General features: G+C 52.1%; 55 protein-coding genes (2 of these 55 running past the window's edge). 37 read left to right on the forward strand and 18 right to left on the reverse strand.

Annotated features, from left to right (window positions below; genetic code table 11):
• On the forward strand, positions 1–734 hold the 3' end of the coding sequence (locus KWG64_RS17780; RefSeq protein ID WP_218522762.1) for an MFS transporter. 877 nt of this gene lie to the left of the window's left edge; only the last 734 of its 1,611 coding nucleotides appear in the window; the start codon falls outside the window, past its left edge; the stop codon is at positions 732–734.
• 58 nt (positions 735–792) lie between these two features.
• Entirely contained in the window at positions 793–1,827 is a 1,035-nt protein-coding gene (locus KWG64_RS17785; protein WP_218522661.1) for an HlyD family secretion protein, read from the forward strand.
• A 99-nt stretch (positions 1,828–1,926) separates the two neighbouring features.
• Here the strand turns inward: KWG64_RS17785 and mdoC are convergent, their stop codons facing one another.
• A complete protein-coding gene (gene mdoC / locus KWG64_RS17790) occupies positions 1,927–3,111 on the reverse strand; it encodes a glucans biosynthesis protein MdoC (protein WP_218522662.1) in 1,185 nt (394 codons plus the stop codon).
• Between the two features lie 329 nt (positions 3,112–3,440).
• Between mdoC and KWG64_RS17795 the strand changes: the two genes are divergently transcribed.
• The 3 genes from KWG64_RS17795 to KWG64_RS17805 all read left to right on the forward strand — a co-directional run bounded on the left by KWG64_RS17795 (position 3,441) and on the right by KWG64_RS17805 (position 8,033).
• On the forward strand, positions 3,441–4,976 hold the full coding sequence (locus tag KWG64_RS17795) for a glucan biosynthesis protein G (protein ID WP_152325576.1): 1,536 nt from the start codon (positions 3,441–3,443) through the stop codon (positions 4,974–4,976).
• Positions 4,969–7,551 carry a glucans biosynthesis glucosyltransferase MdoH gene (gene mdoH / locus KWG64_RS17800; RefSeq protein ID WP_195822833.1) on the forward strand — a complete coding sequence of 861 codons (2,583 nt, stop codon included), beginning with the start codon at positions 4,969–4,971 and terminating at the stop codon, positions 7,549–7,551. Before KWG64_RS17795 ends, mdoH begins: the two co-directional genes overlap by 8 nt.
• Positions 7,552–7,787: 236 nt before the next feature.
• Entirely contained in the window at positions 7,788–8,033 is a 246-nt protein-coding gene (locus KWG64_RS17805) for a YceK/YidQ family lipoprotein (protein WP_218522663.1), read from the forward strand.
• 15 nt (positions 8,034–8,048) lie between these two features.
• On the opposite strand, the gene KWG64_RS17810 is transcribed toward KWG64_RS17805, so the two are convergent.
• Positions 8,049–8,456: a MysB family protein gene (locus tag KWG64_RS17810; RefSeq protein ID WP_195814049.1), complete on the reverse strand. Its 408-nt coding sequence runs from the start codon at positions 8,454–8,456 to the stop codon at positions 8,049–8,051.
• Positions 8,457–8,682: 226 nt separating this feature from the next.
• Between KWG64_RS17810 and KWG64_RS17815 the strand changes: the two genes are divergently transcribed.
• On the forward strand, positions 8,683–9,081 hold the full coding sequence (locus tag KWG64_RS17815) for a VOC family protein (RefSeq protein WP_218522664.1): 399 nt from the start codon (positions 8,683–8,685) through the stop codon (positions 9,079–9,081).
• A 131-nt stretch (positions 9,082–9,212) separates the two neighbouring features.
• A complete protein-coding gene (locus KWG64_RS17820; protein ID WP_218522665.1) occupies positions 9,213–9,569 on the forward strand; it encodes a hypothetical protein in 357 nt (118 codons plus the stop codon).
• A 24-nt stretch (positions 9,570–9,593) separates the two neighbouring features.
• Here KWG64_RS17820 and mdtG read toward each other — a convergent pair whose 3' ends face one another.
• From mdtG to KWG64_RS17840, 4 genes are all read right to left on the reverse strand, one after another.
• The gene (mdtG, locus tag KWG64_RS17825) at positions 9,594–10,832 is read right to left on the reverse strand and encodes a multidrug efflux MFS transporter MdtG (RefSeq protein WP_195822836.1); all 1,239 of its coding nucleotides are present in this window, start codon (positions 10,830–10,832) and stop codon (positions 9,594–9,596) included.
• Between the two features lie 291 nt (positions 10,833–11,123).
• A complete protein-coding gene (locus KWG64_RS17830) occupies positions 11,124–11,558 on the reverse strand; it encodes a DoxX family protein (protein WP_195822837.1) in 435 nt (144 codons plus the stop codon).
• A 198-nt stretch (positions 11,559–11,756) separates the two neighbouring features.
• Entirely contained in the window at positions 11,757–12,692 is a 936-nt protein-coding gene (locus KWG64_RS17835) for a Kdo(2)-lipid IV(A) acyltransferase (protein ID WP_152325584.1), read from the reverse strand.
• A 350-nt stretch (positions 12,693–13,042) separates the two neighbouring features.
• Complete coding sequence (locus KWG64_RS17840; protein ID WP_218522666.1) at positions 13,043–14,140, reverse strand: NADH:flavin oxidoreductase/NADH oxidase; 1,098 nt, start codon at positions 14,138–14,140, stop codon at positions 13,043–13,045.
• Positions 14,141–14,496: 356 nt separating this feature from the next.
• Between KWG64_RS17840 and KWG64_RS17845 the strand changes: the two genes are divergently transcribed.
• Positions 14,497–15,552 (forward strand): rhodanese-related sulfurtransferase, encoded by a 1,056-nt coding sequence (locus KWG64_RS17845; RefSeq protein WP_101077224.1) that lies wholly within the window; start codon positions 14,497–14,499, stop codon positions 15,550–15,552.
• A gap of 71 nt (positions 15,553–15,623) precedes the next feature.
• On the opposite strand, the gene KWG64_RS17850 is transcribed toward KWG64_RS17845, so the two are convergent.
• Together KWG64_RS17850 and KWG64_RS17855 are read right to left on the reverse strand one after the other, a co-directional pair.
• A complete protein-coding gene (locus tag KWG64_RS17850) occupies positions 15,624–16,199 on the reverse strand; it encodes a YceI family protein (RefSeq protein ID WP_218522763.1) in 576 nt (191 codons plus the stop codon).
• A 49-nt stretch (positions 16,200–16,248) separates the two neighbouring features.
• The gene (locus KWG64_RS17855; RefSeq protein ID WP_101077222.1) at positions 16,249–16,794 is read right to left on the reverse strand and encodes a cytochrome b; all 546 of its coding nucleotides are present in this window, start codon (positions 16,792–16,794) and stop codon (positions 16,249–16,251) included.
• Positions 16,795–17,348: 554 nt separating this feature from the next.
• Between KWG64_RS17855 and KWG64_RS17860 the strand changes: the two genes are divergently transcribed.
• Genes KWG64_RS17860 through KWG64_RS17870 form a run of 3 tightly spaced genes read left to right on the forward strand, consistent with a single transcriptional unit; the run spans position 17,349 to position 22,664 of the window.
• Entirely contained in the window at positions 17,349–18,491 is a 1,143-nt protein-coding gene (locus KWG64_RS17860) for an efflux RND transporter periplasmic adaptor subunit (RefSeq protein WP_218522667.1), read from the forward strand.
• A 9-nt stretch (positions 18,492–18,500) separates the two neighbouring features.
• Positions 18,501–21,596, forward strand: coding sequence for an efflux RND transporter permease subunit (locus tag KWG64_RS17865; RefSeq protein ID WP_218522668.1), 3,096 nt, complete (start codon positions 18,501–18,503; stop codon positions 21,594–21,596).
• 27 nt (positions 21,597–21,623) lie between these two features.
• A complete protein-coding gene (locus KWG64_RS17870; protein WP_218522669.1) occupies positions 21,624–22,664 on the forward strand; it encodes an AI-2E family transporter in 1,041 nt (346 codons plus the stop codon).
• Here KWG64_RS17870 and KWG64_RS17875 read toward each other — a convergent pair.
• The 6 genes from KWG64_RS17875 to pyrC all read right to left on the reverse strand — a co-directional run bounded on the left by KWG64_RS17875 (position 22,661) and on the right by pyrC (position 27,416).
• Positions 22,661–23,125 (reverse strand): MarR family winged helix-turn-helix transcriptional regulator, encoded by a 465-nt coding sequence (locus tag KWG64_RS17875; protein WP_195822843.1) that lies wholly within the window; start codon positions 23,123–23,125, stop codon positions 22,661–22,663. The genes KWG64_RS17870 and KWG64_RS17875 overlap by 4 nt on opposite strands.
• A gap of 169 nt (positions 23,126–23,294) precedes the next feature.
• On the reverse strand, positions 23,295–23,963 hold the full coding sequence (locus tag KWG64_RS17880) for a LuxR C-terminal-related transcriptional regulator (RefSeq protein WP_195814038.1): 669 nt from the start codon (positions 23,961–23,963) through the stop codon (positions 23,295–23,297).
• A 206-nt stretch (positions 23,964–24,169) separates the two neighbouring features.
• Complete coding sequence (solA, locus tag KWG64_RS17885) at positions 24,170–25,285, reverse strand: N-methyl-L-tryptophan oxidase (RefSeq protein WP_218522670.1); 1,116 nt, start codon at positions 25,283–25,285, stop codon at positions 24,170–24,172.
• Positions 25,286–25,428: 143 nt separating this feature from the next.
• Complete coding sequence (gene bssS, locus KWG64_RS17890) at positions 25,429–25,683, reverse strand: biofilm formation regulator BssS (protein WP_013576258.1); 255 nt, start codon at positions 25,681–25,683, stop codon at positions 25,429–25,431.
• A gap of 346 nt (positions 25,684–26,029) precedes the next feature.
• Complete coding sequence (gene dinI, locus KWG64_RS17895; protein WP_013576257.1) at positions 26,030–26,284, reverse strand: DNA damage-inducible protein I; 255 nt, start codon at positions 26,282–26,284, stop codon at positions 26,030–26,032.
• An 82-nt stretch (positions 26,285–26,366) separates the two neighbouring features.
• Positions 26,367–27,416 (reverse strand): dihydroorotase, encoded by a 1,050-nt coding sequence (gene pyrC, locus KWG64_RS17900; protein WP_218522671.1) that lies wholly within the window; start codon positions 27,414–27,416, stop codon positions 26,367–26,369.
• Positions 27,417–27,640: 224 nt separating this feature from the next.
• Between pyrC and KWG64_RS17905 the strand changes: the two genes are divergently transcribed.
• Positions 27,641–27,928 carry a putative quinol monooxygenase gene (locus tag KWG64_RS17905; protein ID WP_152325593.1) on the forward strand — a complete coding sequence of 96 codons (288 nt, stop codon included), beginning with the start codon at positions 27,641–27,643 and terminating at the stop codon, positions 27,926–27,928.
• An 84-nt stretch (positions 27,929–28,012) separates the two neighbouring features.
• Here the strand turns inward: KWG64_RS17905 and rne are convergent, their stop codons facing one another.
• Positions 28,013–31,303 carry a ribonuclease E gene (gene rne / locus KWG64_RS17910; RefSeq protein ID WP_218522672.1) on the reverse strand — a complete coding sequence of 1,097 codons (3,291 nt, stop codon included), beginning with the start codon at positions 31,301–31,303 and terminating at the stop codon, positions 28,013–28,015.
• Between the two features lie 600 nt (positions 31,304–31,903).
• On the opposite strand from rne, the gene rluC reads away from it, so the two are divergent.
• Entirely contained in the window at positions 31,904–32,866 is a 963-nt protein-coding gene (gene rluC / locus KWG64_RS17915) for a 23S rRNA pseudouridine(955/2504/2580) synthase RluC (RefSeq protein ID WP_195822847.1), read from the forward strand.
• Positions 32,867–32,920: 54 nt separating this feature from the next.
• Here the strand turns inward: rluC and KWG64_RS17920 are convergent, their stop codons facing one another.
• Entirely contained in the window at positions 32,921–33,517 is a 597-nt protein-coding gene (locus KWG64_RS17920) for a nucleoside triphosphate pyrophosphatase (protein WP_218522673.1), read from the reverse strand.
• A 143-nt stretch (positions 33,518–33,660) separates the two neighbouring features.
• Between KWG64_RS17920 and yceD the strand changes: the two genes are divergently transcribed.
• The 22 genes from yceD (at position 33,661) to KWG64_RS18030 (ending at position 52,741) form a co-directional block, all read left to right on the forward strand.
• Positions 33,661–34,185 (forward strand): 23S rRNA accumulation protein YceD, encoded by a 525-nt coding sequence (gene yceD / locus KWG64_RS17925; RefSeq protein ID WP_195814032.1) that lies wholly within the window; start codon positions 33,661–33,663, stop codon positions 34,183–34,185.
• Positions 34,186–34,197: 12 nt separating this feature from the next.
• The gene (gene rpmF / locus KWG64_RS17930; protein WP_013576249.1) at positions 34,198–34,365 is read left to right on the forward strand and encodes a 50S ribosomal protein L32; all 168 of its coding nucleotides are present in this window, start codon (positions 34,198–34,200) and stop codon (positions 34,363–34,365) included.
• Between the two features lie 48 nt (positions 34,366–34,413).
• Complete coding sequence (gene plsX, locus KWG64_RS17935) at positions 34,414–35,448, forward strand: phosphate acyltransferase PlsX (protein ID WP_195814326.1); 1,035 nt, start codon at positions 34,414–34,416, stop codon at positions 35,446–35,448.
• A gap of 6 nt (positions 35,449–35,454) precedes the next feature.
• On the forward strand, positions 35,455–36,408 hold the full coding sequence (locus KWG64_RS17940) for a beta-ketoacyl-ACP synthase III (RefSeq protein ID WP_195814031.1): 954 nt from the start codon (positions 35,455–35,457) through the stop codon (positions 36,406–36,408).
• Positions 36,409–36,426: 18 nt separating this feature from the next.
• Complete coding sequence (gene fabD / locus KWG64_RS17945) at positions 36,427–37,356, forward strand: ACP S-malonyltransferase (protein ID WP_218522674.1); 930 nt, start codon at positions 36,427–36,429, stop codon at positions 37,354–37,356.
• Between the two features lie 14 nt (positions 37,357–37,370).
• Positions 37,371–38,105, forward strand: a complete 735-nt coding sequence (gene fabG / locus KWG64_RS17950) for a 3-oxoacyl-ACP reductase FabG (RefSeq protein ID WP_013576245.1) — start codon at positions 37,371–37,373, stop codon at positions 38,103–38,105.
• Between the two features lie 153 nt (positions 38,106–38,258).
• Positions 38,259–38,495, forward strand: coding sequence for an acyl carrier protein (gene acpP / locus KWG64_RS17955; protein ID WP_015690190.1), 237 nt, complete (start codon positions 38,259–38,261; stop codon positions 38,493–38,495).
• A gap of 100 nt (positions 38,496–38,595) precedes the next feature.
• Complete coding sequence (gene fabF / locus KWG64_RS17960; protein ID WP_195814029.1) at positions 38,596–39,837, forward strand: beta-ketoacyl-ACP synthase II; 1,242 nt, start codon at positions 38,596–38,598, stop codon at positions 39,835–39,837.
• A 219-nt stretch (positions 39,838–40,056) separates the two neighbouring features.
• Entirely contained in the window at positions 40,057–40,854 is a 798-nt protein-coding gene (gene pabC, locus KWG64_RS17965) for an aminodeoxychorismate lyase (RefSeq protein ID WP_218522675.1), read from the forward strand.
• 14 nt (positions 40,855–40,868) lie between these two features.
• Positions 40,869–41,894: an endolytic transglycosylase MltG gene (gene mltG, locus KWG64_RS17970; RefSeq protein WP_195814027.1), complete on the forward strand. Its 1,026-nt coding sequence runs from the start codon at positions 40,869–40,871 to the stop codon at positions 41,892–41,894.
• Entirely contained in the window at positions 41,884–42,534 is a 651-nt protein-coding gene (gene tmk / locus KWG64_RS17975; RefSeq protein ID WP_218522676.1) for a dTMP kinase, read from the forward strand. The genes mltG and tmk overlap by 11 nt, the downstream gene beginning before the upstream one ends.
• Positions 42,531–43,550: a DNA polymerase III subunit delta' gene (gene holB, locus KWG64_RS17980; RefSeq protein WP_218522677.1), complete on the forward strand. Its 1,020-nt coding sequence runs from the start codon at positions 42,531–42,533 to the stop codon at positions 43,548–43,550. Before tmk ends, holB begins: the two co-directional genes overlap by 4 nt.
• A 39-nt stretch (positions 43,551–43,589) precedes the next feature.
• A complete protein-coding gene (locus KWG64_RS17985) occupies positions 43,590–44,384 on the forward strand; it encodes a metal-dependent hydrolase (RefSeq protein ID WP_218522678.1) in 795 nt (264 codons plus the stop codon).
• Positions 44,385–44,722: 338 nt separating this feature from the next.
• Positions 44,723–46,156, forward strand: a complete 1,434-nt coding sequence (ptsG, locus tag KWG64_RS17990; protein WP_195814023.1) for a PTS glucose transporter subunit IIBC — start codon at positions 44,723–44,725, stop codon at positions 46,154–46,156.
• A 200-nt stretch (positions 46,157–46,356) separates the two neighbouring features.
• Positions 46,357–46,710, forward strand: a complete 354-nt coding sequence (hinT, locus tag KWG64_RS17995; protein WP_195814022.1) for a purine nucleoside phosphoramidase — start codon at positions 46,357–46,359, stop codon at positions 46,708–46,710.
• 8 nt (positions 46,711–46,718) lie between these two features.
• On the forward strand, positions 46,719–47,087 hold the full coding sequence (locus tag KWG64_RS18000; protein ID WP_218522679.1) for a YcfL family protein: 369 nt from the start codon (positions 46,719–46,721) through the stop codon (positions 47,085–47,087).
• 21 nt (positions 47,088–47,108) lie between these two features.
• Positions 47,109–47,711, forward strand: a complete 603-nt coding sequence (gene lpoB / locus KWG64_RS18005; RefSeq protein WP_218522680.1) for a penicillin-binding protein activator LpoB — start codon at positions 47,109–47,111, stop codon at positions 47,709–47,711.
• Positions 47,677–48,579 (forward strand): phosphotransferase, encoded by a 903-nt coding sequence (locus KWG64_RS18010; RefSeq protein WP_255562220.1) that lies wholly within the window; start codon positions 47,677–47,679, stop codon positions 48,577–48,579. Before lpoB ends, KWG64_RS18010 begins: the two co-directional genes overlap by 35 nt.
• Before the next feature lie 32 nt (positions 48,580–48,611).
• Entirely contained in the window at positions 48,612–49,652 is a 1,041-nt protein-coding gene (gene nagZ, locus KWG64_RS18015) for a beta-N-acetylhexosaminidase (RefSeq protein ID WP_255562228.1), read from the forward strand.
• Between the two features lie 52 nt (positions 49,653–49,704).
• On the forward strand, positions 49,705–50,247 hold the full coding sequence (gene ycfP / locus KWG64_RS18020) for an alpha/beta hydrolase YcfP (RefSeq protein ID WP_195814019.1): 543 nt from the start codon (positions 49,705–49,707) through the stop codon (positions 50,245–50,247).
• 310 nt (positions 50,248–50,557) lie between these two features.
• The gene (locus KWG64_RS18025) at positions 50,558–51,862 is read left to right on the forward strand and encodes an NAD(P)/FAD-dependent oxidoreductase (RefSeq protein ID WP_195814018.1); all 1,305 of its coding nucleotides are present in this window, start codon (positions 50,558–50,560) and stop codon (positions 51,860–51,862) included.
• Between the two features lie 342 nt (positions 51,863–52,204).
• Positions 52,205–52,741 carry a glycine zipper 2TM domain-containing protein gene (locus KWG64_RS18030; protein WP_152325613.1) on the forward strand — a complete coding sequence of 179 codons (537 nt, stop codon included), beginning with the start codon at positions 52,205–52,207 and terminating at the stop codon, positions 52,739–52,741.
• Positions 52,742–52,814: 73 nt separating this feature from the next.
• Here KWG64_RS18030 and KWG64_RS18035 read toward each other — a convergent pair whose 3' ends face one another.
• Positions 52,815–53,798: an XdhC family protein gene (locus KWG64_RS18035; RefSeq protein WP_218522681.1), complete on the reverse strand. Its 984-nt coding sequence runs from the start codon at positions 53,796–53,798 to the stop codon at positions 52,815–52,817.
• Positions 53,785–54,393, reverse strand: coding sequence for an NTP transferase domain-containing protein (locus KWG64_RS18040; RefSeq protein ID WP_218522682.1), 609 nt, complete (start codon positions 54,391–54,393; stop codon positions 53,785–53,787). Before KWG64_RS18040 ends, KWG64_RS18035 begins: the two co-directional genes overlap by 14 nt.
• Before the next feature lie 219 nt (positions 54,394–54,612).
• On the opposite strand from KWG64_RS18040, the gene KWG64_RS18045 reads away from it, so the two are divergent.
• Entirely contained in the window at positions 54,613–57,402 is a 2,790-nt protein-coding gene (locus KWG64_RS18045; RefSeq protein ID WP_218522683.1) for a xanthine dehydrogenase family protein molybdopterin-binding subunit, read from the forward strand.
• Positions 57,399–57,671, forward strand: the 5' portion of a protein-coding gene (locus KWG64_RS18050; RefSeq protein WP_195814014.1) for a (2Fe-2S)-binding protein. 276 nt of this gene lie beyond the right edge of the window; only the first 273 of its 549 coding nucleotides appear in the window; the start codon lies at positions 57,399–57,401; its stop codon lies off the right edge, out of view. Before KWG64_RS18045 ends, KWG64_RS18050 begins: the two co-directional genes overlap by 4 nt.

Consider the following 57,671-nt stretch of genomic DNA (forward strand, 5'->3'; position numbering starts at 1 on the left):
TTGCGCTGATGTTCCTGTTTTTATCCGGCTCGGCATTACCGGCGAATTTCATGCAGCAGGTGGGGGGATTTCGTGCGGTGCAGGTCGGGCCGCTGGCACTGACGATCGGTTTGCCGCAACTGCTTCTGGCCCCGCTGGTGGCGTTTTTCCTGACTATCCGCGGGGTCGACAGCCGCTGGGTTCTGGCCTGCGGGCTGGGTCTGGTGGGGTTTTCCTGTTACTGGGGAACGCATATCACCAGCGTCTGGGTACGTGACAACTTTTATGTGATTCAGATTATGCAGGCGTTCGGCCAGCCGATGGCGGTGTTGCCCATTTTGCTGGGCGCAACCAGCGTCGTTCAGCCGCAGGAAGGCCCGTTTGCCGCGGCGATGTTTAATACAACGCGCGGAATGGGGAGTATCGCGGGAAGTGCCATTCTGGGCGTGATGGTCAGCGACCGTGAGCAGTTCCATTCCAACGTTTTACTCAATCACATTGGCGGTGTGAATTATCTGCTTTCCCAGCCTTATGGCGGCGGCAGCAGTTTTCTGGCACCGCTGAACACTGACGGTTCTGCGATTTCAACAGAAGTCATTACGCAGTTTTCCACGCTGGTCAGGAAGCAGGCACTGGTTATGAGCCTGGCTGATATCTACATGCTGATTATCGGCCTGGCGTTTGCGCTGATTGTGCTGGCCGCCATCCTGCCCAAACGCTCTTTTCCGCCTCAGTCTCTGGTTAAACGCCCCTGAATGAAGCATCACCTGAACGAATGAATTTCACTATAAGAAAGTACGAGAGAAAATCATCATGATAAAAACATCGCCTGTCCGCCTGAGCTGGCTGGTTGCCGCCGTGGTGGTGGTATTACTGATTGTGATTGCCTTCTGGATGTTGTCTTCAGGGAGCGCACCGGAAACCGATGACGCTTTTGTATCGGCAGACTCTACACTGGTTGCACCGCGGATTTCCGGCACGATTTCTGATGTGTATGTTCAGGATAATCAGAGTGTTAAAGCGGGCGATGTGCTTGCAAAAATTGACGATCGCGATTACCGCAACGCGGTGCTCACCGCGCAGGCCAGCCTCGAAACGGCGAATGCGCAAATGCTCAGCCTGACTGCACAACTGGCGAAACAGCAGCAGACTATTTTACAGGCGCAGGCCATGGTGAATGCAGATTCTGCCAGTATTGCGTATGCCCGCCAGAGCGCCGACCGTTACAAACGTTTGCTGCAAAATGGCTCGGGAACCGCGGATGCGCGAGATGAATCAGATGCTAATTTGCGCTCAAAACTGGCTTCCCAGCAAAGTGATATGGCCGCCGCGCAGGCCGCTGAAAAGCAGGTTGATGTACTGAAAGCGGAGCAGGCGCAGGCCAAAGCGGCGATTGATTCTGCTGCCACTGCGCTGGCGCAGGCGAAACTGAATCTTTCCTATACAGAAATCACGGCGCCGGTTGACGGCGTGGTCGGCCAGCGTTCACTGCGCATCGGTGGCTATGTCAGCGCAGGAACCCGCGTGCTGGCAGTCGTGCCGCTTCACGATGCCTATATTGTGGCGAATTATCTGGAAACACAGCTGGGCGATGTGCAGCAAAATCAGCCGGTTGATATCAAAATCGATGCATTGCCGGGCGTGACGCTGAAAGGGAAAGTGGACAGTATTTCTCCGGCCACAGGTGTCACGTTTTCGCCAATTTCACCGGATAACGCGACCGGTAACTACACCAAAGTAGTGCAGCGTCTGGCGGTAAAGATTTTGCTGGATAAAGATCAGGCCGATGCGAAGCGGCTGAAAGTCGGAATGTCGGTGATCCCGACGATAAATACCGCGTCACGCTGATTTTCCTTCGTCTTTCTTTACGTTAAAAATCAGCCAACTGATAGCAAAAGGGCCGTGCTTAACCGCACGGCCCTTATTGTTTTCGCGCCACCTGAAGCGTCAGGACGCCTGATTCTGCGGTGGCGTGGCGTCCGATGAATCCTTCTTCGCCGAATGCTGCGGTTTACCCGAGAACAGGAATCGCAGAATCGGAATGCGTTTGTGTACTTCGTACAGGATAAACGCAATGCCGAATACGAATACCAGACCCAGCCAGAAGCCCAGCCAGTCGCTGTGGATCTTCGGCGTGATAAATGCCCCGTAAATCAACGTTAACGGGTGGTGAATCAGATAGATAAACAGCGATGAGTTCACCAGGTAAGTGATCCACGGCGCCTGGAAATTGAGGAGATAGTGGCTGAATGAGAACACCACGTTGACCATCAGGATCCCCAGCAGGGTGGTGATGATGGCGTCGATTTCCATCGAGTACAGCTGCGGAGTATTCACGTGCTGATTAAACATGTAAGCGGCGAACAGGAAGATGCTCACCACGCCGGCGGTTGCTGAAGGCTTCAGGAACAGCTCTTTCAACCAGGAGAATTTATAAGCAAACGCGCCGATGATGAAAAATGGCAGATAAAACAGTGTCTGCATCACGATGAAATTAAACGCACCGTTAGAAAGTAAATTAGGTGCAAAAAGATACAGTCCACGGTTAAACGCGGCATAAATTAAGCCGATAAATAAAAATACAATTGAGAGTTTTCCTAACGTGTTTGTCCGGCTTTTTATTAATTGAATGCGACTAATCTTAATTTCTTTAATAAATTTGAAGAGGTAAAAACAAATACTGGTCAGAATAACTAGCGTTAACAGGAACCATAAATGGGACACTAATTCCCAGACGGTAATGTTAATCTTTTGATAGAAATCCATATTTCCCCAGTCTGAGAATTTACTGGTGAATTTCATCAGGAAATAGAGCTGCGGAATAGTGATCAGCGGGAAGGCCGCCACCAGCGGGATGGCAACCCGCTCCAGCCGCACCTTGAGCCACTGGTGTGAGTCGTAGCGCTCATACAGCATATAAGAAAAATACCCGGAGATGACAAAGAAAACCTGCATCCGGAAGGCGTGGATAATATCATTGAAAATTGTCAGGCCGTGCGAAGGCACCGCACTGTTTACCGCCCAGATATGACTGGAGTAAATCAATGATATATGGAAAGGAATACCCAGCAGCATCAAATATGCGCGGATAGAGTCCAGGAAAAACTCACGTTGTGGTTTTTGTGGTTTCATTACGTATCCGTTGTATGTGGCTCATCCTAATTTTAGAGCGTAGTTTGTATTCGGGTTAATTTCTCAGGTAACCAAAAATGACTGTCGTTGACATTAGTTTAGTTTCTCACCTTAAAACATGCATTGTTATAGGACAAGTTTCCATAGCCGGAGTTTCAACGAATTGATATCCTTGTACCCTGTTGCGCTTAAACGGTTCATCAATGGCTGAACCATCGACTGCTCAAGTTGTCGGAAACCTGACACTTCCCATAAAATAGTTACAGTGAATGATTGAAGCGCGCATAGGAGACAAAGTGTCGGATAAAAATTTTTCCATAGGGTCACGTATGATCAAAGTCCGTTTGCTAAGTGCCGCAGTGTTGATGACCATGTTCACCTCATCTGCCTGGGCTTTTTCTATAGATGATGTTGCCAAACAAGCGAAGGCATTAGCCGATAAAGGTTACGAAGCGCCGAAAAGCAATCTTCCGTCTCAATTCCGCGATCTTAAATTCGCAGATTACCAACAAATTCAATTCAATCATGACAAAGCGTACTGGAAAAACCTGAATACGCCTTTCAAGCTTGAGTTCTACCATCAGGGGATGTACTTCGACACTCCGGTAAAAATCAACGAAGTGACGGCAGACTCCGTCAAAGAAATCAAATACAGCCCGGACTACTTTAACTTTGGCAACGTCAAACATGACGCTGACTCAGTCAAAAACCTCGGTTTTGCTGGCTTCAAAGTGCTTTATCCGATCAATAAAGCAGACAAAGATGATGAAATTATGAGTGTGCTGGGTGCCAGCTACTTCCGCGTCATCGGTAAAGGCCAGGTTTATGGCTTGTCTGCCCGTGGTCTGGCGATCGACACCGCGCTGGCTTCCGGCGAAGAATTCCCGCGTTTCCGCGAGTTCTGGATTGAACGTCCAAATCCAGACGAAAAACATTTAGTCATTTATGCCTTGCTCGATTCGCCGCGTGCGACCGGTGCTTATCGTCTGGATGTGTATCCGGGCAAAGAAGCGACCGTTGACGTGCAGTCACAAGTTTATCTGCGTGACAAAGTTGGCAAGCTGGGCATTGCTCCGCTGACCAGCATGTTCCTGTTTGGCGCGAATCAGCCTTCTCCGGTGATGAACTATCGTCCGGCGCTGCATGATTCCAACGGTCTGTCTATCCATGCCGGTAACGGTGAATGGATCTGGCGTCCGCTGAACAATCCGAAACACCTTGCTGTCAGCCAGTTCTCTATGGAGAACCCGAAAGGCTTCGGTCTGCTGCAACGTGGTCGCAGCTTCTCTAACTTTGAAGATCTCGACGATCGTTACGACCTGCGTCCGAGCGGCTGGGTTGAGACCAAAGGCGACTGGGGTAAAGGTAAAGTTGAGCTGGTGGAAATTCCAACCGCTGATGAAACCAACGACAACATCGTCGCGTTCTGGACACCGGAACAATTGCCGGATGCCGGTAAACCGCTGAGCCTGAACTATCGTCTGCATTTCACCCGTGAAGAAGAAAAATTACATTCTCCGGATCTGGCGTGGGTTGAACGTACCATGCGTTCTACCGGCGATGTGAAACAGTCGAATCTGATCCGTGAACCAGACGGCAGTGTGGCTTTCCTGGTTGATTTTGTCGGTCCAAATCTGAAAGCCCTGAAAAGCGATACTCCGGTGGCGTCTCAGGTCAGCGTGGGTGACAACGGTGAACTGGTTGAAAACACTGTCCGCTATAATCCGGTAACCAAAGGCTGGCGTCTGACGCTGCGCCTGAAAGTGAAAGATCCGAAGAAGGCGATCGAAATGCGCGCTTCTCTGGCTAATGGCGATAAAACACTGAGTGAAACCTGGAGCTATCAGCTGCCTGCAAATGAATAAGTCAACGCACTCTACTCATGATTATGTAGAAGCTTTGCCGCTTACTGATGACCAGAAAGCGGCGCTCACTCAGCAGCTTCCCGCTGAAGATGAGCAGGCTTTTGCTACCGTACATCACCGCTTAGGCGGTGATGTGACAGCCTCTGCTAATGCCCCTGAACCGGATGCACCTCTGCTCTCGGTGAAAGCGCGCGTCGGCGCAAGCTGGCCGGATGCGCTGGCCAACGGTTCTCTGGACGAAGTGGACAACGAAGGGCGCACCATCGCCAGCGCAATGCCGCCGGTGAAGCGTTCAAGTATGTTCCCGGATGTCTGGCGTACCAACCCGGTAGGGCGCTTCTGGGACAACCTGATGGGGCGCAGCGCGGCTTCGCGTCATACCGTTGCCGATATGCCGGAGTCAGAAAAGCGCTGGCGTCATGCCGGTTCGGTTCGTCGTTATGTCCTGCTGGTTCTGATGCTGGTACAGACGGCGATCGCAACCTGGTATATGAAAACCATCCTGCCTTATCAGGGCTGGGCGCTGATCGACCCCGCAGATATGCTGAATCAGGACTGGTTGCAGTCGGTTCTGCAATTGCTGCCGTACGTGTTGCAGACCGGGATTCTGGTGTTATTTGCCATTCTGTTCTGTTGGGTTTCGGCCGGTTTCTGGACCGCGCTGATGGGCTTTTTACAATTGCTTATCGGGCGCGACAAATACAGCATCACCGCGTCGACGAAGGGCGATGAGCCGCTGAACCCGAATAACCGTACTGCGCTGATCATGCCGATTTGTAACGAAGACGTGGAACGCGTTTTCGCGGGCCTGCGCGCCACTTACGAATCCGTTAAAGCTACAGGTGATTTGGATCAGTTTGATATTTACGTGCTGAGTGACAGCTACGATCCGGATATCTGTGTCGCTGAACAAAAAGCCTGGATGGAAGTGTGCCGCGATGTAGATGGTCATGGCCGTATCTTCTATCGCCGTCGCCGTCGCCGTGTGAAGCGTAAAAGCGGAAACATTGATGACTGGTGCCGTCGCTGGGGTGGGGAATATGCCTACATGGTTATCCTCGATGCGGACAGCGTCATGAGCGGCGAATGTCTGACCGGTCTGGCACGTCTGATGGATGCGAACCCGAACGCCGGTATTATTCAGTCTGCGCCAAAAGCGTCGGGCATGGATACGCTGTATGCACGTTGCCAGCAGTTTGCGACCCGTGTTTACGGCCCGCTGTTTACCGCCGGTCTTCACTTCTGGCAGTTGGGTGAATCCCACTACTGGGGGCACAACGCCATTATCCGCGTGAAACCGTTCATCGAGCACTGTGCGCTTGCGCCGTTGCCGGGTGAAGGTTCATTCGCCGGTTCCATCATGTCTCACGACTTTGTGGAAGCTGCGCTGATGCGCCGTGCGGGCTGGGGTGTGTGGATTGCTTACGATCTGCCGGGCAGTTATGAAGAATTACCGCCAAACCTGCTCGACGAGCTGAAACGCGACCGTCGCTGGTGTCACGGTAACCTGATGAACTTCCGCCTGTTCCTGGTCAAAGGTATGCACCCGGTTCACCGTGCGGTGTTCCTGACCGGCGTTATGTCCTACCTGTCTGCGCCACTGTGGTTTACGTTCCTTGCGTTGTCCACGGCATTGCAGGTGGTGCATACGCTGATGGAACCGACGTACTTCCTGCAACCGCGTCAGTTATTCCCGGTATGGCCACAATGGCGTCCTGAGCTGGCAATTGCCTTGTTCTCGACAACAATGGTTCTGCTGTTCCTGCCAAAACTGCTGAGTATCGTCCTGATCTGGGCGAAGGGAGCGAAGCAATTTGGTGGTGCATTCCGTCTACTGGTTTCCATGTTCCTGGAAATGCTGTTCTCGGTGCTGCTGGCGCCGGTGCGTATGTTGTTCCACACCGTTTTCGTGGTCAGCGCATTCCTGGGCTGGGAAGTGGTCTGGAACTCTCCGCAGCGTGACGATGATGACACGCCGTGGGGCGAAGCATTTAAACGCCATGGTTCGCAGCTTCTGCTCGGTGCCGTCTGGGCTGCCGGTATGGCATGGCTGGACTTGCGCTTCCTCTGGTGGCTGGCGCCAATCGTCTTCTCTCTGATCCTGTCACCGATTGTTTCGGTTCTTTCGAGCCGTGCAACGCTTGGGATTAAGAGTAAGAAAGCCAAACTGTTCCTGATCCCGGAAGAGTACGACCCGCCGCGCGAGCTGGTTGCGACTGAAGAATATCTGGCGCTGAACCGTGAACGTAAGCTGCAAAACGGCTTTATGCATGCGGTGTTTGATCCGGGCTTCAACGCACTGGCAACGGCGATGGCGACATCCCGTCACCTGTTGCGTGAAACGGTAGAAAACGGTCGTCGTGCTCGTCTGGAGCAGGCTCTGAAAACCGGGCCAAAAGATTTGGGCAAAGCTGACCGACTGGTCTTGCTGAGCGACCCGGTGCTGATGGCGCGTTTACACTCCGCGGTGTGGACGCAACCCGATCAGCAGGCGTGGGGCGCTTACTACGACCAGCTTCCACGTAACGTGCAGGCTTTCCCTGTGACGCAGACGCTGGAAGTTAAACCCGCCTGAGTTAACTAGCGGGCTGAAAGGGCAGTATGTGAAAACATGCTGCCCTTTTTATTGCTTCACGATCACAGACCTGCACAGCCTATCACGCCGCAAAGACAACAGGTGACTCTCAGGCCCGCAGCGTATAAAGTTTTACGTACCCTTAACATCAGGGTACATAACGCGTGTGATATTCTGAGCGCGCTGTTCAGCGCTTAAAAAGAGCTTCTTTTGATTTGAATCGACAGGTTGGGTAAGTGATTAATCGCGTAATTTTTCGTGGATGTGTACTGGCGCTACTGGCTACCGCGCTGACAGGTTGCGGCAGCATTATCAGCCGCACCGTGCCGGGGCAGGGGCATGGCAACCAGTATTATCCCGGCGTGCAGTGGGATTTACGTGACAGCCCGTGGCGGTATGTCACTGTTATCGATGTTCCGCTGTCCATGATTGTCGATACCTTCATGCTGCCGATTGACGCCCGCCACGGGCCTTACGAATAAATCTGTTAGAAACGTTTAGTCGATATCCCGGCCCGGATAATCGTCCTCGTCATCCCACTCTTCGGCGGCGGCTTCGCCTTCTTCCGTATCCAGTTGCGGCTCATGCTGGAATTCACCTTCGTCCCATTCATACAGCGTCGCTTCTTCCTGCCATTCTTCTTCGAGTTCGATCTGATCGTAATCTTCGTCAAAGATAGCCTGCGCGGCCGCGCCACTGCGGAACGTCAGCGCATCGATGGCGTCACCTTCATCGCTGAGAAATTCTGCCTGCCACATCACATCGCCATCCTGCATGATGTATTTTTGCAGGTTGAACTGATCCGGAACGGGCTCTTCATCGTTCTGAACTTTTTCCTGTGCGGCTTCGAGAAATTCTTCGCGGGCGGCATCAATAGCTTCTTCAAGCGTTGCGTACATGCTCATTGTTGTCTCCTGAGTTGAATGAGGGGAAATAATCAATAGTCTTGATAGTAAATAGCGTTAGGAATGAAGAAGTAACAGCCATCTGACAGTGAAAACTCTGATTAAATGATTGTTGTCGATAAATGACAGGATGCAAGTTTTGAGATAAAAAAACAGGTCGCCTTTCTTCTGCTATTCTCTGAGTCTTAATGCCGGAGCACGGTAAACTGAAGGAGTGATGGCGGCTATGGTTTCACGAAATGCGGTGCTGAGGGTTGCCCGTCCGACAGATCATCTGGAGCGGATTGCGGCGATGTACAGTCAGGGACTGGGCTTTGAGGTGATCGGCGGTTTCAGCAATCATCAGAATTTTGATGGCGTTCTGATCGGCCATCCGCATCATCATTACCACCTGGAATTTACGCATCACCACGGAACCAGCGTCGGGCGCGCGCCGACGCAGGATAACCTGCTGGTGTTTTATATCCCGGAGCCGGCGCAATGGCAGGCGCAGTGCGACGCAATGCTGCAAGCCGGGTTTATTGCCGTTCCTTCATACAATCCGTATTGGGATGAAAATGGTCAAACGTTCGAAGATTTAGACGGTTATCGCGTGGTGCTGGCTTCACGTGACTGGACCGTGTAAAGAGAAATGTCAGAAGAGCTTCAGCTTTGCAAAGAGGGCGGTGGCAGAGGGTAAAAGTTTAGCAAACCGCCAGTCCGGGGCAGAATTGGCAGGTAGAGTGGCGGTGAACTTTCAAGAATAAGGTTACTGCTATGAAGATGCTTTCCCGTACTTTGCTTATGCCGCTGTGTGGTCTTAGTCTGTTTTTCAGCGTCGCCGGTATGGCGGCTGACAGCACGCATCCGCAACCGCCGATGGAACACCCGCACGGTATGCCGCCATTCGACCATGAAGGCATGCTCCCTCCGCCACCGGTGATGATGGGGCTCTGCCATCCGGGCGCATTATTCTGTGCGAGCGTGGCCAGCGATAATCCAACGGAAACGATTCAGAAACTGACTTCGGTGCTTCCGTCGACAACGGCGGGCAAACATTATGAAGTCCGTCTGGCGGTGGTTGAAGTGCCTGACCACCTGCCGGTGCCTCCGCAGGCAGAAAAAGCTAAGTAAGGTGTTTCAACACGCTGGCCGGAATTAATCGACCATTGCCTGACGCGGCCGGCGTTGCAGACACCACCAGGAATACACGGCGTTAAACAGAACCACCAGCGCCGTGACGCAAAATACCGTGCGGAATCCGTAGCTTGCCGAAACTGCCGCACCCAGCAGAGGGCCGGTGACATTCCCGACATCACGGAAAGACTGGTTATAGCTGAAAACCCTTCCCGCCACCTGATTGGTGCAGTTGTAAATCAGCAGCGTTTGCACCGCCGGGAGCAGCGCACCGTCGGTTGCCCCCAGCAGAAAACGTAAAATGCCTAACTGAAGCGGCGTTTGCACGAATGCCATCGGGATCAGCAAAAGGACGGATAACCCCATCATGGCCACCAAAATCCTTTCAGGCCCGATTCTGTCCCCTAGTTTCCCCAGCCTCGGCGCACTCATCAGCGCAGCCACGCCGGGCACCGACGCAATCATCCCGCTGATAAACGCCAGATTTGCAGTGTTGCCCGCCAGTTCGCGCACGTAAAGCGTGAGTATTGGCGCAATCGATCCGGTCGCCACCTGAATAATCATCGTGGTGACAAACAGGCAAAGCACCAGCTTGGGGTTTTTCAGCGAAGCAAAAACCTGCTTGCGGTTGAGCATGTCTTTCTTGTTCACAGGAACAAATTGTTCGCGGATACAGTATAACGTCATCACAAAACAGAGGAAAAGTACGGCTGCGGTAATGAAGAATACGGGGCGCAAACCGTAGTTATCGGCCAGCAAACCGCCGACCAGCGGGCCAAGCAGTGCGCCGCTGACGCCACCTGTGGAGAGTGTCCCCAGCGCCCAGCCGCTTTTATTGCGTGGAATTTGTGTGGCAATCAGCGCATTGGCATTCGGCACAAAGCCGCCGAGCAAACCCAGCAGCGCGCGAAGGACTAAAAATTGCCAGATGTTTTGCGCAAAGCCCATGAGCATCATGACAATCGCCATGCCCAGCGCAGAGCGCAGCAGCATGATTTTACGGCCTTTACGGTCAGCCAGGCCGCCCCAGAAGGGCGAAGCAATCGCGGAAAACAGGAAGGTAATGCTGAATACCAGACCCGACCACATGTTCAGGGATTCGTGGCCGGTCACACCCAGAGTTTCGACGTAAAGCGGCAGGAAAGGCATGATCAGGCTGAATGCGGCACCGGTAAGGAAGCAGCCAATCCAGGCAACATACAGATTTCGTTTCCAGTTTATGGGTTCTGGTGCGGTTTCAGATTCAGATGCCGAAGTCATAAATTACCGAAAAAAGAGGTCAGATTCGCTCTGGAATGACCGATGGGAACAAGGCAGAGCACAAGTAACAATCAATTGGCTGGATAATTATGCGCCTAATTATCATCCACTTCAATGATGTTAATGAACTGTAACAACGAAAGTAAAATACCGTTTTATCGCGGCAGGCGTGATGAAGAAGATCAACTGAGGCGGCGAAAATGCAAAAAAAACGGCCAGCGATGAGGCTGGCCGCGACAGACACAGAATTAAAATACAAACCAAAAAACAGACACAGCAATAAAACAGGGTTTAACGCAGGGCTGCGTTTTTCATCACAGAATAACGGCCGCTGCCCAGGAACATAATCACCAGGCCGCCAAAGAAGTATAAGGCTTCGCCTTCCAGACCCCAGGCGCCGACATCGGTCACGGTGAAGAATTTACCGGCAACCACCAGCAGAACTGCCACTAAAATGTTGAATGCCATCACCAGCGCCGCAGGGCGGGTAAAGATGCCCAGAATAATCAGAACCGGTGCAATCACTTCACCGATGTATGCGCCATAAGCGATGAATCCCGGTAAGCCAGCGGCCTGCAACATTTTGGCAATCCAGCCCACGCCATTTTCCATTTTCGCCACGCCGTGGAATAAAATCAAAATCCCGAAAGTCAGACGCAACAGCAACTTACCAAAGTCAGGGTGATCGGTAACGCGGGTAAAAGCAGTGTTCAGTTTAGCCAGCATGATGTATTCCTTTTGAAGGTCACAAAGTGGCCACGCGGCTCCCAAGAAGTGTGGGAGTAATCACGTGGAGAAATCATGGGGAGAGTATTGGCCTAAATGGGATGGGATAAAATCTGATAACTTTGAAGAAGTCTGTCAAAAAAACTGTCGAAGCAAATCAAAAAACCGGTTCAGGATGCACTGAACCGGCCTTTAAGTTTACTCGCTGAGGGCTTTGTACAGCGAAGGCTCGCCCTGCGGGCGCGTTTTGAAGCGGCGATGCAGCCACATATATTGCTCAGGTGCCTGACGGATTTCGTCTTCTACCACTTTGTTCATGTACGCGGCGGCAACCACTTCATCATCCAGCGGGAAATCGGCGACCTGCGGATGAATAATCATTTCGTAGCCTTTTCCGCCCGCCAGACGGCGCGGCGTAAATGGAATAATGGCCGGTTTGCCCATTCGTGCCAGCAGATAGGTGCCGGTGGTTGTCGCGGCTTTATCCACGGCAAAGAAAGGCACAAACACGCTGGCGCGCGGGCCGTAGTCGTGATCCGGCGCGTACCAGATAATATCGCCCTGTTTCAGGCTGCGGATCATTCCTTTCAGATCTTTGCGATCCAGCATCCCTTTATTTGAACGCATGCGGCCTTTGGTCTGGATCCAGTCCATCAGCTTATTGTCATGCGGGCGATAAACGCCGACGCCCGGATTATGAATACCGAAAATACGCGCACCCAGTTCCAGCGTCAGGAAATGAACGCCAATCAGCAACACGCCTTGTTTGTTATCACGGGCGCGCTGAATATGTTCCAGACCGCTGACTTTAAACCAGCGTTCTATACGCCAGTCAGGCCAGAACCAGGCCATGCCGGTTTCAAATAAACCCATGCCGACTGATTCGAAATTTTTCACGACCATGTCTTCCCGCTGTTCCGGGTGCATATCGGGGAAACACAGTTCGATATTACGCTGGGCGATTTTGTAGCGACGTTTCAGAAAGCGCATTGAGAAGCGCCCAAGCCCGGTACCGATGCGGTAAATGACCGGATAAGGCAATAATACCAGCGCGTACAACAACCCCAGACCTATCCAGGTGATCCAGTAGCGTGGATGCAATAACGAACGATTAAAGGTAGGTACCTGAGTCATAGAATCTCTGCGTCAATGGATCGAAGTAGAAAGTTTATAAGCTCTGTCTAATGCAGCAGCCCGCTACAGAAATACGTCCACATTCCGATATGGAGCGCGTGTTATCCGTTATTTTTTGTAGCAAAGTGACATAGTGTGGCACTTTTTTGGTATTAGGTGAAAATTCACGGCACTAATACCTCATTTAACTTATGGACTGCATGAATGAAAAACAATGTGATTTGTTTATGAACAGTTCAGCTGTTTTCTCCATGCGTCTTCGAATCAAATATCCGCAGAGAACGGCTTTTTGTCAATGAAACGGACAGCCCGGGGGCTGTCCGTGATCACGTTTAGTAAACTACCCGGCATTATTCCGGCAGGAATAATCCTTTCACGCTGTGAGGTTCGCTGCGCCAGTACTGTTTCGGTGCATAAACTTTTGCCCCGAGTTTTGCAGCGGCGTGCCATGGCCAGCGTGGGTTATACAAAATACCGCGTGCCAGTGCGATCATATCCGCCTGTCCGGTGCCAACAATGGCTTCGGCCTGTTCCGGTTCAGTGATTAAGCCCACGGCGATCACCGGCATTTTGACGTGCTGTTTGATGCTGTCGGCGAATGGCACCTGATAATTTGGTCCTACGGCGATTTTCTGGTGCTGGCTCAGGCCGCCGCTGGACACATGAATATAACTGCAACCCAGCTTATCCAGTGCTTTGGCGAGTTCAATGGATTGCTCCAGATCCCAACCGCCTTCTACCCAGTCGGTGGCGGAGATGCGCACGCCGATGGGTTTATCCGCCGGGAAGGCCGCGCGAATTTCCTGGAAGATTTCCAGCAGCAGGCGCATACGGTTTTCCAGAGAACCGCCGTACTGATCGGTGCGCTGGTTGGAAAGCGGAGACAGGAACTGGTGCAGGAGATAACCGTGCGCGCCGTGCAGTTCCAGCAGATCAAACCCGAGGCGATCGGCGCGTCGTACGCTATCCACGTATGCTTTTTTCAGTTCGCTGATGCGTTCAGCAGAAAGCGCGGCGGGCGCTTCTGTTCCTTCGGCAAAAGGAATAGCGGAAGGTGCGGCGGTTTGCCAGCCACCGGCGGACTGAGAAATTTGCGCGCCGCCTTTCCACGGTGCGGCGTGAGAGGCTTTGCGTCCTGCGTGGCCGAGCTGCAAACCGAGAGGAATATTGCTGTTTTCGCGCAGGCCGTCGATCAGTCCTTTCAGCGCAGCTTCAGTTTCATCATCCCACAGCCCTAAATCCTGCGCAGAAATGCGCCCGACGGCTTCCACCGCTGTGGCTTCGAGGATCAGCAAACCAGCACCGGAAAATGACAATTGTCCGAGATGCGCGTGGTGCCACGAAGTCGCTTTCCCCTCGTCGGAGGAGTACTGGCACATTGGTGCGATAACAATGCGGTTAGGGAGCGTCAGGCCGCCCAAAGAAATCGGTTCAAAAAGTTTGCTCATATTTCCTGCCCCTTAAAAAATCAATGTGGTGGATATACCCGTCATACTTCAAGCTGCTTATGCGTTGGCTGCAACCGCTCACCCCAGTCACTTACTTGAGTAAGCTCCTGGGGATTCACGGCTTTGCCGCCTTCAAGCAACTTGAATTATTTTGGGTATAGATCACAAGTATGGATAACATCTGAGAATAGGTTACCGCATTTAGAAAAAGGGCAAGAAGCAGCAGGTGTTTTTCTTATCATGAATTTGCAACGGAAGATGTCGCCGGTGTTGCTTTAATGTATAATCTTGCCGCTTCAAAAGTAGCTAATTGGTTTCCAATAGTTAAATCCCCCTGAAAGACAGGAACGTACACCATGCCAGTGTTACATAACCGTATTTCTAACGAGGAACTCAGAGCGCGCATGTTGGCTGAAACCGAGCCCCGCACGACTGTTTCTTTTTATAAGTATTTCCAGCTCGAAGATCCGAAAGCTTTTCGTGATGCCTTGTATATCAGCCTGACACGCCTGAATGTGTTTGGCCGTATTTACGTGGCAAAAGAAGGGATTAACGCGCAGATCAGCGTGCCGCAAAGCCAGTTTGACGCGTTCAAAACCGAGCTGTTTTCCAGCCATCCGGCGCTGGATAACATCCGCCTGAACGTGGCGCTGGAAGACGACGGCAAATCCTTCTGGGTTCTGCGTCTGAAAGTGCGTGACCGTATTGTGGCGGACGGCATCGATGATGAGTCGTTCGATCCGTCGAATATCGGCGAGTACCTGAAAGCCGAGCAGGTCAACGCCATGATTGACGACCCGGATACGCTGTTTGTCGATATGCGTAACCACTATGAATATGAAGTGGGGCATTTCGATAAAGCGATTGAAGTCCCGTCTGACACTTTCCGCGATCAGCTGCCAATGGCCGTTGATATGCTGAAAGAAGACAAAGACAAGAAAATCGTCATGTATTGCACCGGCGGTATTCGCTGTGAAAAAGCCAGCGCCTACATGCTGCATAACGGTTTTAAAAACGTGTATCACGTGGAAGGCGGCATTATCGAATATGCGCGCCGTGCGAAAGAGCAGGGTTTGCCAGTTAAATTCAAAGGTAAAAACTTTGTCTTTGATGAACGCATGGGCGAACGCATTTCTGACGATGTGATCGCGCATTGTCATCAGTGTGGCGCGGCGTGTGATAACCATACCAACTGTAAAAATGACGGCTGCCATTTGCTGTTCATTCAGTGTCCGACCTGTGCGGCGAAGTTCGACGGTTGTTGCAGCGAAATCTGTATGACTGAGCTGAAACTGCCGGTTGAAGAACAGCGTGCGCTGCGTGCTGGCCGTGAAAATGGGATCAAGATTTTCAATAAGTCCAAAGGGCTGTTGCAAACGACCATGCACATTCCGGCACCGGAAAACGACTGAACTTTTGATCCGTCGTAAAAAAGGCCCTGACGATTTAAAACCGTCAGGGCCTTTTGTTTTGGCGATGCGGATTACTTTTCCTGCACGCCTTCCACGGAAATGATCAGCTCGACATCCTGCGATGCAGGGCCGAGATCGGTGGTGATCCCGTAATCCTTCAGCGCAATTGTGCCTGCGGCTTCAAACCCGGCGCGATAACCGCCCCACGGATCCTTACCCTGACCCAGCAATTTCGCCTGAAGGGTTAACGGTTTCGTCACGCCATTCAGGGTGAAATCACCGGTAACGGCCAGGTTATCGCCCTCTTTTTTCACCGACGTGGATTTAAATGTAGCCTGCGGATGCTTGCTCACATTGAGGAATTCCGCGCTGCGCAGGTGTTTATCACGTTCGGCATGGTTCGTGAACACGCTGGTGGTGTTGATGGTCACGTTCACTTTATCCGCTGACGGGTCTTTCTCGTCAAAGGTAAAGCCGCCGTCAAAATCGTTAAAACTGCCGTAAAGCCAGCTGTAGCCCAGATGCTTGATGCGGAACTCAATAAACGCGTGCTGTCCTTCTTTGTCGATTTTGTAATTCGCCGCACTTGCGGTGCCTGCGGCCAGCAGCAGGGATGCCAGTGTCAGGCCCAGAGTGGTTTTTTTCAGCATGGTTATTCTCCATTTATCCATTAAGTGAATCGCAAGGTGAAACAGTTCAGCGCCCCAGCATGCGTGTCAGCGTGCTGTCGCGGTCGATGAAATGATGTTTGAGTGCGGCCAGCGCGTGGAACGCAGAGATAATCACAATTCCCCACGCCATCCACAGATGTACGGTGCCGGCGATGTCCGCCTGTTGCTCAAGCCCGAACAGGGTGGCCGGAATATCAAACCAGCCGAAAACGCTGACCGGCTGGCCTTCGGCGGTCGAAATGAGATAGCCGCTGAGCAGGATCCCGAACAGACCGGCAAAAAGCAGAACATGCGCGAGCCAGGCCCCGAGCCGGGTTTTAGCGCTGTAGCTGTCCAGCGGTTTTGGTGGCGGCGAAATAAAGCGCCAGGCCAGCCGGAATACCATGGCCGCGAAAACCAGCACGCCAATGCTTTTATGAATTTCCGGAGCCCGGTGATACCAGGTGTCGTAATAGCCCAGCCCGACCATCCATAATCCCAGTGCGAAAAGGCCATAAACAGCCAGCGCAACAATCCAGTGGATCAGAATTGAAATATGCCCGAAGCGCACAGTCGTATTTTTCCAAAACATAATTTGGCCGCTCGTTGTGAGAGTTATTTTTGGAAAGTAAACATTTGGAAACATTCTGGCAAACTATTATTTTCAAATTAGATGATTAATTTAACTTGTTCACTATTTTTGAACTGATTAAGGTTATCTTGTTCAGCTTATTCGTTTTTGATTCATCAGAACGGCTTTGATGGGCTGGGATTCAGTCTGGGTGCGGATTTGTCAGGTTTTGTCATCGACGGTAAAGTTTGTTTTATTACTAAAAATTTGAGTAAAAAAATTAATTTCATCCGTGATTGTTATTTTTGTATGATGACTAAAATGAAAAACGTTATCTGATTTAGCGGATAAGACTCTTCGGGATATTAATTCTAAATATTCCTTAAATATAACGTAAAGAAATCACGGGATATTATGCAAACTGATCGGGATCAGTTTATGGAAAGTCATCACCTCTATAATCTCCGAAAATTCTGATTAGGAATTTTTTTATCTACTAAAATGGATATGAGCCGGTGCGTGCACTTTCCTGACCCAACATAACCGGCATCCGACCTGACACGGAGAGTGACACTATGTTTCCTGCAATATGCCGTCATGCAGCCTTATCCCCACTGCTGGCCCTGTTTTTATCCCTTCCGGTTGTCGCGAATGCGCAATCTGTTCCGACGGTGACGACTTCGACTATCGCAACGCAAACTGATGGCGTCAGCCGTACTTATCTTGGCCGCCTTGAGGCTGTTCAGGCGGTGAATGTTGTCAGCCGCACGGAAGGTTTTATTTCGAAGCGGGCTTTCCAGGAAGGTCAGCTGGTTAAAGAAGGGGATGTCCTGTACGAAATCGACCCCGCGCTGCATCACTCCGCGGTGGCGCAGGCGAAAGCGCAGCTCGACAGTGCGAACGCCACGGCCCGACATGCGCAGACGCACCTGAACCGCATTCAGCGTCTGGGCGATGCACGGACGGTCAGTCAGTCCGATGTGGATACCGCACTTGCCGCACGCGATACCGCCCGGGCCGCCGTTGCGCAGGCTCAGGCCGCCCTGAAAACTCAGGAATTACAGCTGAGCTTTACCCGCATTACGGCACCTATTTCCGGGCGCATTGGCGTGAGTCATTATCACACCGGCAGTCTGGTGAATCCGGCGAGCGGCGCGCTGACTGAAATTGTTCAGCTCGATCCGGTTCGTGTGGTGATTTCCGTTAACGAACGCGATGTGCTCAGTGCCAGCCAGAGCAGCGGTTCGCTTGAGGACGCTTTCGCGGCGGATAACATGACGCTTTCGCTGCGTTTATCGAATGGTTCGCCGTACCTGAAAACACCGAAATTTGAATCCCTGGGAAACCGCATTGATACACAAACCGGCACATTGCCCGTCAGGCTGACCGTTGAGAATCCGGATCACCGTTTATTGCCGGGTGGCTCCGTTAACGTGCTGGCAGCACCACGCTCCGGACAGAAACTTCCGGTTCTGCCAGCCGCGGCTTTACAGCAGGACGCCACCGGCCACTTTGTTTTGCTGGTGAATGCTGAGCAGCAGGTTGAGAAACGGCCTGTCCGCCTGGGCGCGCAGACCGGACAGGGATATTTCGTTCTGGAAGGTTTGCAGGGAGGAGAAAAAGTGGTCACCGAAGGGCTGCAATGGATCCAGCCAGGGATGAAAGTGAATGTGCGGGACGCCTCGGGTGCTCCGGCGACGCCGGCAAAAAAAGGTTAAGGAATAACTATGCTCGAGCAATTCATTAAAAGACCGCGCTTTGCGGTGGTCATCGCGCTGGTCACGGCGCTGATTGGTGCCGTGGCGCTCAAGGTGATCCCGGTGGAACAATATCCGGACATCACGCCGCCCGTTGTTTCTGTCAGCGCGATTTACCCCGGCGCCAGTGCGCGTGACGTCGCAGAATCTGTTGCCGCGCCCATTGAAGCGCAGGTCAACGGCGTCAGCAATATGCTCTATATGTCCTCAAACAGCGGCAATAACGGCAGTTACTCGCTGACGATTACCTTTGCCAGCGGAACGGATCCTGATACTGCGGCGGTTGAAGTGCAAAACCGTATCTCTCAGGTCAGCTCTCAGCTCCCGCCGGAAGTGCTGAATACTGGCGTTTCCGTGCGTAAGCAGGCATCCAATATTTTACTCGGGATCAGCCTGTTATCCCCGAAACATACCCACGACATGCTGTTTATCAGCAATTTCGCCAGCATCCAGCTGCGCGATGCTTTAGCGCGTATCGACGGCGTCGGCGATGTTCGCGTGTTTGGTTCCCGTGACTACAGCATGCGAATCTGGCTCGACCCGCGCAAGATGGAAGCACTGGATGTCAGCAGCATGGAAATCAGTTCGGCAATCCAGAGCCAGAACGTGCAGGCGGCGGCCGGTCAGATTGGCGCTTCGCCAAGCCCGTCCCTGCAGCAACAAACGCTGACTATCAGCGGGGCAGGACGTCTGAGTACGCCGGAAGAGTTCGGCAATATTATTGTCCGCAAAAATGCTAACGGCGGGACGGTGCGTTTGCATGACGTCGCGCGCATTGAACTGGGTGCACAGGATTATCAGGTCAACGCCACGCTGAATCAGACGCCGTCCGCCTTCCTGTCAGTTTATCCTGCACCGGGTGCCAATGCGCTAAATGTGGCCAATGCGGTGCGCGCGGAAATGGAACGTCAGGCGGGTTACTTCCCGGACGATCTGACTTATGAAATCAAATTCGACTCCACACGGTTTGTCAGCGCGACGCTGGATGAAATCGTTGTTTCTTTGGTGCTGACGTTCATCGTCGTTCTGACAATTGTTTACCTGTTCCTGCAAAGTTTGCGCGCCACGTTCATTGTTGCGCTGACCATTCCCGTCTCTTTGCTCGGCACATTTGCCGTGCTTTACATCTTTGGATATTCGGCCAATACACTGAGTCTGTTCGCTATTATTCTGGCGCTGACGGTCGTGGTCGATGATGCGATTGTCGTGGTCGAAAACGTCGAACGGCTGATGGTCGAAGACCCATCGCTCGGGAGGGTAGCAGCAACACGTCTGGCACTGAAACAAATTGCCGGACCAGTTATTGCCACTACCGTGGTTCTGCTGGCGGTATTCGTGCCGATTGCCGTGCTGCCGGGGATTACCGGTGCGCTGTACCGTCAGTTTGCGGTGACGCTTTCTGCGGCGGTGGTGCTTTCAAGTATTAACGCATTAACGCTGACTCCGGCGCTGTGCGCAACATTACTCAAGCCCCGTCCGGAGAAACCTGCGCGCTTCTTCCAGCTCTTTAATAACGGGCTGGACAGCGTGCGCGATACCTATGTCAAAGCCGCACGCGGGATCAGCAAAAATGTGCTGACCAGTATTGTGAGCGTGATTGCGATCGCCGGTTTGTGTGCATGGGGTTACAGCAGCTTGCCGAAATCTTTCCTGCCAGATGAAGATCAGGGCTATTTCTTCGTAAATGTGCAGCTACCGGACGGCGCGTCCCTTAACCGTACCGATACGGTTCTCGGGCAGATGAAGGCGATCCTCGGGAAAGATGATGCGGTTGAAGATGTCATCGCGATCAGCGGATTCAGCCTGCTGAGCGGCGGGAGTTCACCGAATTCTGCCTTTGGTATTGTTTTGCTGAAACCCTGGGGTGAGCGCAGCAGCGTGGATCAGGTTATCGGACGGTTGCAACCGGCGATGGCGGGCATTCCATCTGCGATGATTATGGCGATAAACCCGCCAGCCATTTCCGGGCTAGGTACGGCTTCCGGGCTGGATTTGCGCTTACAGGCATTACGCGGACAATCACCGCAGGAACTGGCGGCGACCGGACAGGCGCTGATTCAGGCGGCAAATCAGGATCCGCAACTGAGCCGCGTCTTCACGACATTCAGTGCGTCCGTGCCTGAAATTGCACTCAGCGTGGATCGCGATCGTGCTGCGCAATTGCAGGTTCCGGTCAGCCGGATCTTCGGTACGTTGCAGACATCGCTCGGCGGGATCAATGTCAGCGATTTCATCATCAACAACCGTTTGTTCAACGTGCAGATGCAAAATGAGATGGAAGATCGCCAGCGTGCAGATCAAATCTCGACGCTGACCGTGCGCAGTGATAACGGTTCTCTCGTCAGTCTGGGGAAAATGGTCAGTCTGACGCCGTCTCTCGGCGCACCGTTTATTACGCAATATAACCAGTTCCCGTCACTGGCGATCAGCGGCTCCGCAGCGCCGGGCGTGAGTTCCGGGGAGGCGATGACGCAAATGGAACATATCCTGAGCGAGAAACTGCCCGCCGGTTATGGTTATCAGTGGACCGGGATGTCGTTGCAGGAAATTCAGGCGGGCGGTCAGGCTATTGTGATTTATGCCGCGGCGCTGCTTTTCGCCTATCTGTTCCTGGTCGCCCAGTATGAAAGCTGGAGCATACCGCTGGTGGTGATGATTTCGGTGATCTTTGCGGTATTCGGCGCCGTCGGTGGTCTGCATCTGGCCGGTCTGAGCAACGACGTATATGCTCAGATTGGTATGGTGTTGCTCATCGGGCTGGCGGCGAAAAATGCCATACTGATTGTCGAGTTTTCGAAAGCCAGAAGGGAAGAGGGCGCCACTATCCGTGAAGCGGCGCAGGACGGCGCGAAGCAACGTTTCCGCGCCGTCATGATGACCGCAATCTCGTTCATTCTGGGCGTCTTGCCGCTGGTACTGGCATCGGGTGCTGGCGCGATGAGCAGGCACATCATTGGTGTCACGGTATTTAGCGGAATGCTGTTGTCCACGACGGTAGGGATCTTGTTTATTCCGTCGCTGTATGTGCATGTTCAGCGTCTGCGGGAATGGGTGAAATCCCGTTAAAAAACTGGGCCGCATCAGGAGGAAGATTTGCGTAAAACGATCGTGACGACTCAGGGACTGAAAATCGTCGTAATGATGGCGATGCTGGTGGTGATTTTCGCGGGAATTAAATCTGCGGCGGACATCATCGTACCCTTCATTCTGGCGCTGTTTCTGGCTTTTGTTTTGAATCCGCTGATTGTGCTGCTGGGGAAATGTCGGGTGCCGCGCGCACTCGCCGTTTTGCTGGTGGCGACGCTGGTGATCTGCCTGATGGCTTTCATGACCACCAAACTGCTGGTGACGCTCAATGAATTTGCGCGCACGCTGCCGCAGTATCGCGGCCTGATCGTCGAAAAACTCAGTTATCTCGAGGAACTGTCCGGGCAAAGCGACCTGACGTTATCGCCTGATCAGCTGGCCAGTTATATCGACCCGGCAGCGACATTGAACCTGGTCAGTAAACTCATCAGCTATCTGTCTAACGCGATGGCGGGTTTGTTTCTGTTACTGATGACGGTGGCTTTTATGCTGCTCGAAGTGCCGCAGTTGCCGTACAAAATTGAACAGATGTCGGATGAACCGGGAAAGGGGATGGCAAACGTTCAGAGGGCGCTCGACAGCGTGACGCGTTATCTGGTGATCAAAACGTTAATCAGCGTGGTCACCGGGCTGGCGGTCTGGGCGCTGCTGGCAGCGACGGGGATCCGGTTTGCGTTTCTGTGGGGAATGCTGGCGTTTGCGCTGAATTATATTCCCAATATCGGTTCTTTTCTGGCGGCAATCCCGCCGGTTATTCAGGCGTTCTTGTTCAACGGCTTCAGTGAAGGGATTGTCGTGGCAGGAGGATATGTACTGATTAACCTTGTTTTTGGCAGCATTATCGACCCCAAAATTCTGGGGCGCGGGCTGGGGCTTTCGACGCTGGTGGTCTTTATGTCCCTGATTTTCTGGGGATGGCTGATGGGGCCGGTCGGAATGCTGCTCTCCGTGCCGCTAACCATCGTGCTGAAAATAGCGCTTGAACCCACGGCCGCCGGGCATAAGATTGCCGTTCTGCTGGGTGATGGCGCTGCAAGAAAACGCTAAAGCTTGTTTAACTCTTCAATGCGCACTGCGTGCGTTTCAATACTTTGCAAAGAGGCCATGAGTTGCTGACGGGCCGGTAAATCCAGCCCGTCAAACAACCGGTCGATGGCATCCTGCTTCGGTTTTTTAGTCTGTTCTAACGCCTGTTTTCCCGCTTCCGTTAATTCCAGCAATTGTGAACGGCGATCGGTCGGATGACGCTTGCGCACCAGCAAACCGTCCCGGTCCATGGCATCAATCGCATCGGTGATGGTTCGGGGAGATTGCTGAAGCACCAGAGCCAGTTCTGCGGGGCGGCAGGTACCTTCATGCGCGATGGCGGACAGAAGTTTTCCACGAGCCAGGGAAAGGCCCTGTGCGGACATTGCTGCGTCAACTTGTTTGCGCATCAGACGGATTACGGAAAGCAACGTTTCTGTAATTTCTGTTGGGGTGACATCTTCAGAAGCGGAGTGTTTCATGTTATGAGGCTGCTCAAGATAAGGCTGCTAATTTTAAACTTATTGTATGCCTCTGCCCGCAGAGTGCAACCGCGTAAACCGCTGATGTCTGAAGGTGTGAAACTGAATGGAAATCAGGAAGGCGAGTATATAAAAATGCCCTGATTGTTCAGGGCATTATGTGAATGATTTAGCTGTGTGCTTTGTAAATCATTAACAGATCGTCTTTAATCTGGCGGCTAATGGGTGTCGCGGAAATGTCATCAATCGGCCAGAATAAATACTTGATCAGATTGTAAATAAAACAGAATTCCAGCCGGTTCCGGACTTTAATTTTCTGAGCCAGATGGCGCTTATGAACATACACGGTGCGGCTGCTGATATTTAATTTTCTGGCAATCCGGTAGTTCGGCATTTCCGACATCCAGTACCCCATCACCAGAATTTCCTGATCGCTGAACAGGGTTCTTGGAATGCCGAAGTTATTTTCCGGCATAAAGGATTCCGGGTCTGCGGCAATCTCTTGTAATAATTGCGTTAATGACTGTTTATTGAGAACGAAAACTTCGCGGGTGATAGCAATCGGCGCATCACTGTCCGGATAATTCGCATCAATATAACAGTATATTCTGGCGGTATGGCGGAACTCAAAGAAAGCCTTCAATTCCAATGATAATTCAGCGTTATGACAATACTGCGTCATATTCACGAGAATAACGTCAGGCTGAAATTCTGTCAGTGAATTGAGTGCCTGAGAAATATTCACAGTATCAATAATGTCGAGATTATTATTCTCAACAAGATAAGAGAAAATTCCTAACCGGGTGAATCCACAGGGTTCAATAATAGAGAGTTTCATTCGACGTCCTTGTTCAGGCGTATCATTTACGCGTGGAAACCACTCCTGTGATTTCTGCATCTAGCATAGGTTTTTTTCTATAATGCTGTCAATTCGGAAATACCGGTCTATTGATCTCGTTCAAAGTGAAACTTAAAAATGACTCTTCGCGGAAATAAAATGACAACCGTCGAAAGAATATTAACGACGGTTGAAACATCTTTACATTAATTGAATCGGGAAAGGGAGAAAGGTTCAAGCTCGAAAGGAATAGGATGATTGTTAGCGAAATGAGTCACTATTTCACCTAATACGCTGGCAAATTTAAATCCGTGGCCGCTTAAACCTGAAATGACCAGTGTGTTTTCTCTGCCCGGCAATGTATCGATTATGAAATCTTCATCTGCGGTCATGTCGTAAGTGCATGACGCGCCGCGTAAACTCACCCCAACACCCGGCAAAAAGTGGCGGAAAAAGTTGAAGGATTCCGTTCCGTCCTGGCTGAATCCGCCGAAAGGTTTACGCTCTTGCGGCTCAGTGATCCACTGACCACCATTATGTTTTCCGAGCTTTAAGGAATCTTTTACGGAAGGGAAGCCGTAATACTGATCACCTTGCAGGGTTTCGAGCGTGAAGGCCGGGAAGTGATTTTCCTCGCTGTAACGCCCATCGGCATGAAACCAGGCAAAAACTTTGCGTAAAGGTTTCACCGGTAACTCCGGAAGGATTTTTGTCACCCAGGTTCCGGCGGTCACGGCCAGTTTTTTGCCATGATAAACGCCATCGATTGTGGAGACCTCAACACCGCCATCAACCCAGCGGATATCGTCGACCGGGCAGTTGAACAGCTGCCCGCAGCCCGCTTCGCGCGCGAGGCGGATGTAAGCGTTGATGGCCATTTCGCTTTGCAGATAACCAGAGTCAGGTTCGAAAACGCCGCAATAGCCGTCTGGTAAAGTAAACAGCTGCCATTTTTCGCGAATTTCAGCCGCGTTAAGAGACTGAGTGTTCAGGTTGTAGGTTTCAGCGCTAGTTTTCACATTGCCGATGAATTCGGAATCTTCAGGGCCAATATTCAACACGCCGCTGCGGTGAAAGACTTTATCACCGCTTAGCTCAGCCAGTTCATTCCAGAGCGTTTGTGCTCTCAGCAGCATGGGAACGTAACGGGCACCTTCACCATACGCGTGGCGGATAAGCCGCGTTTCGCCGTGATGGCTGCCTGCCTGATGAGGAGGTATTGCGCTGTCTATCATCAGCACTTTCAGCCCGGCACGTGTGGCGTAATAGCCCGCAGCCGACCCGACTGAACCGCTGCCAACGATGATGAGATCATAATCCATAACCAAATGCTCCTCTGTCGAAATTTTTTAACAAATTGACTACGGGCATGATAGTGAGTTTACGGCAGGGAAGGCAAGGGAGCAGAGGTAAAGAAAAAGGCACCAGGATGAAATCGCTGGTGCCTCAGGCTGACAGGTAAAACTTAGTGTTTTCGGTGATCACTGTATTCGTACTCGTTAGATTCTATCTTTTCGATACCGGCTTCGAGAATGTTGATCAGCTGCCTGGCAACGTCGGTAGTTAACCATAAAGTTCTGTCTACCTGAGCATCCTCGGGTGTCTGGTCTTTTGAAGACAGGTAATGAAGACGTATCATCATGGCGTCATAAGAGTCGACGGTACTGATATCCCAACCAACAAGCGGGTGTGTCTGAATAACTTCATCATTTCTGTCCATATAGACCCCTTATATTGTAGTGACTGACGTGAGTGACTATCTGAGGATCAATGCGGCTCATTATCAGGTGAGCTATTTCAGTATAAACAGTTAACGCAATTTATGGAGAGGTTTGAGAGGTTTTAATTGTAAATAATTTGTATTGATTATCCGGGAGTCAGAATAATCTGGAGTTTAACCAAAATTACTTTTTAATTTGGGTGTTTTTTATACGAGCGAAGAGAATGAAAAAACCGGACTGCGACGCCCGGTGAAATACGCAAATAGCCTTACGGCGGGTTTTAATAAACCTGATTATTATTAATAAGGTATTGAATCTGAGTGCGTTCTGAAAAAATTCATGCAGTTACTCATCATTCTGATTTGAAAACCAGTCATCTGCACTTTCCCAGGTTTCCTGGAGAATTTCTTCGATAAGATCACGATCTGTTTTGGCTCCCCCCAGCACGGACAAGCTATTTGCGCCGGCGTAGCGAACCTGAATTTTATTTTCGCGATCGGAAAACTGTTTGTTAATTCTTTTACTCAATTCACCCGATAAGGCATCTAACGCACCCGCAGGCAGAGGCTTGGTTTTATCGATTGTGACTTCAACACGCATAGGACCTCCTGAATAGATTTGACTGTATATTTATACAGTCAAATCCGGATCGGTGCAATACAGAGTTGAAGAGAATCGTATTTTAGTACGACGTCACTTTCCAGTTGAGCGTTTGTCCTGCGAGGAATGGCACAACGCATTCATCGCCCAGCGCAATTTCTTCTGGCTGGGTGACTGGCGTACGCGTCAGTTCGATGAAGTCTTCATTGAGCGGCAAGCCGTAGAAACGCGGGCCATTCAGGGAGCAGAACGCTTCAAAATGTTGAAGTGCATTCATTTCTTCGAAAACGGTCGCGTAAGCTGAAAGTGCCAGCGGGGCGTTGAAGCAGCCTGCGCAGCCGCAGCTCGATTCTTTGCGGCCTTTGGTGTGTGGCGCAGAATCCGTGCCCAGGAAGAAGCGATCGGCACCGCTGGCAATCACTTCACGCAGGGCTTGCTGATGAACATTACGCTTCAGGATTGGCAGGCAGAACAGGTGAGGGCGTACGCCACCCACCAGCATGTGGTTACGGTTAAACATCAGGTGCTGAGGCGTAATGGTCGCGCCGAGGTACTGATTGCCGGACAGAACGTATTGCGCCGCTTCTTTGGTCGTGATGTGTTCGAACACGATTTTCAGTTCAGGAAACTGGCGGCGTACCGGATCCATCACTTCATCAATAAAGCGCGCTTCACGGTCAAAAATGTCCACATCGCTGTGAGTAACTTCACCGTGGATAAGCAAAGGCATGCCAATTTTTTGCATGCGTTCCAGCACCGGATAGATCGCCTTAACATCAGAGACACCGTGCTGAGAGTTGGTCGTTGCATTGGCAGGATAGAGTTTTGCGGCAGTGAATACACCTTGCTCGAAACCCTGAGAGATCTCATCAGGATCCAGAGAATCCGTCAGGTAGCAGGTCAGCAATGGGGTGAAGTTATGCTCTTTCGGCAGTGCAGCCATAATACGTTCGCGGTAGGCGATTGCTGCTGCGACGGTTGTTACCGGAGGCGTCAGGTTGGGCATAACAATCGCGCGGCCAAAGACTTCACTGGTGAAAGGCAGCACGGTGCTGAGCATTTCATCGTCACGAAGGTGAATATGCCAGTCATCTGGGCGGCGGATTTTCAAAACTTGCGGTGTGGCGGTCATCAGGCAAAACTCCGGCATTGAGAGACAAGATGTTGGGAATCAGGTGCGGTAATGGGAGCATTAACGGCGGGGAACAAGAATAAGCGTAAAACCGTTGTGTTGCATCTGTTAAATAAAGTTCGTATTGAAATCAATGTATCGAAAGGTTCATAGTGGGCGTAGATTTTAGTCAAAGTGCTTCCAGGCACTGTGGAAGCAAGACAAAAAACAACAGGAGAACCAGTATGGAAATCAGAGTTGTTGCCACAATTGTTGCTAAACCAGAGTTTAAAAAACAGGTAACAGAAGCTTTGCTTGACGTTATTGAACCCAGCCGTCAGGAGGTTGGGTGCCTGCAGTATGAACTGCACGGGGATCTCGATAAGGAAGGGACGTTCGTGTTTTACGAGCGCTGGGCTTCTGAAGATGCACTGAAGCAACACAACAAGACAGAGCATTTTCAGCATTTTGCCAAAAGTCTCGAAGGTAAACTGGAAGAACTGACTATTCGCCGTCTGAAAACCCTGGCCTGAAAACGTCTCAATCTGCCAGTCATTGTTGCTTAATAATAAAAAAACCCGCCAAGGCGGGTTTTTGTTTAGAGCATTTTCAACGCATCACTCAGAAGGCATTTCAGGTTTGGTTGCTGGTGCCGTTGCAGTGCTTACTGCTGCATGGCCGCCGGCAGAACCTTTACCTTCGAAGCCGAATTCAGGACGAACCCAGTCGCTGTGACGGGCAGGTTCCTGAACATACTGAGGGGCTGGCGCTTTGGTCATCGGTGCAGTGGCATGATGTTTAAAGCGTGGTTCAGCAACGACAGCTTGAGAGACAGAAGTTTCAACATGAGCAGGGGCTTTCACCTCTGGCGCTGTTTCTGCGGCGTACTGTACCGGAGCAACAGGCTCAGCGTTAACTTCAGGTTCTGCTGCTACCGGAGTCTGAACTTCAGGTTCAGCAACAACAGGCGCTGGTTCAACAACAACCGGTTCGTGTGCTTGCGGTGCAACTTCTACGCGCGGTGTCTCGTCAACTGGCTCTGAAGTTTCAGGTTCAACCAGAACAGGTTCTTCGGCAACAGGTTGTGCAATTTCAGGCACAACATTTTCTTCCGCTGGTGCTTCCGGCTGTACTGCTTCAGTAACCGGAACTGCTTCAACCGCAAGAGTTTGCTCAACCGGAGTGGCTTCAACTTCAGTTGTTTCATTCAGAACCGGCGTATTGACCTGAGCGATTTCAACCTGTTGTGTCAGCACTTCTGGCGCTTCAGTTTCTGCAAACTGTTGTTCAGATGACTGCGCAACCGGGTAAGTGATCCAGACCTTACCTGACGCCATTTCCGGAGAAACATACGCACCGGTCAGAGGCATTGGCGACTGAGTCGGGTAACGCTCATCACGATAACGGCGACGACGCTGACCGCTTACACGCAGGTGGCGCGGAGAACGACGTGAGCGACGTGGCATACCGTTTTCACGGCTGTTGTCATTCAGGTTTTCTTCGCCTTCAGCTGCATTAACTGTTTCCGCTTCAGAAGGTGCCTGTTCAGTAAATACCGGAGCCGCAGGGCGTGTACCGGTAATCAGTAACTGTGCAGCAGCTTCTGCTTCGTGATCAACTTCTTCTGATTCGAAGCGAACTTTCTGCGTTAACTGGCGACGCTGACGGCGCTGAGCTGGCTGACGATCTTCTTGTTCCGTTTCATCACTGACCGGCGCGGCGATTTGCTCTACAACAACAGCATCCTGAATTTTTTCTTCAGTCTGTGTTTTGCGCTTATCTTCAGAACGGCGACGCGAACGCTCACGACGAGGTTGTTGCTGCTGCTCTTCACGCGGTGCAGTTTCAACGTCTTCGTTACGGCTTTCGCTAACAACAGGTTCCTGGTTACGACGGTTGCGGCGTTGATCATCACGCTGCTCGCGATTATTTTCGCGGTTGTCACGGCTTTCGCCACGATTATCACGATTATTCTCACGGCCTTCACCACGATTGCCACGGTCATTGCGTTCGCCACGTTCACCGTTGCGATCACGACGTCCGCCTTGACGACGCTGGTTACGGCGTTCGTTGTTACGACGATTTTCAGTTTCAGTGGCTTCAGCTTCTTTCGGCGCTTCAACAGGTTTAACTTCCTGCTGTGGCTCCGGTGCGAACAAGCTTTTCAGCCCGCTCAGCAGACGGCTGACAAAACCGGATTTCTCAACTGCTGGTGCGGCTGGCGCATTAACCGTTGTGGTACGGGTTTTAACCGGTTCTTCAACAGCGGTTTCCTGTTCAAAGCTGGACGGAGGTGCTTCACTTTGCAGGGCAAACGCAGCCAGTGCCGGTTGCTCAGGGCGACGACGCTCAGTCGGCAACTCTTCAGAAGGTTGCAGCATTTCTGCTTCGTGAATTTGTGGCAACAGATAGCTCAGTGCAGAGATTTCTTCGCCTTTGCGTACGCGCAGAACATGGTAGTGCGGGGTTTGCATCTGATCGTTTGGAACGATCACTGCACGGACGCCGCCTTGACGTTTTTCGATGGCATTCACCGATTCACGTTTTTCGTTCAGCAGGTAAGAAGCGATAGGAACCGGAACGATCGCATGAACTTCTTTGGTATTTTCTTTCAGCGCTTCTTCTTCAATCAGACGCAGAATCGACAGCGACAGGGACTCGTTATCACGAACGGTACCTGTACCTGCGCAACGTGGGCAGATGTGGTGCGTTGATTCACCCAGTGACGGGCTGAGGCGCTGACGGGACATTTCCAGTAAACCAAAGCGGGAAATGCGACCGATTTGAATACGCGCACGGTCCTGACGAACGGCATCACGCAGACGGTTTTCCACTTCGCGCTGGTGGCGAACTGGCGTCATATCGATGAAGTCGATAACAATCAAACCACCGAGGTCACGCAGACGTAACTGACGGGCAATTTCATCGGCGGCTTCAAGGTTGGTATTGAATGCGGTTTCTTCGATATCGCCGCCGCGGGTTGCGCGTGCGGAGTTGATGTCGATAGCCGTCAGGGCTTCAGTGCTGTCGATAACAATCGAGCCGCCGGAAGGCAGGCGCACTTCACGCTGGAAAGCAGATTCAATCTGGGATTCAATCTGATAATGGCTGAACAGCGGGATCTCACCAACGTAAGGTTTGATTTTGCTGCTGAAATCAGGACGGCCAAGTGCAGCAATGTGCTCTTTTGCCAGATCGAGAATTTTAGGGTTATCGATGAGGATTTCACCGATGTCCGGGCGCAGGTAATCACGGAATGCGCGGACGATAACATTACTTTCCTGATGGATGAGGAAAGGAGCAGGGCGGCCTTCAGCGGCTTTCTTGATGGCATCCCAATGCTTGAGGCGGAAAGTCAGGTCCCACTGCAGAGCTTCAGCAGATTTGCCAACGCCTGCGGTACGAACAATCAGACCCATGCCATCAGGTAATTGCAGTGAAGACAGCGCTTCTTTCAATTCTGTACGGTCGTCGCCTTCAATACGGCGGGAAATTCCCCCAGCACGTGGATTGTTTGGCATCAGAACCAGGTAACTACCGGCCAGGCTGATAAACGTCGTCAGCGCTGCGCCTTTATTTCCACGCTCTTCTTTATCAACCTGAACGATCACTTCCTGACCTTCGCGCAAAACATCTTTGATGTTCGGGCGGCCATGGGAGGAATAGTTACTTGGGAAATATTCGCGGGAAATTTCTTTCAGAGGGAGGAAACCATGCCTTTCCGCACCGTAATCTACGAATGCCGCTTCCAGACTTGGTTCAATGCGGGTGATTTTACCTTTGTAAATGTTCGCTTTTTTCTGCTCATGGCCCGGACTTTCAATATCCAAATCATACAGTCGCTGTCCATCTACCAAGGCAACGCGCAACTCTTCTTGCTGAGTCGCGTTGATCAACATTCTTTTCATCTTAACTTACTCATTATTATTCCATTATTGACAGAGCTGCGGGCAAAATGACCTCATGACCGGATAAACCGTTGGCCCCGAGTCTTCTCGCAAATCGTCAACCTCACGGCTGTCGCTTGCATAGGGGCGCATTATTTCGGTAAGTCTGCTTTTGCTGTATTAAAGACACCAGCGTTATGAAAGCAGCACTTTTATTAGGGGAATAGCTTCTGAATTTACGTTAACAGATCTCATTCCGTTCGCCGGCCAAGCTGCAACCCGCAGCCCGCTAATTGCTTGATTTCACATTACGTCTTACGCCATTGCTGCGTTTTTGTGCGATCAGGCAAATCTATAATTCCTGCGTTTTCCCTAACTTAAGAGAAACAACGCCGAAAGTGACTTCATTATTCCATTGCAGGCACTCTGATAGCAAGGTGACTTTTCCCATGCGGGTAAGATATTTACCTCAATGAGATATGTGCCGCATTGTCTTAACTTTTGTATTCTTTAAAAACGGGTGAAGCAGGCAGGTTTTCCTCGGCATTTACTGGTAAAGTAAGAGTTAAGCACATAAAAATCAGTGGCGCGAACCGTGCCGGATATTTAGAATCGCGAGCCATGAAAACTGAGAACCCAACTGTACAATTAATCCCCATTTCTGAAGATGAAGCCGGTCAGCGCATCGACAACTTCTTACTCAAAATCCTGAAAGGCGTGCCGAAAAGCATGATCTATCGCATCGTGCGTAAGGGCGAAGTCCGGGTTAATAAGAAAAGAATTAAGCCAGAATATAAGTTATTAGCTGGCGACGAAGTGCGTGTGCCGCCTGTTCGCGTAGCCGAAAGGGATGAAGCGCCGGTTTCTGCCAAACTGGATAAAGTAGCCGCACTAACCGACTGTATATTGTATGAAGACGATTACTTATTAATTCTGAATAAGCCGTCTGGTACTGCTGTTCACGGTGGCAGTGGCCTGAGCTTTGGTGTTATTGAAGGTTTACGGGCACTTCGCCCTGAAGCGCGTTTTCTGGAATTAGTCCATCGTCTGGACCGTGATACCTCGGGCGTATTGCTTGTCGCTAAGAAACGTTCAGCATTGCGTTCCCTGCACGAACAACTGCGTGTGAAAAGCATGCAGAAGGATTATCTGGCGCTGGTGCGCGGTGAATGGCCGTCACATTGTAAAGTTGTGCAGGCCCCTTTGCTGAAAAACATTTTGCAAAGTGGCGAGCGTGTTGTGCGCGTTAATGCAGAAGGTAAACCCTCTGAAACGCGATTCAAAATTGAAGAGCGTTATGAATTCGCGACACTGGTAAAAGCCAGCCCGGTAACCGGCAGAACGCACCAGATTCGTGTTCACGCCTTGCATGCAGGTCATCCGATTGCTTTTGATGACCGTTATGGCGAGCGTGATTTTGACGCAAAACTGGCAGGCACGGGGTTGAATCGTTTATTCCTGCACGCTGCGGCTTTACGGTTTGAACATCCGAACACCGGTGAAACGCTGCGTATTGAAGCGCCGATGGATGCCAAACTGCGTAATTGCCTGAAAGTTCTGCGCAGTAAAAGCACTTCACGTTAACGCTTCTGGATTCGTTAATAAGGGGCGCACAGGTTGCGCCTCTTTTCTTTTCATCTACACCAGCGGATTCACACCGTGCGCCCTTAACAAACCCAGCAGGGCAATAAGGGGTAATCCAATCAGCGTATTCGGGTCGCGCCCTGAAAGGCTGTCAAATAGCGTGATACCCAGCCCCTCAGATTTAAAACTTCCCGCGCAATCGTAAGGCTGTTCGCGATGCAAATAGCCTGATATCTCTTCGTCTGTTAATGCCCGGAAGACGACGTCAAAAGTTTCGCACAGCGTCTGTGCCTGTTGCTTCTGGCTATTATCGTAAAGGCTGAGACCGGTATAAAACGTCACGGTTTTTCCGCTCGCCGCGCGTAACTGGCGAAAGGCATTTTCGAAAGTATGTGGCTTGCCGGTAATATGCCCGTCGATCACGCAAACCTGGTCAGAGCCGATAATCAGGTGCTCCGGGTAGTTTGCGCTGAGTGCGGAAGCTTTAGAACGGGCCAGTCGTTTAACCAGTTCATCAGGTTTTTCGCCTGCAGATGGTGTTTCATCAATATCGGGCGATGCGCATGAAAAGGCGAGACCCGCCTTCGCCAGCAGGGCTTTCCGGTAGACTGAAGTAGAGGCCAAAAGTATTTTTTTCGTGGATGTCTGCATAATTTTTTTTTCACAAAGCGTAGCGTTATTGAATCGCACATTTTAAACTGTCGGCCGCTGTGGAAGCGAATATTGGTGAAAGGTGCGGTTTAAAGGCCTTTTTCTTTGACTCTATGTCGTTACAAAGTTAATATGCGCGCCCTATGCAAAAAGTAAAATTACCCCTGACCGTTGATGCGGTCCGCACAGCCCAGAAGCGTCTAGACTATACAGGTGTCTATGCTGCAGAACAGGTAACGCGGGTTGCCCAATCAGTGGTTAGCGTGGATTCTGACGTACAAACCTCTTTGTCGTTTAATATCGACAATCAGCGCCTGGCTGTGATTACCGGCCACTCCGATGTTGCTGTAACTCTGGAATGCCAGAGATGCGGTAAGACGTTTGAACATCAGGTTCACACAACGTATTGTTTTAGTCCTGTCCAAAATGATGAACAGGCTGAGGCATTACCGGAAGCGTACGAGCCGATCGAAGTCGATGATTTTGGCGAAGTTGATTTGCTGGCAATGATTGAAGACGAAATTATTCTTTCTCTGCCTGTCGTTCCGGTACATGAATCTGAACACTGTGAAGTGTCCGACGCGGACATGGTGTTTGGTAAACTGCCTGCAGAGGCGGAGAAACCAAATCCATTTGCCGTATTAGCGAGTTTAAAGAAAAGTACTTAAGGAGTAAGGTCCATGGCCGTACAACAGAATAAACCAACCCGTTCTAAACGTGGCATGCGTCGTTCACATGACGCTCTGACCACTTCCACTCTGTCTGTGGACAAGACTTCTGGTGAAACTCACCTGCGTCACCACATCACTGCCGACGGTTTCTACCGCGGTCGCAAGGTAATCGGCTGATATTTGCCTGCAACTTATTCACGTGATAAGTGCTGGCAAGGCGATACCTTGACTCGTCTAACCGTCGCGTTAGATGTAATGGGCGGGGATTTCGGTCCTTCCGTCACAGTGCCTGCTTCATTGCAGGCACTGATTTCTAATTCTGAATTAGACCTTCTTCTGGTCGGTGATCCCGACGCAATCACACCTTTCTTAGCCAAAGCCGATCCTTCTTTAACAGAACGAATTCGGATAATTCCTGCTGAATCAGTAATAGCCAGTGACCTTCGCGCGTCGCAAGCTATACGGGCCAGTAAAGGAAGCTCAATGCGTGTGGCGTTGGAACTGATCAAAAGTGGTGACGCGCAGGCGTGCGTCAGTGCCGGGAATACCGGTGCGCTGATGGGATTAGCCAAACTGGTTGTAAAGCCTCTGGATGGCATTGAGCGCCCGGCGCTGATGAGCGTATTGCCCAATCAGCAGCGCAGTAAAACCGTGGTGCTGGATCTGGGGGCGAACGTTGAGTGTGACAGCACAATGCTGGTTCAGTTTGCCGTTATGGGTGCAGTGATGGCCGAACAGGTGGTGGGTATTAATAACCCCCGAGTTGCCTTGCTGAATATCGGTGAAGAGGAAAGCAAAGGGCTGGACAACATCCGTGAAGCCGCTGCCATTTTAAAAAATACCGCACTAATCAACTATATCGGCTATCTTGAAGGCAATGACCTTCTGACCGGTAAGACTGACGTGATGGTGTGTGACGGCTTTGTCGGTAACGTGACGCTCAAAACCATGGAAGGTGTAATAAGGATGTTTTTGTCACTGTTAAAATCCTCAGGCGAGGGTGGCAAGAAGGCCTGGTGGCTGAAATGGTTAGGTCGGATAGTACAGAAGAAATTGCTAAAGCGTTTTAGCCATCTCAACCCCGACCAGTATAATGGCGCATGTTTGTTAGGATTACGGGGCATCGTTATTAAAAGCCACGGCGGAGCAAACCAGCGTGCGTTTGCTGTTGCTATCGAACAGGCTGTGCAGGCGGTGCAGCGGCAGGTCCCTCAGCGGATCGCCGCGCGCCTTGAAGCTGTATTACCCAAGAGTGACTGATCGTACATGTATACAAAGATTCTCGGTACGGGGAGCTATTTGCCCGTGCAAGTTCGGTCTAATGCCGACTTAGAAAAAATGGTGGATACCTCCGACGAGTGGATTGTCACCCGCACAGGTATTCGTGAACGTCGTATCGCTGCACCGGATGAGACTGTGGCCACAATGGGCCTGCACGCAGCAGAAAAAGCACTCGAAATGGCCGGCGTCAGCGCGAGCGACGTAGGCCTGATCATTGTTGCAACAACCTCATCTTCACATGCATTCCCGAGTTCAGCCTGCCAGGTGCAGAACATGCTGGGCATCAAGGATTCTGCAGCGTTCGATTTGGCCGCCGCTTGTGCAGGTTTCACCTACGCACTGAGCGTTGCCGATCAGTACATTAAAAACGGCGCCGTGAAATATGCGCTGGTGATCGGCTCTGACGTGTTGTCCCGTAAACTCGATCCTGAAGATCGCGGTACGGTGATCCTCTTTGGCGATGGTGCTGGCGCGGTACTGCTGGGCGCATCCGAAGAGCAGGGCATCATTTCCACGCACATGCATGCAGATGGCCATTACGGCAACCTGCTGACGCTGGCTTACCCAAGTCAGTCTGAGCCTGAAAAACCGGCTTACGTCACCATGGCGGGTAATGAAGTCTTCAAGGTAGCCGTGACTGAACTGGCGCATATTGTTGATGAAACCCTGACGGCTAATAATCTCGACCGTTCCGAACTCGACTGGCTGGTTCCGCATCAGGCGAACCTGCGCATCATCAGTGCGACAGCGAAAAAGCTGGGCATGGGGATGGATAAAGTTGTCGTCACTCTCGATCGTCACGGTAATACTTCAGCGGCTTCTGTGCCTGCTGCGTTTGACGAAGCGGTGCGCGATGGCAGAATTCAGCGCGGGCAGTTAGTGCTGCTCGAAGCATTTGGCGGTGGCTTTACCTGGGGCTCGGCGCTGGTACGTTTCTGATTTAACAGGAAGATAAAAATGACAAAAATTGCAGTTGTTTTCCCTGGTCAGGGTTCTCAGACGCTCGGTATGCTGGCTGATTTAGCGACAGCAAACCCGATTGTTGAAGAAACATTTGCCGAAGCTTCTTCGGCGCTGGGGTATGATTTATGGCAGTTGGTGCAGCAGGGGCCAGCTGAAGAATTGAATAAAACCTGGCAGACACAGCCTGCCTTGCTGGCCGCGTCCGTCGCTATCTGGCGTGTCTGGCAGCAGCAGAACGGCACTCAGCCTGTTCTGATGGCCGGCCACAGCCTGGGCGAATATTCAGCGCTCGTTTGCGCGGGTGTGCTGGATTTCAAACAGGCTATTTCCCTGGTTGAACTGCGCGGCAAACTGATGCAGGAAGCCGTACCCGCGGGTACTGGCGCAATGTATGCCATTATCGGTCTGGACAACGATGCAATCGCTAAAGCGTGTGAAGAATCTGCGCAAGGCCAGGTTGTTTCGCCGGTGAACTTTAACTCACCGGGCCAGGTCGTTATCGCCGGTAACAAAGAAGCCGTTGAGCGTGCAGGTGCTGCTTGTAAAGCCGCTGGCGCAAAACGTGCTCTGCCACTGCCTGTCAGCGTGCCTTCACACTGCGCATTAATGAAGCCTGCTGCTGATAAACTCGCTGTTGCGCTGGAAAATGTGACCTTCAGTGCGCCACAATATTCCGTCGTGAACAACGTAGACGTGAAAGTTGAAACGTCTCCGGAAGCGATCCGCAGTGCTCTCGTTCGTCAGTTATACAGCCCGGTTCGCTGGACTGAATCTGTCGAATTCATGGCAGCACAAGGCGTTGAACAGTTATTAGAAGTGGGACCAGGTAAAGTTCTGACCGGTCTGACTAAACGTATTGTAGACACCCTGACGGCGGCCGCGGTAAACGACACGGCAAGCCTGACTGCGGCGCTTGAGCAGTAATTAAGAGGATGAGTATGAGCTTCGAAGGCAAAATTGCACTGGTAACGGGTGCGAGCCGTGGCATTGGTCGCGCAATCGCTGAAAAGCTGGTTGCTGGCGGCGCAAAAGTGATCGGCACCGCGACCAGCGAAAAAGGCGCTGAAGCAATCGGCGAATATTTAGGCGAAAACGGCAAAGGTATTATGCTCAATGTGGTTGATTCTGCATCTATTGAGCAAGTATTGGCGACGATTCGAGCTGAATTTGGCGAAATTGATATTTTAGTTAATAATGCCGGCATTACCCGTGATAACCTTCTCATGCGAATGAAGGATGATGAGTGGCAGGATATCCTGGACACGAACCTGACTTCAGTGTTTCGGCTGTCAAAAGCTGTCATGCGGGCTATGATGAAGAAACGGTGTGGACGGATTATTACAATTGGTTCCGTTGTTGGCACCATGGGTAACGCAGGGCAGGCGAACTACGCGGCGGCTAAAGCTGGCTTGATTGGTTTTAGTAAGTCTTTGGCACGTGAAGTCGCTTCACGTGGCATTACTGTCAACGTCGTCGCTCCCGGCTTTATTGAGACGGATATGACAAGGGCGTTGACAGATGATCAACGCGCAGGCATTTTGTCATCAGTTCCAGCCAACCGGTTGGGCGATGCCAAAGAAATTGCCAGCGCCGTTGCTTTTTTAGCCTCTGACGAGGCCAGCTACATCACGGGTGAAACATTACATGTCAATGGCGGCATGTACATGATTTAAAAATTACGAAATTATTTGCGTTTTTTGCGGTAAAAACCGCAAAATAGAGCAAATTCGTGGTTTGACCAGCCTGGATTTAGTTGCATCTTTTTCAACATTTTATACACTACGAAAACCATCGCGAAAGCGAGTTTTGATAGGAAATTTAAGAGTATGAGCACTATCGAAGAACGCGTTAAGAAAATCATCGTTGAACAGCTGGGTGTTAAACAGGAAGAAGTAGTGAATGCTGCATCTTTCGTAGACGACCTTGGCGCTGATTCTCTCGACACCGTTGAGCTGGTTATGGCTCTGGAAGAAGAGTTTGATACCGAGATCCCTGACGAAGAAGCTGAAAAAATCACTACTGTTCAGGCAGCTATTGATTTTATCAACGCTAGCCAACAGTAAGCGTACATGCTTTAAGTTTAGATAGTTAGGCGGTCATTCGACCGCCTAAGTTTTTTATATCCCACGGTATTACTACTTTTTCCCTCCCTGGAGGACACACGTGTCTAAGCGTCGAGTTGTAGTGACTGGACTGGGCATGCTGTCTCCTGTCGGCAATACTGTAGAGTCCACTTGGAACGCTCTCCTTGCCGGTCAGAGTGGCATTAGCCTAATCGACCATTTTGATACTAGTGCCTATGCAACGCGTTTTGCTGGCTTAGTTAAAGATTTTAACTGTGAAGACTTCATCTCTCGCAAAGATGCACGCAAGATGGACGCCTTTATTCAGTATGGTATTACTGCCGGTATTCAAGCGATGCAAGACTCCGGGCTTGAAGTAAATGCTGAGAATGCGACGCGTATTGGTGCGGCGATTGGTTCTGGTATTGGCGGCCTTGGTCTGATTGAAGAAAACCATTCCTCATTGGTTAACGGCGGACCTCGTAAAATTAGCCCTTTCTTCGTTCCCTCAACCATCGTTAACATGATTGCCGGTCATCTGAGCATTATGTTTGGGTTGCGCGGACCGAGTATTTCTATTGCTACGGCTTGTACCTCTGGCGTGCACAACATTGGTCATGCGGCACGTATCATTGCTTATAACGATGCGGACGTCATGCTGGCCGGTGGCGCAGAAAAAGCCAGTACACCGTTGGGTGTGGGTGGTTTTGGCGCGGCACGTGCACTTTCAACCCGTAACGATAATCCTCAGGCGGCAAGCCGTCCGTGGGATAAAGATCGTGATGGTTTCGTCCTCGGCGACGGCGCAGGTATTATGGTGCTGGAAGAGTACGAACATGCCCGCAAACGCGGTGCGAAAATTTATGCTGAGATTGTTGGTTTCGGTATGAGCAGCGATGCTTTCCATATGACTTCACCGCCGGAAGATGGCGCGGGTGCGGCTCTGGCTATGGAAAATGCACTTCGCGATGCCGGTATTTCTGCTTCCGAAATTGGTTATATCAACGCGCACGGGACATCTACCGCTGCCGGCGATAAAGCTGAAGCGCAGGCGGTTAAATCTGTTTTTGGTGCGGATGCAAAGAAAGTGCTGGTCAGCTCGACCAAATCCATGACCGGACACTTACTGGGCGCCGCTGGCGCAGTGGAATCTATCTTTACCTTACTTGCTTTACGCGATCAGGCCGTTCCACCGACCATCAATCTGGATAATCCGGATGAAGGCTGTGATCTGGACTTCGTGGCACATGAAGCGCGTCAGGTAAAAGATCTGAATTACTCACTGTGTAACTCGTTCGGTTTTGGCGGCACTAATGGTTCGCTGGTATTCCGCAAGATCTGAATCCGGTAAAAATCTGTCCGTCTGTAAAAGGCCCGTTATTGGGCCTTTTTGCTGTCTGCATAAAAGGTCTGACTTGTGCCAAACGGCAGTTCAACAAAATGCGTGTTCCAGCGCTCTGCCTGGCCCGGTACGATAAAGTAAGAATGCTCCACTTGATGCAACAGGCCCGCTCGCGCAGGCTCTTCAGTCAGAGAATCTTAACGCCCGGAGGAAGTAACCATGTGGATCAACGGTGTGGCGCAAGCTGCATTGCCGGCAGGAGATCGTTCGGTGCAATTTGGCGATGGCTGCTTTACGACGGCCAGAGTGATGAACGGCGAAATTCAGTTTCTGGACGCCCATCTGCAACGTTTGCAGCGTGCGGTTGCCGTATTACGAATTGAGGGCGTGGACTGGCAGGCGCTGGAGCGTGAAATGGTTGGGGCCGCGCAGCATGAGCAAGAGGGCGTGGTGAAAGCCATTTTGACGCGCGGGCAGGGCGGGCGTGGCTACAGCACGGCAGGATGCAGCGGCCCGACACGTATTGTGTCGGTATCGGGTTACCCGGCGCAGTATCACCAATGGCGCGAGCGCGGCGTGAAGCTTGCGTTAAGCCCGGTGATGCTGAGCAAAAATCCCCTGCTGGCAGGAATTAAACATCTCAACCGTCTTGAACAGGTCATGATCCGCATGCATCTTGACCAGACAGACGCCAATGAAGCGCTGGTGGTTGACACCTCCGGTTGCCTGGTGGAATGCTGTGCGGCCAATTTATTCTGGCGCAAAGGAAATCAGGTCTTTACGCCGGATTTATCGCACTCGGGCGTCGACGGGATTATGCGTCAGCATCTTATCCGCGTGATTGAATCAGCCTCTCCCTGGGTTTTACATCAGGTCTGTGAAACGCCCGAAACACTAACGGATGCTGACGAAATCCTGATTTGTAATGCACTGATGCCCATTTTACCGGTGGCAGAAGCCTGTGAACGTCATTACGCCGGGCGGCATTTGTACAATTTCCTGCACCAGAGCTTTTAAAAAGTGAACAAACAATGACGAACAAAAAAACGAAATTTTTCGCCCTGATTGTCCTGATCCTGCTTGGGCTGGCGGCGCTGAGTTACCATAAAGTGAAGCAGTTCGCCGACCGCCCGATCAACGTCAGCAGCGAAACCATTTTCACCCTGCCAGCCGGTACGGGGCGTGTGGCGCTGGAAACGCTGCTCATTGATAAAAAACTGATTAAATCAAGTCACTGGTTCCCGTGGTTATTACGCCTTGAGCCTGAACTGAGCGAGTTCAAAGCCGGGACGTATCGTCTCGAAAAGGGAATGACCGTCCGTCAGATGCTGGAATTACTGAAAAGCGGCAAAGAAGCGCAGTTCAGCATCCGCTTTGTGGAAGGTTTCAAACTGAGTGACTGGATGAAAGTGATGGAGAAGTCGGAATATCTGAAGCATGAGCTGAACGGCAAGAGTGGCGAAGAGATTGCGGCGGCATTAGGCATTACCGACACCAAAAATGCAGAAGGCTGGCTCTATCCCGATACCTATCATTACACCGCCGGTATGACCGACATTTCTCTGCTCAAACGTGCGCACGTGCGGATGGAAAAAACCGTTGCCGACATCTGGAAAGGCCGCGCGGACTCACTGCCGTATAAAACGCCCGCCGATATGGTGACGATGGCGTCGATTATTGAAAAAGAAACCGCCGTAAAAGATGAACGCCCGGAAGTGGCTTCCGTCTTTATCAACCGTCTTCGTATCGGCATGCGTTTGCAAACTGATCCGACGGTCATCTACGGTATGGGCGAAAACTACACCGGTAATATCACCAAAAAAGATTTGGAAACGCCGACGCCTTACAATACTTACGTCATTACCGGTTTGCCGCCATCGCCAATCGCGATGCCGAGCGAAGCTTCGCTCCAGGCTGCGGCGCATCCCGCAAAAACGCCCTATCTTTATTTTGTCGCAGACGGCAAAGGCGGGCATACTTTTAGCACTAACCTTGTGAACCACAACAAGGCGGTTCGTGTGTATTTAGAGGCTCTGAAAAACAAGAATGAAAAGTAACTTCATTGTAATCGAAGGCCTTGAAGGGGCAGGGAAGACCACCGCACATGACGTGGTTGTGAATGCGCTGCGCCAGCATGGTGTGGAGGACATTGTGTTTACCCGGGAGCCGGGCGGTACGCCGCTGGCAGAAAAGCTGCGTGACTTGTTCAAACGTGGCGTGGACGGCGAAAAACCTACCGTAAAAGCGGAAGTGCTGATGCTTTATGCCGCGCGCGTTCAGCTGGTTGAAACCGTGATTTTGCCTGCTCTGGCGCGTGGTGCCTGGGTTGTAGGCGATCGCCATGATCTCTCGTCGCAAGCCTATCAGGGCGGCGGACGTGGTATTGATGCAAAACTGATGAGTTCATTGCGCGACACTGTGCTGGGCGATTTCCGTCCTGATCTCACGCTTTATCTCGATCTGCCACCGGCTGTTGGCCTGCAACGCGCCCGTGCGCGCGGTGAGCTGGATCGTATCGAACAGGAAGCGCTGCCATTCTTTGAGCGTACGCGTGCGCGTTACCTCGAACTTGCCGCCGCCGACAGCCGCATCAAAACTATTGATGCGTCGCAGACCATCGGACAGGTTAAAACTTCCATCGAGCTGACGCTGAAAAACTGGTTCGACGAACAGGCAGCAAAAGGCCAGATGTCATGAGTTGGTATCCGTGGCTCAGCGGCCCTTACCGCCAGTTAATCGGGCAATATCAGACCGGGCGTGGTCATCATTCCCTGCTGATGCACGTTGCGGCGGGAATGGGCGATGACGCACTGGTCTATGGCCTGAGCCGCTGGTTGCTTTGCCAGAATAAAGACGGTGAAAAGAGTTGCGGTAAATGCCACAGCTGCCAGCTGATGATCGCCGGAAACCATCCTGACTGGCATACCTTGCTGCCTGAAAAAGGCAAAAATTCGCTGGGCATCGACCCGGTTCGGCAGCTCATTGAAACGCTCTACAATTACTCGCAGCAGGGTGGCGCGAAAGTGGTGTGGATCCCGCAGATGGAATTGCTGACGGAAGCCGCGGCGAACGCCTTGCTCAAAACGCTGGAAGAACCGCCTGCCGGGACCTATTTCCTGCTGGGCTGCCGTGAACCTTCGGCGTTGCTGGCCACTATCCGCAGCCGCTGTTTCTACTGGCATCTGCCGGTGCCGGAAGAGGCGTTATCCGTACAGTGGATCAACCGCCAGCTCAGCGCGGATCCGGTGGCGATTAAGACCGCATTGCGGCTGACCAACGGTGCGCCGCTCTCTGCGCTGGAACTATTACAGCCCGAGCGCTGGAAACAGCGTGTGGCGCTGTGCCAGCAGCTTTATACCCAATGCCAGCAGCAGGATATGCTCTCGTTACTGCCGCAACTCAATCATGACGATGCCGCTGACCGGCTGTACTGGCTGGCAACGCTGTTGCTTGATGCCATCAAATGGCAGCAACAGGCCGGGCATTTCATCATTAACCACGACCAGCAGCCCCTGATAAGCCTGCTTGCCAGTGCGCAATCCAACGCTTCGCTGCAACAATCCGTCAATGCGTGGATGCACTGCCGCCAGCAGTTACTTTCCATTGTGGGCGTGAATCGCGAACTGCTGCTGACCGAGCAGTTGCTGGAATGGGAGCAAATGTTGCGTGGTTCCGTTCCTTCCTCATTTTTCAGTTCGTCACTGACGCGCTGAAACCGAATTATCATCAACAGACCGTAACGAGTTAATACTATGTTTTTAGTCGATTCCCACTGCCATCTCGACAGCCTGGATTACAACGAGCTGCACTCCGGCGTTGATAACGTGCTGGAAAAAGCCCGCGAGCGTGACGTGAAATTTATGCTGGCCGTTGCGACCACATTACCGGGATACGAGGCGATGGCGCAGCTGATTGGCGACCGTCCTGAAGTGGCTTTTTCCTGCGGCGTTCATCCGCTGAACATTGATGACGGCTACGATTTTGCCGAGCTGCGACGTCTGGCTGCCAGCTCGAAAGTGGTGGCGATGGGCGAAACGGGTCTGGATTATTTTTATCAGAAAGAAGCACATCAGCTGAAATTGCAGCAGGATTCTTTCCGTGAGCACATCCGCGTTGGCCGTGAGCTGAACAAACCGGTGATCGTCCACACCCGCGATGCACGTCAGGATACGCTCGATATTCTGAAAGAAGAGAAAGCCGGTGAATGCGGTGGCGTTCTGCACTGCTTCACCGAAGATATCCCGACCGCAGAATTTCTGTTAGATCTCGGTTTCTACATCTCCTTCTCCGGCATCCTGACTTTCCGAAATGCTGAATCCTTACGCGAAGTCGCCCGTTATGTGCCCTTAGACCGTCTTCTGGTAGAAACCGATTCTCCGTATCTGGCACCGGTTCCGCATCGCGGTAAAGAAAATCAGCCTGCCTACGTGCGTGATGTGGCCGATTACATGGCTGTTTTGAAAGGCGTCAGCGTCGAACAGCTGGCCGAAGTGACAACAGCAAACTTTTCACGATTATTTCACATCGATGCATCCTCTCTGACCTAAGCTTTCGCTAAGTCATATATTCCGGATTTATTTTTCATCTCGTAATTAATCGCCATATTGAGGTATCTTGGCACCGTTTTTCACGGTGTCAGGGCCGCGTTTTTCGGATTTTGTGCGGGTAAGTGCGGGTTTTTAATACGCTCTTACTGCATTTTTCAGAAAAACGTGACTGCCATCAAACATTAACAAAGGGAATTATTTTACCCTGCGTAAAAATTAAAAGGGGTGCTTAGACACCCGACAGCAAAAGACTCTCAGAGCCTTTGCAAAGCGGTTCGCTACTAAGCGAAATCGCATGAAGTATCAAAAAGCATCATTACTCAGGAGCACACTCAATTATGTTTAAGAACGCGTTTGCAAACCTTCAAAAGGTCGGTAAATCGCTAATGCTGCCAGTTTCCGTACTCCCAATCGCAGGTATCCTGCTGGGCGTCGGTTCTGCAAACTTTAGCTGGCTGCCAATGATCGTTTCCCATGTTATGGCCGAAGCCGGTGGTTCAGTCTTCGCTAACATGCCTCTGATTTTCGCTATCGGTGTGGCATTAGGCTTCACCAATAACGACGGTGTATCTGCACTGGCATCGGTTGTTGCGTACGGCATCATGGTGAAAACCATGGCGGTTGTCGCACCTCTGGTTCTGCATTTGCCGGCTGAAGAAATCGCAGCTAAGCATCTGGCGGATACCGGCGTACTGGGCGGTATCATCTCCGGTGCGATCGCGGCATACATGTTCAATCGTTTCTATCGCATCAAGCTGCCTGAATACCTGGGCTTCTTTGCGGGTAAACGTTTTGTTCCGATCATTTCTGGTCTGGCTGCCATCATTCTGGGTGTGGTTCTGTCCTTCATCTGGCCTCCAATCGGTACAGGTATCCAAACCTTCTCACAATGGGCTGCTTATCAGAACCCGGTGGTTGCGTTCGGTATCTACGGTGTGGTTGAACGTGCGCTGGTACCGTTTGGTCTGCACCATATCTGGAACGTTCCATTCCAGATGCAAATCGGTGAGTACGTGAACTCTGCCGGTCAGGTCTTCCACGGCGATATCCCACGTTACATGGCGGGTGACCCAACTGCAGGTAAACTGTCAGGCGGCTTCCTGTTCAAAATGTACGGTCTGCCAGCAGCGGCTGTTGCTATCTGGCACTCAGCAAAACCTGAGAACCGTGCCAAAGTCGGCGGTATCATGATTTCCGCTGCTCTGACCGCGTTCCTGACCGGTATCACCGAGCCAATCGAATTCTCCTTCATGTTCGTGGCGCCGATCCTGTATGTGATCCACGCGATTCTGGCCGGTCTGGCATTCCCAATCTGTATCCTGTTGGGTATGCGTGACGGTACCAGCTTCTCCCACGGTCTGATTGACTTCATCGTACTGAGCGGCAACAGCAGCAAAATCTGGCTGTTCCCAATCGTTGGTGCAGTGTATGCGGTGATTTACTACAGCATCTTCCGTTTCCTGATTGCGAAACTGGATCTGAAAACTCCTGGCCGTGAAGACGCTACCAGCGAAACTTCTACTCAGGGCGGTTCTGAAATGTCTGCTTCTCTGGTTCAGGCTTTCGGCGGTAAAGAAAACATCACTAACCTCGATGCCTGTATTACGCGTCTGCGCGTCAGCGTAGCCGACGTCTCTAAAGTTGATCAGGCTGGCCTGAAAAAACTGGGTGCGGCAGGTGTGGTTGTGGCAGGTTCTGGTGTTCAGGCAATTTTCGGCACCAAGTCCGATAACCTGAAAACAGACATGGACGAGTACATGCGTAACCATTAATGGTGAACGCTGTCTGGTTCTGAGAAAGGAGGCTTCGGCCTCCTTTTTTCATGCCTGCGGTTTGTGGATAAAGACAGCGCCGCCTTCGGGTGGCGTTTTCTGCGTCAATTAAGCATCAAAAAGCGTAATCAGGTTGAAAGGAATGGAAATTCTAACCCATACTGCGTACAACGCTTTTTACTTTGTTAAGGACAGTTAAGATGGCCGAAGAGACAATTTTCAGCAAAATTATTCGCCGTGAAATTCCTGCCGATGTGGTTTACCAGGATGAGTTAGTCACGGCGTTCCGCGATATTTCTCCCCAGGCGCCAAGCCATATTCTGATTATCCCGAATGTCCTGATCCCAACGATGAACGATGTTGATGCCAGCCATGAAGCCGCTCTCGGCCGCATGATGACGGTCGCGGCGAAAATCGCCGAACAGGAAGGGATTGCGGAAAGCGGCTACCGTCTGATCGTCAACTGCAACCGTGACGCAGGGCAGGAGGTTTATCATATCCACATGCATCTGGTCGGTGGCCGATCGCTCGGTCCATTGCTGTCACGTCAGTAAGGATAAACATGCGTTTATTGATGGCGTTATTGCCGGTCGTTTTGCTGATAGGTTGCAGCAGCAAACCGGGCATTGCACTGAACAATCAGCAACGGGTGGTGATGGAATCTCCCGTCCTGACGGCGGGAATCATCCCAGGTTCGCCATCGGTGTCGGATTCAGGCGGGCAGAAAAAAGCCACCAGCACACTGGATAACAACCAGCTACATCCTGTGACCTTACATTATCGTTTCTACTGGTACGATAAACAGGGGCTGGATTTATTCCCGGTCGCTGAAGCGCGGACGGTGACGGTGCCGGCAAACAGCAGCGTAAAGATCAGTTCGCAGAACGGTAATCTTGATGCGTACAGCGTGCGTGTTTACCTTTATCTCTAATTTTTCGTACGGAGAAGGTTGATGAAAAAGTATTTTCTCATTGTGGCGATGGCCGCACTGATCCTGGGCGGTTGTACTTTGCCAAACCAACAACAAACGCAGCCACAACAGCCTCAACAACCTCAGCAGCCGCAACAACCCCAGCCGCCGGTCAATCCGCCGGTTCCTGAGCAGCCGCAGATTCAGCCGGTTCCGCAGCCGCCGAAACTGGCCAGCATTGACTGGACTTCCACCGTTGAGCCGATGCTGGCGAAAATGCTCAAGGCCAATGGCGTCCAGGCTGGCAGTGTTCTGCTGGTCGATGGTGTGAAAAACAGCACCAATGGCACACTGCAAACCTCCAAAGCGACCGATGCTTTACGCAGTGCGCTGGCCAATAACACAACGTTCCAGCTGGTGCCTGCGGATCAACTGGCTTCCGCCAAGCAGTCACTCGGCTTATCGCCGGATGACAGCCTGTCGTCCGTGAGCAAAGCCATCGGGCTGGCCAACATCGTCAAAGCGCAGTACGTGCTTTACAGCACGGTGAGCGGCGATGTGAAAGCGCCGACAATGTCGATGCGTTTACTGACAGCGCCGAGCGGCGAAATTGTCTGGTCAGGTCGCGGTGCGGTTCAAAATTAAGGCTGAACTCAGCCCTGAAAATCAGCTACAGCAACTGATTGAGCAACATTATCCGGCGGTGAAAACCGCCGGTTTTCATTTATCACCCGTGGCCGGTCTGACGGGCGAAAGCTGGAAAATTGCTTCTCCGGCAGGCGATATGCTGGCGCGTCATCAGTCAGGTGAACGCCGGAACGCCGGTGTGGAAAGACAGCGTGAACATGCCATTTTGCGGCATATTGCGCGGCAGAGTCTGGGGCCTTGTGTCAGACTCAGTTCACCGCCGTGGTTACTGGTGGAATGGATTGCAGGTGTGCCGCTCAGTGAGGCGGCGTTTGTCTCCGCGCAGGGGCAGAAATCCGTCAGCCAGAGCCTGGCAAAACTGCACCGGCTGGCATGTACTGGTTATCCGCTGGATTTACGCCGTCAGTTTGCCCGTTACTGGCAGCATATTGACCGGCGCAGGCTCACGCCGCGCTGGCTGGCGCTACACCAGAAAATGATACGGCGTAAATTGCCCGTGCCACTGAAAATGGCGCTTCTTCATATGGATATCCACGCGGGAAACCTGCTGGAAACGGAGAAGGGCGTGCGGTTCATTGACTGGGAATATGCCACCGACGGCGATATCGCGCTCGAATTTGCAGCGCTGTTTCGTAGCAATGGTTTAGATCCGCTTCAGCAGGACGCGTTTCTTCGTGAATATGCTGAGGCGGGCGGTTATCAGGACCTCCCGCTTTTCCGCCAGCAGATTAGCCGCTGGTTGCCGTGGGTGGATTATCTGATGCTGCTGTGGTTTGAAGTCCGCTGGGCGCAGACCGCTGATAAGAAATACAGTGAATGGGCGCAGCCGCTGCGGGTCAGGCTGTTTGGCCGCGCCCATGATTAACATGTGAAAACTTAAAAGGAGCGTCCATTTTGCTGGGACCTGTAATGCTGGATGTGGCTGGCTACGAGCTGGATGCCGAAGAACGTGAAATTTTGCAGCACCCGCTGGTTGGCGGGCTGATTCTGTTCACCCGAAATTACCATGACGTTGACCAGTTACATGAACTGATCCGCCAGATCCGCGCCGCTTCGCACGATCGTCTGGTACTGGCCGTTGACCAGGAAGGCGGCCGCGTACAGCGTTTCCGCGACGGTTTCACCCGCCTGCCTGCCGCCCAGTCTTTTGCGGCGCTCAATGAAGCGCACGAAGCCCGACGTCTGGCACAGGAATCGGGCTGGCTGATGGCGTCTGAAATGATTGCGATGGACATCGACATCAGTTTCGCGCCGGTGCTGGATATCGGCCATATCAGTGCAGCGATTGGCGAACGTTCTTTCCACGCTGAACCGCAGAAAGCGCTCGACATGGCCGAGCAATATATTCTCGGCATGCATTCAGCGGGCATGAAAACTACCGGTAAACATTTTCCGGGGCACGGCGCGGTCACCGCCGATTCTCATAAAGAAACACCGCGCGACGACCGTCCGCTGGACGTAATCCGCGAGCACGACATGGCAATTTTCCGCCAGCTGAATGCGCGTAAATTGCTCGACGCCGTAATGCCGGCGCACGTCATTTATACTCAGGTTGATCCGCGTCCGGCCAGCGGTTCGCCGTACTGGTTACAGGAAGTGTTACGTAAAGAACTGAAATTCGACGGCGTGATCTTCTCCGACGATTTATCGATGGAAGGCGCTGCGATTATGGGCAGCTATGCTGAGCGCGGGCAGGCCTCCCTGGATGCCGGATGCGACATGATTCTGGTGTGCAATCACCGCGAAGGTGCCGTCAGCGTGCTGGATAACCTGTCACCGGTCAAAGCTGAGCGTGTTGCACAGTTGTATCATCGGGGGCTGTACAGTGGAAAACAGGCCCGTCAGGACCTGATGAATTCAAGCCGCTGGAAACAGGCGAACCGTGAATTAACGACGCTTGATGCCCGCTGGCAGGAGCACAAACAGGCGACCCGTTAACATTTTTCAGCGGGTATGAGGGTGTCAACGCACATTCAGGATGAGGTAAACGATGATTATCTATTTACATGGTTTCGATTCAACCAGTCCCGGTAACCACGAGAAAGTGCTGCAACTCCAGTTTATTGACCCGGACGTGCGCTTTATCAGTTACAGCACGCTGCACCCGCGTCATGACATGCAACATTTGCTGAAAGAAGTTGATAAAGTACTGCATGAAACCACCGACAAACTGCCGCTGATCTGCGGGGTAGGGCTCGGCGGATTCTGGGCGGAACGCATCGGTTTTCTGTGCGGCATCCGTCAGGTGATGTTCAACCCGAACTTATCGCCGCAGGATAATATGGCCGGGAAAATCGACCGGCCGGAAGAGTACGAAGATATCGCCACCAAATGTATCAGTGATTTTCGCGAGAAGAACCGAGACCGTTGTCTGGTCATTTTATCCCGTGAAGATGGCGTGCTCGACAGCAGCAAAACGGCGGAGAAATTGCACCATTATTATCCGGTTGAATGGGATGAACATCAGACCCATAAATTCAAGGATATCTCGACCCATCTGCAACGTATCAAAGCCTTTAAAAATATCATTTGATTAACATTACCGCTGAAAACCACTGCCCTTGTGCGGTGGTTTTTTTATGTCTGAATCTCCCGCCAAAACGTTTTTTTGTTGCATATCCAGTCCTAACTCCCTGATTTAAAGAAGTCAAAATACATGCCATTTCACTAAGTCAAATTAATCAAATGAATTTAAATTGACCTATATCAATTTTGGTATGACCAAATCACCACGCATGATATCCTCCGTCTCAGATACCGATTTAACTTAAGCAACCCTATGTAATATAAGGATAATATTTTTACTCTTATATAACAATTGGTTCACATTTGAGGGGGTCATTTTGACATCACCAATGAAGAAAATTGTGATTATCGGCGGTGGCGCCGGCGGTTTAGAACTGGCTACCAGCCTGGGCCATAAACTTGGCCGCAAGAAAAAAGCGGAAATCATTCTGGTCGATCGTAACCACAGCCATTTATGGAAACCGCTGTTGCACGAAGTGGCAACCGGCAGCCTGGATGACGGCGTGGACGCGCTGAGCTATCTGGCGCATGCCCGCAACCACGGTTTCACTTTCCAGATTGGCTCGCTGACCGATATCGATCGCGAAAATCAGACCATCAAACTGGCTGAAATCCGTGATGAAAGCGGCGAAGTTCTGGTGCCCGTTCGCGACATCGCGTACGACACACTGGTTATGGCGCTGGGCAGTACGTCGAACGACTTCGGTACGCCGGGCGTGAAAGACAACTGCATTTTCCTGGATAACCCGCATCAGGCGCACCGTTTCCATAACGAAATGCTGAACCTGTTCCTCAAATTCTCTGCAAGCGCTGACAAGCAGAAGAAAGTGAATATCGCGATTGTCGGCGGCGGCGCGACCGGCGTTGAGCTGTCTGCCGAGCTGCATAATGCGGTGAAACAGCTGCACAGCTACGGTTTTGAAGGGCTGGACAGCGATGCGCTGAACGTCACGCTGGTGGAAGCGGGTGAACGTATTCTGCCTGCGTTGCCTCCGCGCATTTCCGGTGCTGCGCATCAGGAACTGACCAAACTGGGCGTTCGCGTGCTGACGCAAACCATGGTGACCAGCGCCGATAAAAACGGCCTGAACACCAAGTCCGGCGAATTCATTGATGCTGACCTGATGGTCTGGGCTGCCGGGATCAAGGCACCTGATTTCATGAAAGATATCGCAGGTTTGGAGACTAACCGCATCAACCAGTTAGTGGTCGAACCGACGCTGCAAACCACGCGTGATCCGAACATTTATGCGATCGGCGACTGCGCATCCTGCCCGCAGCCTTCCGGTGGTTTTGTGCCGCCGCGCGCGCAGTCCGCGCACCAGATGGCGTCCCGATGCTTCGCTAACATCATGGCGCAGCGTAAAGGGCAGAGCCTGAAACCGTATGTCTACAAAGACCACGGTTCACTGGTTTCTTTGTCGCGCTTCAGCACAGTCGGCAGCCTGATGGGTAACCTGATGCGTGGCTCGATGATGATCGAAGGGCGTATGGCGCGTCTGGTTTATGTTTCCCTGTACCGCATGCACCAGATTGCGCTGCACGGTTACATTAAAACCGGCCTGATGATGCTGGTCGGCGGGATCAACCGTGTGATCCGTCCGCGTCTGAAACTGCACTGATTCTGAACAGCCGGCTTTTTTTTCTGAGCTGGCTGAATCGTTTCATACCTAAAAGCCTGTTTCTTACAGGCTTTTTTCATTTTTCACATTCTCCACACAAAAAGCATAAGATTCTGCCGTTTTTACTTTGTCAGCTAAGAATTCTCTGAAACACCCCGTTACACCCGTCATTCCTCTCACTTACAGAGTTCGTCTTATTGTTCACTTACGTTTCCTTGTGCAGACTTAACAATAAGTTTACAGAAGGCGATTCACGCACGCCGCTCCTCAGATGTGTTGCTGTCCGCTGAGGTGTCCCCGAAACCGGGACAATTGCGTGGTAACATTTTCGGAGGAAGTCCTGTGAACAAGTCAATGTTAGCTGGGGTCGGTATCGGAGTGGCTGCGGCGTTGGGCATTGCTGGCGTTGCGAGCATGAACGTTTTTTCATCGGGTCCGGAGTACGCGCAGGTTGTCAGCGCGACGCCAATCAAAGAGACCACTAAAACCCCGCGTCAGGAATGCCGCAACGTAACGGTGACTCACCGTCGTCCTGTACAGGATGAACATCAGATTACGGGTTCCGTACTGGGTGCTGTTGCCGGTGGCGTGCTGGGACACCAGTTTGGTGGTGGCCGCGGACGTGATGTCGCGACGGTAGCCGGTGCGCTGGGTGGCGGTTACGCCGGTAACCGTGTGCAGAGCAGCATGCAGGAAAATGATACGTACACGACTCAGCAGCAGCGCTGTAAAACCGTGTACGACAAAGAGGACAAAACGCTCGGGTATGATGTGACCTACAAAATAGGCGATCAGCAAGGGAAAGTTCGTATGGACCACGATCCGGGCACTCAAATTCCGCTGGATAAAAGCGGTCAGTTGCAGCTTACCCGTTCGTAATTTCCGGTAAGCCGGATAAAAAAGCCTGAGGTTTTCCTCAGGCTTTTTTTGTGCGCCGGAATCAGCCATTGTTTCAGGCTGCGGCGTTTTCCTGTGCTATTCCGTTCTTGTGTTTCACAATGTCAGCCATCACTGCCAGCGCAATTTCAGCCGGGGTTTTGCTGCCAATAGCTAAACCCACCGGCGCGTGAAGCCGTACGAAATCCTGCGTCGTGAAATCCGCAATAGTTTGCAAGCGCTCACGTCGCCTGGCGCTGTTACGCTGTGAACCCATCGCACCGATATAAAACGCCGGTGTATTAATGGCTTCCATCAGCGTCAGATCATCCATTCGCGGATCGTGCGTCAGCGCCACAATCGCCGTGTTGGCGTGGCAACCTTGCTGCTCGAGATACCGCGCCGGAAACTGTTTTTCCAGCCGGATCTCCGGTTTCAGCGCGGGCAAAAAGTTTTCCAGAACCTCTTCCCGGCATTCACAAATCACCACTTCAAAACCCAGCGCACAGGCGAAATCCGCACAATACAGCGCAACGTTCGACAGCCCGGCGATCAGCAACTGCGGCGGGGCGGCAAGATGCAACGTCACGCAGTTGCCGTCGCGCATCACCTGAGTGGAATTGCGGTAAGTCGTCAGCGTCAGATGATCACAGGCCGCAGGCAGCGTGAGCGATTTATCCAGTGCGTAATGTCCGGCCAGCGCCATGCCCATTTTTTGCAGATACTCGCGGTTTCCGGCCGTGGCAGGGAGATATTCAATCAGTACGTCGAGCGAACCCCCGCACGGCAGCGCAATATTGGGCGTGAGGCCACCTTCGCCATAACGCACAATCTGACTGGCCTGCTGATATTCACCGGCCGCGATGCGTTGTAAGAAATCTTCTTCCACACAGCCGCCGGACAGCGAACCGCAGTATCGCCCGTCGCTGGCAGCAACCAGCAGCGCACCGGGCGCTCGCGGGGAAGAGCCGTAAGTTGTCAGCACGGTACACAGCCAGACCGGATGGCGCGTCAGCCAGTCGCTGGCCTGCGCGATGACCTGATTATCAAGATGTTGCATACATATTTCCGTCCGAAACGCGCGCTGAAAGTTGGGAAGGCAGATCGATATCGCGGATCACCGCCGGATTATTAAAATCTACGCGCAGCATTTCATGGCTGTGGAGCAGTTCCCGCGCGCCCTGGTCGCCGCGCAGTTGCAGCAACTTTTCCCTGAGCAGGCAGGCAAATCCTACCGGATGCCCCGGTTCGTTTTGCCAGTAAGGGCGAACAATCGAAGCGCTGCGCAAGGTATCAGCCACGGCGATAAAAATATCTGATGTCACAAAAGGCATGTCCGCAAGATGAATTAACCAGCCGTCCCAGTCCGGCGTATCCCGCACACCTGCTGCAATAGACTCACCGGTTCCGCCCGTTTCGGCCAGCGTCACCGGCACCTTCGCGCGTGCGCAACTGGCCTGAACCGGCACATTATCCGGGCGGGTAATGACGTGAACCGGCATTCCGCTGGCTATTGCCTGCGCCAGCGTGGCGTCGAAAACCGTCACAGAATTTTCTGCTGTTTCCGTCATTACCGCATTGAGTTTATTGCCCGTGCCGCCCGCAGCGAGAAACCGGTTTCCTGAACCCGCCGCGAGAAGAAGAATGCCTGCCATATTTGCGTCTATCCCTTTTGTACATTGTTTGCGCAACACAAATAATTATCCCATTTTTTTGCGCAAGTTTGTGAACGAAATATTAAAAATGTGTATTCGATCATTACTTAATTCGAACTGAAAACCTATAATCGCCCGCGATAAGCGGTATTTACAGCATTTGTTGCAAGCTGTAAATGTGCCGAAAAATAAGAAAGACAATAAGAAGCAAGGAAATTTATGAGCAATTTCAACCCGTCCAGGCGGCGCTTTGTCAAAGGCGCTGTGATCGCTGGCGTCTCTGTTTATCTCGCCCCGTTGCACAGCAAGGCCTACGCCGCGCTGTTCGAAGAGAAAATTCTCCAGTCACCACAATGGGATGCGCAAAACAAACGCGTCCGTTTCCGTATCGATGGCAAAGCGAAGGTTATGGGGCAAAAAGTCTTTGCCCGCGATATCCGCGCCAAAGACATGCCGCACTGGCCGCAAAAACAGGCCCATGCCTTTATCCTGCGCGTAACGCAGGCTGACCGTGTTTATTCCGGGCTGGATTTATCGCTGCTCGGCGACGATTTACAGCCGGATCAGCTGGTCACTGCCGACGTGCTGGCGCGCGACGGTCTGGCGTTCCCGGCGTTTTACGGCGAAGACATGCTCCTGCCGGAAGGCAAAACGCCCGCCTATCTCGGGCAGGCCGTGGCGATTCTGGTCTATCAGGATTTTGCCAAATTCCGTTTCGCTAAAAATGCCCTGAAATTTAAAGATGGCGTGGTGCGTTATGGCGAAAAAACCGGGCCACTTGAACGTGATCCCTGGGGCACATTCCGGTTTGTCCGCGTCGGTGGTGAAACCGCGTATGAAGACGATACGTTCTCCAGCCTGAAAGATATGCCGGTCTTCCCGGTGGGCATGCGCAAACATCTGCCGGTCTGGCCGGAAGGGCGCGAAGGCGGCAAGCTGGACGAGCAGGGGATGTTCTATGCCGGTGAAATGGCTGACGAGCTGAAAACGCCACCGCCGGACTGGCTGGTGATGTCGCGCCGTTTTACCACGCAATCGGTGGATACGTCCGCGCTTGAACCGGATAACGCCAACGGCTGGTACGACGCCGCTTCGCAAACGCTGCATATGGTGGTGCCAACGCAATCGCCGCAGGAAGTGGCTGACGAAATGCCGCGCATGATGGCAAAAGGTCACCGCACGGTGAAAACGCTGATCCTGCATCCGTGTTATACCGTCGGTTACGGTTCGAAAGATCACTATAACTTCCCGTACTACGGCGCTGTGGCGGCGATGTACGGCGACGGCGCGCCGGTACGTCTGGCGAACGACCGCTTCGAACAGTTCCAGTCTTCGCTCAAGCGCCATGCGTTTGATATGAACTACGACATTGCCGTGAACCGCGAAACCGGCATGCTTCAGTCATTTCACGCCGCGATGACCGCAGACGGCGGCGGCCGCAGCAACTTTACGCCGTCCGTTGTGATGGTCGGCGCAACCGCTGCGCAGTCGATTTACTACTTCCCGAAAAGTGATTTATCCGCCGTCGGGCTGGCCTCCCGGGCGCTGGATGCCGGTTCCGCACGCGGTTACGGCACGCTGCAAAGCATGGCCGCCACCGAGATGATGATGGATGAACTGGCCGCTGAACTGAAGCTGGATCCGATCGCATTCCGCATGCGTAACGTCCTGAAATCCGGCATGAAAAATACCCAGGGCGCCATTCCGGCGGGCGCAATCCGTGCGGATGAAGTACTGGAAAAAGCCGCTGTTCATCCGTTATGGACGGAGCGTCAGAAGCGCAAGGCAGACTTTGAAAGCCAGAATCCGGGCAAGCGCTACGGCGTCGGTTTTGGCTGTGTACAGAAAGACTTCGGTACCGGGGCAGAAACCTCTTTTGCCCGCGTGGAAGTCAGTGAAAACGGGCAAATCAGCCTGTGGCACAGCGGAGCAGAAATGGGCACAGGAATGTCCACGTCGCAGTCCGTGTTGTGCGCTGAATGGCTGGGGAAACCGGCTGAACAGGCGCATTTCTCGGTAACCGACTGGTCCGTACTGCCGGTGGAAACCAGCGGCGATCCGTACATTATGTCGCAGGAAGATCAGGACAAACTGCAAACCAACCCGCGCTGGTCGCCGTCGTACTGCTCGCCGTCCAGCGCCAGTAACTCGGCCTATTACTTCTCACACAGCACCCGCGAAGCGGCGCGCCTGATCTTCGAGCACGGCCTGTGGCCTGCGGCGATGGCAATCTGGCAAACCGGTATTGGCGGCGGACAGGCTGCGCCGTACATCGTGCGCAAAGAAGATGCGCGCTGGGTGGATGGCGGCCTGACGGCTAACGGAATGCAAATTCTCAGCCTCGAAACGCTGGCAAAAAAAGCTTATGAAATGAAAGGCCTGACCGGTGCGACCGTTCATGTCTTTAACCGCTGGCAGTGGGCCGAAGCCGATTTCACACTGAACAATATCCGTCAGCGCGTGCCTGTTGACGGGATGTCCGTGCGTCAGGGCGCGGGCGAATACCAGACGCTCAACCGCGACGCCGTCTATTACCCGCCAACACAACGTAATAACGCGTCGGTGACCTATTACAGCGCGGTCGGCACACTGGCCGAAATCTCAGTGGAAATCGCGACCGGTAAAGTTGAGTTGCTGACGCATCATTCGATTATGGAGTGCGGCAATCTGATCGTGCCTGAACTGGTTTCCGGCCAGTTGCAGGGCGGGCTGGCGATGGGCATCGGCCATGCATTACACGAGTATTTGCCACTGTACGAAGACGGGCCGGGCAACGGAACCTGGAACTTCAACCGCTACCATTTGCCGCGCGCCAGCGACGTTGCCGTCTGGAAACAAACCAGCGATATCCTGCCTGCGCTGTCGGAAACCGATCCGCCGAAAGGCATGGCAGAAGTGGTGATGATCCCGGTCGTCGCCGCGCTGGTGAACGCCATCGCCCATGCCACTGGCCACCGTTTCCGTGATTTGCCCGTCCGTGCTGAAAATATTCGTGAGGTTTTACAATGAGCATCAAAACGCAGCCTTTAGAGCTGACTATCAACAATCAACATTACGGCCCGCTGGACGTTCCCGAAGGCCTGATGATGATCGACTTTCTTCACGAATATGTGGCGCTGACCGGTTCCCGCCTCGGCTGCGGGCAGGGAATTTGTCACGCCTGCGTGGCGATTGTCGATCATGAAAGCGGCACCAGCGAAGAAGTGCGGACCTGCATTACCGGCGCACATTTCTTTAACGGCAAAAAAGTGCGTACCGTCGAAGGACATGCCAAAACT

The organism is Rahnella sp. PD12R (assembly GCF_019200965.1).
Classification (GTDB): domain Bacteria; phylum Pseudomonadota; class Gammaproteobacteria; order Enterobacterales; family Enterobacteriaceae; genus Rahnella; species Rahnella laticis.

Excerpts from the sequence above, each read along its gene's own strand:
- KWG64_RS17785 (WP_218522661.1), top strand. The coding sequence starts at position 793 with ATGATAAAAACATCGCCTGTCCGCCTGAGCTGGCTGGTTGCCGCCGTG.
- mdoC (WP_218522662.1), bottom strand. The coding sequence starts at position 3,111 with ATGAAACCACAAAAACCACAACGTGAGTTTTTCCTGGACTCTATCCGC.
- KWG64_RS17795 (WP_152325576.1), top strand. The coding sequence starts at position 3,441 with ATGATCAAAGTCCGTTTGCTAAGTGCCGCAGTGTTGATGACCATGTTC.
- mdoH (WP_195822833.1), top strand. The coding sequence starts at position 4,969 with ATGAATAAGTCAACGCACTCTACTCATGATTATGTAGAAGCTTTGCCG.
- KWG64_RS17810 (WP_195814049.1), bottom strand. The coding sequence starts at position 8,456 with ATGAGCATGTACGCAACGCTTGAAGAAGCTATTGATGCCGCCCGCGAA.
- KWG64_RS17815 (WP_218522664.1), top strand. The coding sequence starts at position 8,683 with ATGGTTTCACGAAATGCGGTGCTGAGGGTTGCCCGTCCGACAGATCAT.
- KWG64_RS17820 (WP_218522665.1), top strand. The coding sequence starts at position 9,213 with ATGAAGATGCTTTCCCGTACTTTGCTTATGCCGCTGTGTGGTCTTAGT.
- mdtG (WP_195822836.1), bottom strand. The coding sequence starts at position 10,832 with ATGACTTCGGCATCTGAATCTGAAACCGCACCAGAACCCATAAACTGG.
- KWG64_RS17830 (WP_195822837.1), bottom strand. The coding sequence starts at position 11,558 with ATGCTGGCTAAACTGAACACTGCTTTTACCCGCGTTACCGATCACCCT.
- KWG64_RS17835 (WP_152325584.1), bottom strand. The coding sequence starts at position 12,692 with ATGACTCAGGTACCTACCTTTAATCGTTCGTTATTGCATCCACGCTAC.
- KWG64_RS17840 (WP_218522666.1), bottom strand. The coding sequence starts at position 14,140 with ATGAGCAAACTTTTTGAACCGATTTCTTTGGGCGGCCTGACGCTCCCT.
- KWG64_RS17845 (WP_101077224.1), top strand. The coding sequence starts at position 14,497 with ATGCCAGTGTTACATAACCGTATTTCTAACGAGGAACTCAGAGCGCGC.
- KWG64_RS17855 (WP_101077222.1), bottom strand. The coding sequence starts at position 16,794 with ATGTTTTGGAAAAATACGACTGTGCGCTTCGGGCATATTTCAATTCTG.
- KWG64_RS17860 (WP_218522667.1), top strand. The coding sequence starts at position 17,349 with ATGTTTCCTGCAATATGCCGTCATGCAGCCTTATCCCCACTGCTGGCC.
- KWG64_RS17865 (WP_218522668.1), top strand. The coding sequence starts at position 18,501 with ATGCTCGAGCAATTCATTAAAAGACCGCGCTTTGCGGTGGTCATCGCG.
- KWG64_RS17875 (WP_195822843.1), bottom strand. The coding sequence starts at position 23,125 with ATGAAACACTCCGCTTCTGAAGATGTCACCCCAACAGAAATTACAGAA.
- KWG64_RS17880 (WP_195814038.1), bottom strand. The coding sequence starts at position 23,963 with ATGAAACTCTCTATTATTGAACCCTGTGGATTCACCCGGTTAGGAATT.
- solA (WP_218522670.1), bottom strand. The coding sequence starts at position 25,285 with ATGGATTATGATCTCATCATCGTTGGCAGCGGTTCAGTCGGGTCGGCT.
- bssS (WP_013576258.1), bottom strand. The coding sequence starts at position 25,683 with ATGGACAGAAATGATGAAGTTATTCAGACACACCCGCTTGTTGGTTGG.
- dinI (WP_013576257.1), bottom strand. The coding sequence starts at position 26,284 with ATGCGTGTTGAAGTCACAATCGATAAAACCAAGCCTCTGCCTGCGGGT.
- pyrC (WP_218522671.1), bottom strand. The coding sequence starts at position 27,416 with ATGACCGCCACACCGCAAGTTTTGAAAATCCGCCGCCCAGATGACTGG.
- KWG64_RS17905 (WP_152325593.1), top strand. The coding sequence starts at position 27,641 with ATGGAAATCAGAGTTGTTGCCACAATTGTTGCTAAACCAGAGTTTAAA.
- rne (WP_218522672.1), bottom strand. The coding sequence starts at position 31,303 with ATGAAAAGAATGTTGATCAACGCGACTCAGCAAGAAGAGTTGCGCGTT.
- rluC (WP_195822847.1), top strand. The coding sequence starts at position 31,904 with ATGAAAACTGAGAACCCAACTGTACAATTAATCCCCATTTCTGAAGAT.
- KWG64_RS17920 (WP_218522673.1), bottom strand. The coding sequence starts at position 33,517 with ATGCAGACATCCACGAAAAAAATACTTTTGGCCTCTACTTCAGTCTAC.
- yceD (WP_195814032.1), top strand. The coding sequence starts at position 33,661 with ATGCAAAAAGTAAAATTACCCCTGACCGTTGATGCGGTCCGCACAGCC.
- rpmF (WP_013576249.1), top strand. The coding sequence starts at position 34,198 with ATGGCCGTACAACAGAATAAACCAACCCGTTCTAAACGTGGCATGCGT.
- KWG64_RS17940 (WP_195814031.1), top strand. The coding sequence starts at position 35,455 with ATGTATACAAAGATTCTCGGTACGGGGAGCTATTTGCCCGTGCAAGTT.
- fabD (WP_218522674.1), top strand. The coding sequence starts at position 36,427 with ATGACAAAAATTGCAGTTGTTTTCCCTGGTCAGGGTTCTCAGACGCTC.
- fabG (WP_013576245.1), top strand. The coding sequence starts at position 37,371 with ATGAGCTTCGAAGGCAAAATTGCACTGGTAACGGGTGCGAGCCGTGGC.
- acpP (WP_015690190.1), top strand. The coding sequence starts at position 38,259 with ATGAGCACTATCGAAGAACGCGTTAAGAAAATCATCGTTGAACAGCTG.
- pabC (WP_218522675.1), top strand. The coding sequence starts at position 40,057 with ATGTGGATCAACGGTGTGGCGCAAGCTGCATTGCCGGCAGGAGATCGT.
- mltG (WP_195814027.1), top strand. The coding sequence starts at position 40,869 with ATGACGAACAAAAAAACGAAATTTTTCGCCCTGATTGTCCTGATCCTG.
- tmk (WP_218522676.1), top strand. The coding sequence starts at position 41,884 with ATGAAAAGTAACTTCATTGTAATCGAAGGCCTTGAAGGGGCAGGGAAG.
- holB (WP_218522677.1), top strand. The coding sequence starts at position 42,531 with ATGAGTTGGTATCCGTGGCTCAGCGGCCCTTACCGCCAGTTAATCGGG.
- KWG64_RS17985 (WP_218522678.1), top strand. The coding sequence starts at position 43,590 with ATGTTTTTAGTCGATTCCCACTGCCATCTCGACAGCCTGGATTACAAC.
- ptsG (WP_195814023.1), top strand. The coding sequence starts at position 44,723 with ATGTTTAAGAACGCGTTTGCAAACCTTCAAAAGGTCGGTAAATCGCTA.
- hinT (WP_195814022.1), top strand. The coding sequence starts at position 46,357 with ATGGCCGAAGAGACAATTTTCAGCAAAATTATTCGCCGTGAAATTCCT.
- KWG64_RS18000 (WP_218522679.1), top strand. The coding sequence starts at position 46,719 with ATGCGTTTATTGATGGCGTTATTGCCGGTCGTTTTGCTGATAGGTTGC.
- lpoB (WP_218522680.1), top strand. The coding sequence starts at position 47,109 with ATGAAAAAGTATTTTCTCATTGTGGCGATGGCCGCACTGATCCTGGGC.
- ycfP (WP_195814019.1), top strand. The coding sequence starts at position 49,705 with ATGATTATCTATTTACATGGTTTCGATTCAACCAGTCCCGGTAACCAC.
- KWG64_RS18035 (WP_218522681.1), bottom strand. The coding sequence starts at position 53,798 with ATGCAACATCTTGATAATCAGGTCATCGCGCAGGCCAGCGACTGGCTG.
- KWG64_RS18040 (WP_218522682.1), bottom strand. The coding sequence starts at position 54,393 with ATGGCAGGCATTCTTCTTCTCGCGGCGGGTTCAGGAAACCGGTTTCTC.
- KWG64_RS18045 (WP_218522683.1), top strand. The coding sequence starts at position 54,613 with ATGAGCAATTTCAACCCGTCCAGGCGGCGCTTTGTCAAAGGCGCTGTG.